The organism is Enterococcus gallinarum (genome assembly GCF_021496385.1).
GTDB classification, from domain to species: domain Bacteria; phylum Bacillota; class Bacilli; order Lactobacillales; family Enterococcaceae; genus Enterococcus_D; species Enterococcus_D gallinarum.
This window is the reverse complement of sequence record NZ_CP050816.1, coordinates 3324771-3382441: the sequence shown is the minus strand read 5'-3', so window position 1 is coordinate 3382441 and position 57671 is coordinate 3324771. Positions and strand designations below refer to the sequence as shown.

At 41.3% G+C, this 57671-nt stretch carries 58 protein-coding genes and 1 tRNA gene (2 of these 59 cut by a window edge); 43 read left to right on the top strand and 16 right to left on the bottom strand.

Features of this window, described 5'->3' with window-relative positions; genetic code table 11:
* The 3 genes from nrdF to nrdH form a co-directional block, all read right to left on the bottom strand.
* On the bottom strand, positions 1-682 hold the 5' portion of the coding sequence (gene nrdF / locus HED61_RS16345) for a class 1b ribonucleoside-diphosphate reductase subunit beta (RefSeq protein WP_003127406.1). The gene continues 287 nt to the left of window position 1, outside the view; 682 of the gene's 969 nt are visible here — the first part of the coding sequence; it begins with the start codon at positions 680-682; its stop codon lies off the left edge, out of view.
* A gap of 190 nt (positions 683-872) precedes the next feature.
* Positions 873-3032 carry a class 1b ribonucleoside-diphosphate reductase subunit alpha gene (gene nrdE, locus HED61_RS16340; protein WP_103300584.1) on the bottom strand — a complete coding sequence of 720 codons (2160 nt, stop codon included), beginning with the start codon at positions 3030-3032 and terminating at the stop codon, positions 873-875.
* A 98-nt stretch (positions 3033-3130) separates the two neighbouring features.
* Positions 3131-3355 (bottom strand): glutaredoxin-like protein NrdH, encoded by a 225-nt coding sequence (gene nrdH, locus HED61_RS16335; protein ID WP_003127409.1) that lies wholly within the window; start codon positions 3353-3355, stop codon positions 3131-3133.
* A gap of 357 nt (positions 3356-3712) precedes the next feature.
* Here nrdH and HED61_RS16330 point away from each other — a divergent pair, with 357 nt between their 5' ends.
* The 16 genes from HED61_RS16330 (at position 3713) to HED61_RS16255 (ending at position 21166) form a co-directional block, all read left to right on the top strand.
* Positions 3713-4180, top strand: coding sequence for a ferrous iron transport protein A (locus HED61_RS16330; RefSeq protein WP_138371580.1), 468 nt, complete (start codon positions 3713-3715; stop codon positions 4178-4180).
* Complete coding sequence (gene feoB / locus HED61_RS16325) at positions 4177-6324, top strand: ferrous iron transport protein B (RefSeq protein ID WP_219645062.1); 2148 nt, start codon at positions 4177-4179, stop codon at positions 6322-6324. Before HED61_RS16330 ends, feoB begins: the two co-directional genes overlap by 4 nt.
* Positions 6321-6452: a FeoB-associated Cys-rich membrane protein gene (locus HED61_RS16320; RefSeq protein WP_071870149.1), complete on the top strand. Its 132-nt coding sequence runs from the start codon at positions 6321-6323 to the stop codon at positions 6450-6452. The genes feoB and HED61_RS16320 overlap by 4 nt, the downstream gene beginning before the upstream one ends.
* A gap of 299 nt (positions 6453-6751) precedes the next feature.
* Positions 6752-8008 carry a CapA family protein gene (locus HED61_RS16315; protein ID WP_219645063.1) on the top strand — a complete coding sequence of 419 codons (1257 nt, stop codon included), beginning with the start codon at positions 6752-6754 and terminating at the stop codon, positions 8006-8008.
* Between the two features lie 367 nt (positions 8009-8375).
* The gene (locus tag HED61_RS16310; protein WP_060815089.1) at positions 8376-8840 is read left to right on the top strand and encodes a PTS sugar transporter subunit IIA; all 465 of its coding nucleotides are present in this window, start codon (positions 8376-8378) and stop codon (positions 8838-8840) included.
* On the top strand, positions 8833-9108 hold the full coding sequence (locus HED61_RS16305) for a PTS sugar transporter subunit IIB (RefSeq protein WP_005471675.1): 276 nt from the start codon (positions 8833-8835) through the stop codon (positions 9106-9108). Before HED61_RS16310 ends, HED61_RS16305 begins: the two co-directional genes overlap by 8 nt.
* Positions 9109-9131: 23 nt before the next feature.
* The gene (locus tag HED61_RS16300) at positions 9132-10394 is read left to right on the top strand and encodes a PTS ascorbate transporter subunit IIC (RefSeq protein ID WP_156248206.1); all 1263 of its coding nucleotides are present in this window, start codon (positions 9132-9134) and stop codon (positions 10392-10394) included.
* A gap of 116 nt (positions 10395-10510) precedes the next feature.
* Positions 10511-11125 (top strand): SIS domain-containing protein, encoded by a 615-nt coding sequence (locus tag HED61_RS16295; RefSeq protein ID WP_003127416.1) that lies wholly within the window; start codon positions 10511-10513, stop codon positions 11123-11125.
* Entirely contained in the window at positions 11122-12015 is an 894-nt protein-coding gene (gene dapA, locus HED61_RS16290; protein ID WP_176333216.1) for a 4-hydroxy-tetrahydrodipicolinate synthase, read from the top strand. The genes HED61_RS16295 and dapA overlap by 4 nt, the downstream gene beginning before the upstream one ends.
* Positions 12008-12640: a beta/alpha barrel domain-containing protein gene (locus tag HED61_RS16285; protein ID WP_103300590.1), complete on the top strand. Its 633-nt coding sequence runs from the start codon at positions 12008-12010 to the stop codon at positions 12638-12640. Before dapA ends, HED61_RS16285 begins: the two co-directional genes overlap by 8 nt.
* Before the next feature lie 20 nt (positions 12641-12660).
* Positions 12661-14757, top strand: a complete 2097-nt coding sequence (locus HED61_RS16280; RefSeq protein ID WP_219645064.1) for a BglG family transcription antiterminator — start codon at positions 12661-12663, stop codon at positions 14755-14757.
* A gap of 517 nt (positions 14758-15274) precedes the next feature.
* Entirely contained in the window at positions 15275-16318 is a 1044-nt protein-coding gene (locus HED61_RS16275; protein WP_234981403.1) for a DUF916 and DUF3324 domain-containing protein, read from the top strand.
* A gap of 142 nt (positions 16319-16460) precedes the next feature.
* Positions 16461-17201: a WxL domain-containing protein gene (locus HED61_RS16270; protein ID WP_156248204.1), complete on the top strand. Its 741-nt coding sequence runs from the start codon at positions 16461-16463 to the stop codon at positions 17199-17201.
* A 48-nt stretch (positions 17202-17249) separates the two neighbouring features.
* A complete protein-coding gene (locus HED61_RS16265) occupies positions 17250-19007 on the top strand; it encodes a WxL domain-containing protein (RefSeq protein WP_195957475.1) in 1758 nt (585 codons plus the stop codon).
* Positions 19004-19279, top strand: coding sequence for an LPXTG cell wall anchor domain-containing protein (locus HED61_RS16260; protein WP_060815096.1), 276 nt, complete (start codon positions 19004-19006; stop codon positions 19277-19279). Before HED61_RS16265 ends, HED61_RS16260 begins: the two co-directional genes overlap by 4 nt.
* Before the next feature lie 771 nt (positions 19280-20050).
* Positions 20051-21166 carry an AI-2E family transporter gene (locus HED61_RS16255; RefSeq protein WP_258015157.1) on the top strand — a complete coding sequence of 372 codons (1116 nt, stop codon included), beginning with the start codon at positions 20051-20053 and terminating at the stop codon, positions 21164-21166.
* Positions 21167-21761: 595 nt separating this feature from the next.
* On the opposite strand, the gene HED61_RS16250 is transcribed toward HED61_RS16255, so the two are convergent.
* A tRNA-Lys gene (locus tag HED61_RS16250) sits at positions 21762-21834 on the bottom strand.
* Positions 21835-22116: 282 nt separating this feature from the next.
* Here HED61_RS16250 and HED61_RS16245 point away from each other — a divergent pair.
* From HED61_RS16245 to HED61_RS16210, 8 genes are all read left to right on the top strand, one after another.
* Positions 22117-22683, top strand: a complete 567-nt coding sequence (locus tag HED61_RS16245) for a DUF1836 domain-containing protein (RefSeq protein ID WP_005471696.1) — start codon at positions 22117-22119, stop codon at positions 22681-22683.
* On the top strand, positions 22676-23545 hold the full coding sequence (locus HED61_RS16240; RefSeq protein ID WP_060813633.1) for a DegV family protein: 870 nt from the start codon (positions 22676-22678) through the stop codon (positions 23543-23545). The genes HED61_RS16245 and HED61_RS16240 overlap by 8 nt, the downstream gene beginning before the upstream one ends.
* A 379-nt stretch (positions 23546-23924) precedes the next feature.
* Entirely contained in the window at positions 23925-24212 is a 288-nt protein-coding gene (locus HED61_RS16235; RefSeq protein WP_003127432.1) for a DUF1905 domain-containing protein, read from the top strand.
* Between the two features lie 156 nt (positions 24213-24368).
* A complete protein-coding gene (gene yycF / locus HED61_RS16230; protein ID WP_005471699.1) occupies positions 24369-25073 on the top strand; it encodes a response regulator YycF in 705 nt (234 codons plus the stop codon).
* A gap of 3 nt (positions 25074-25076) precedes the next feature.
* Positions 25077-26918, top strand: coding sequence for a cell wall metabolism sensor histidine kinase WalK (walK, locus tag HED61_RS16225; RefSeq protein WP_219645065.1), 1842 nt, complete (start codon positions 25077-25079; stop codon positions 26916-26918).
* The gene (locus tag HED61_RS16220) at positions 26915-28219 is read left to right on the top strand and encodes a YycH family regulatory protein (protein WP_103300599.1); all 1305 of its coding nucleotides are present in this window, start codon (positions 26915-26917) and stop codon (positions 28217-28219) included. Before walK ends, HED61_RS16220 begins: the two co-directional genes overlap by 4 nt.
* Entirely contained in the window at positions 28220-29074 is an 855-nt protein-coding gene (locus HED61_RS16215) for a two-component system regulatory protein YycI (RefSeq protein ID WP_060813631.1), read from the top strand.
* Positions 29075-29127: 53 nt separating this feature from the next.
* Positions 29128-29934 carry an MBL fold metallo-hydrolase gene (locus HED61_RS16210; protein ID WP_003127437.1) on the top strand — a complete coding sequence of 269 codons (807 nt, stop codon included), beginning with the start codon at positions 29128-29130 and terminating at the stop codon, positions 29932-29934.
* A gap of 132 nt (positions 29935-30066) precedes the next feature.
* Here the strand turns inward: HED61_RS16210 and HED61_RS16205 are convergent, their stop codons facing one another.
* Complete coding sequence (locus HED61_RS16205; protein WP_103300600.1) at positions 30067-30711, bottom strand: CPBP family intramembrane glutamic endopeptidase; 645 nt, start codon at positions 30709-30711, stop codon at positions 30067-30069.
* Between the two features lie 232 nt (positions 30712-30943).
* Between HED61_RS16205 and groES the strand changes: the two genes are divergently transcribed.
* Together groES and groL are read left to right on the top strand one after the other, a co-directional pair.
* Positions 30944-31228: a co-chaperone GroES gene (gene groES, locus HED61_RS16200; RefSeq protein ID WP_003127440.1), complete on the top strand. Its 285-nt coding sequence runs from the start codon at positions 30944-30946 to the stop codon at positions 31226-31228.
* A 28-nt stretch (positions 31229-31256) separates the two neighbouring features.
* Positions 31257-32885, top strand: coding sequence for a chaperonin GroEL (gene groL, locus HED61_RS16195; RefSeq protein WP_060813629.1), 1629 nt, complete (start codon positions 31257-31259; stop codon positions 32883-32885).
* Positions 32886-33280: 395 nt separating this feature from the next.
* On the opposite strand, the gene HED61_RS16190 is transcribed toward groL, so the two are convergent.
* Positions 33281-33532: a helix-turn-helix domain-containing protein gene (locus HED61_RS16190; RefSeq protein WP_060813628.1), complete on the bottom strand. Its 252-nt coding sequence runs from the start codon at positions 33530-33532 to the stop codon at positions 33281-33283.
* A gap of 187 nt (positions 33533-33719) precedes the next feature.
* Between HED61_RS16190 and HED61_RS16185 the strand changes: the two genes are divergently transcribed.
* Entirely contained in the window at positions 33720-33992 is a 273-nt protein-coding gene (locus tag HED61_RS16185) for a hypothetical protein (protein WP_003127443.1), read from the top strand.
* Positions 33993-34002: 10 nt separating this feature from the next.
* Positions 34003-34938: a LacI family DNA-binding transcriptional regulator gene (locus HED61_RS16180; protein ID WP_005471706.1), complete on the top strand. Its 936-nt coding sequence runs from the start codon at positions 34003-34005 to the stop codon at positions 34936-34938.
* Between the two features lie 27 nt (positions 34939-34965).
* On the opposite strand, the gene HED61_RS16175 is transcribed toward HED61_RS16180, so the two are convergent.
* Positions 34966-35727 carry a MerR family transcriptional regulator gene (locus HED61_RS16175; protein WP_003127445.1) on the bottom strand — a complete coding sequence of 254 codons (762 nt, stop codon included), beginning with the start codon at positions 35725-35727 and terminating at the stop codon, positions 34966-34968.
* A gap of 112 nt (positions 35728-35839) precedes the next feature.
* On the opposite strand from HED61_RS16175, the gene HED61_RS16170 reads away from it, so the two are divergent.
* From HED61_RS16170 to HED61_RS16150, 5 genes are all read left to right on the top strand, one after another.
* On the top strand, positions 35840-36718 hold the full coding sequence (locus tag HED61_RS16170; RefSeq protein ID WP_219645066.1) for an HAD-IIB family hydrolase: 879 nt from the start codon (positions 35840-35842) through the stop codon (positions 36716-36718).
* Positions 36705-37055 (top strand): DUF1827 family protein, encoded by a 351-nt coding sequence (locus HED61_RS16165; RefSeq protein WP_005471710.1) that lies wholly within the window; start codon positions 36705-36707, stop codon positions 37053-37055. The genes HED61_RS16170 and HED61_RS16165 overlap by 14 nt, the downstream gene beginning before the upstream one ends.
* Positions 37056-37255: 200 nt before the next feature.
* Positions 37256-38722: a nicotinate phosphoribosyltransferase gene (locus HED61_RS16160; RefSeq protein ID WP_003127448.1), complete on the top strand. Its 1467-nt coding sequence runs from the start codon at positions 37256-37258 to the stop codon at positions 38720-38722.
* Between the two features lie 51 nt (positions 38723-38773).
* A complete protein-coding gene (gene nadE / locus HED61_RS16155; protein WP_060813626.1) occupies positions 38774-39598 on the top strand; it encodes an ammonia-dependent NAD(+) synthetase in 825 nt (274 codons plus the stop codon).
* A gap of 268 nt (positions 39599-39866) precedes the next feature.
* Complete coding sequence (locus HED61_RS16150; protein ID WP_167757150.1) at positions 39867-41696, top strand: LTA synthase family protein; 1830 nt, start codon at positions 39867-39869, stop codon at positions 41694-41696.
* A 192-nt stretch (positions 41697-41888) separates the two neighbouring features.
* Here HED61_RS16150 and HED61_RS16145 read toward each other — a convergent pair whose 3' ends face one another.
* Together HED61_RS16145 and nrdI are read right to left on the bottom strand one after the other, a co-directional pair.
* Entirely contained in the window at positions 41889-43535 is a 1647-nt protein-coding gene (locus HED61_RS16145; protein ID WP_081131199.1) for a MutS-related protein, read from the bottom strand.
* 54 nt (positions 43536-43589) lie between these two features.
* A complete protein-coding gene (nrdI, locus tag HED61_RS16140; protein WP_103300604.1) occupies positions 43590-44027 on the bottom strand; it encodes a class Ib ribonucleoside-diphosphate reductase assembly flavoprotein NrdI in 438 nt (145 codons plus the stop codon).
* A 112-nt stretch (positions 44028-44139) separates the two neighbouring features.
* Between nrdI and gloA2 the strand changes: the two genes are divergently transcribed.
* Together gloA2 and HED61_RS16130 are read left to right on the top strand one after the other, a co-directional pair.
* Positions 44140-44517: an SMU1112c/YaeR family gloxylase I-like metalloprotein gene (gene gloA2 / locus HED61_RS16135; RefSeq protein WP_060813623.1), complete on the top strand. Its 378-nt coding sequence runs from the start codon at positions 44140-44142 to the stop codon at positions 44515-44517.
* Positions 44518-44609: 92 nt separating this feature from the next.
* Positions 44610-45176, top strand: a complete 567-nt coding sequence (locus HED61_RS16130; RefSeq protein WP_005471718.1) for a GNAT family N-acetyltransferase — start codon at positions 44610-44612, stop codon at positions 45174-45176.
* A 5-nt stretch (positions 45177-45181) separates the two neighbouring features.
* Here the strand turns inward: HED61_RS16130 and HED61_RS16125 are convergent, their stop codons facing one another.
* Entirely contained in the window at positions 45182-45703 is a 522-nt protein-coding gene (locus HED61_RS16125; RefSeq protein ID WP_003127456.1) for an LURP-one-related/scramblase family protein, read from the bottom strand.
* 38 nt (positions 45704-45741) lie between these two features.
* Positions 45742-46611: a Cof-type HAD-IIB family hydrolase gene (locus HED61_RS16120; RefSeq protein WP_005471720.1), complete on the bottom strand. Its 870-nt coding sequence runs from the start codon at positions 46609-46611 to the stop codon at positions 45742-45744.
* 128 nt (positions 46612-46739) lie between these two features.
* Here HED61_RS16120 and HED61_RS16115 point away from each other — a divergent pair, with 128 nt between their 5' ends.
* From HED61_RS16115 to HED61_RS16095, 5 genes are all read left to right on the top strand, one after another.
* Positions 46740-47429: a uracil-DNA glycosylase gene (locus tag HED61_RS16115; RefSeq protein WP_103300606.1), complete on the top strand. Its 690-nt coding sequence runs from the start codon at positions 46740-46742 to the stop codon at positions 47427-47429.
* A 141-nt stretch (positions 47430-47570) separates the two neighbouring features.
* Positions 47571-48554 (top strand): phosphate acetyltransferase, encoded by a 984-nt coding sequence (gene pta / locus HED61_RS16110; protein WP_003127459.1) that lies wholly within the window; start codon positions 47571-47573, stop codon positions 48552-48554.
* An 876-nt stretch (positions 48555-49430) separates the two neighbouring features.
* Positions 49431-49904, top strand: a complete 474-nt coding sequence (gene tsaE, locus HED61_RS16105; RefSeq protein ID WP_003127460.1) for a tRNA (adenosine(37)-N6)-threonylcarbamoyltransferase complex ATPase subunit type 1 TsaE — start codon at positions 49431-49433, stop codon at positions 49902-49904.
* Positions 49897-50424 (top strand): GNAT family N-acetyltransferase, encoded by a 528-nt coding sequence (locus HED61_RS16100; RefSeq protein WP_003127461.1) that lies wholly within the window; start codon positions 49897-49899, stop codon positions 50422-50424. Before tsaE ends, HED61_RS16100 begins: the two co-directional genes overlap by 8 nt.
* A 5-nt stretch (positions 50425-50429) precedes the next feature.
* Positions 50430-50951 (top strand): GNAT family N-acetyltransferase, encoded by a 522-nt coding sequence (locus HED61_RS16095; protein ID WP_103300608.1) that lies wholly within the window; start codon positions 50430-50432, stop codon positions 50949-50951.
* A 46-nt stretch (positions 50952-50997) separates the two neighbouring features.
* Here HED61_RS16095 and HED61_RS16090 read toward each other — a convergent pair whose 3' ends face one another.
* A complete protein-coding gene (locus HED61_RS16090) occupies positions 50998-51531 on the bottom strand; it encodes a 3'-5' exonuclease (RefSeq protein WP_005471732.1) in 534 nt (177 codons plus the stop codon).
* A 106-nt stretch (positions 51532-51637) separates the two neighbouring features.
* On the bottom strand, positions 51638-52390 hold the full coding sequence (locus tag HED61_RS16085) for an exodeoxyribonuclease III (protein ID WP_103300609.1): 753 nt from the start codon (positions 52388-52390) through the stop codon (positions 51638-51640).
* A gap of 90 nt (positions 52391-52480) precedes the next feature.
* Here HED61_RS16085 and HED61_RS16080 point away from each other — a divergent pair, with 90 nt between their 5' ends.
* The 3 genes from HED61_RS16080 (at position 52481) to HED61_RS16070 (ending at position 55773) form a co-directional block, all read left to right on the top strand.
* Positions 52481-53410 carry a Gfo/Idh/MocA family protein gene (locus HED61_RS16080; protein WP_103300610.1) on the top strand — a complete coding sequence of 310 codons (930 nt, stop codon included), beginning with the start codon at positions 52481-52483 and terminating at the stop codon, positions 53408-53410.
* A 75-nt stretch (positions 53411-53485) separates the two neighbouring features.
* Positions 53486-54376 carry a UDP-N-acetylmuramate dehydrogenase gene (gene murB / locus HED61_RS16075; protein ID WP_369914735.1) on the top strand — a complete coding sequence of 297 codons (891 nt, stop codon included), beginning with the start codon at positions 53486-53488 and terminating at the stop codon, positions 54374-54376.
* A gap of 251 nt (positions 54377-54627) precedes the next feature.
* Positions 54628-55773, top strand: a complete 1146-nt coding sequence (locus tag HED61_RS16070) for a hypothetical protein (protein ID WP_234981402.1) — start codon at positions 54628-54630, stop codon at positions 55771-55773.
* Between the two features lie 92 nt (positions 55774-55865).
* Here the strand turns inward: HED61_RS16070 and HED61_RS16065 are convergent, their stop codons facing one another.
* The 3 genes in view from HED61_RS16065 to HED61_RS16055 are tightly spaced (at most 12 nt apart) and all read right to left on the bottom strand, a layout consistent with a single transcriptional unit that may run on beyond the window.
* On the bottom strand, positions 55866-56501 hold the full coding sequence (locus HED61_RS16065) for an ECF transporter S component (protein WP_103300611.1): 636 nt from the start codon (positions 56499-56501) through the stop codon (positions 55866-55868).
* A gap of 1 nt (position 56502) precedes the next feature.
* Entirely contained in the window at positions 56503-57060 is a 558-nt protein-coding gene (gene coaC / locus HED61_RS16060) for a phosphopantothenoylcysteine decarboxylase (RefSeq protein ID WP_003127471.1), read from the bottom strand.
* 12 nt (positions 57061-57072) lie between these two features.
* Positions 57073-57671, bottom strand: the 3' portion of a protein-coding gene (locus tag HED61_RS16055) for a phosphopantothenate--cysteine ligase (RefSeq protein WP_219645068.1). The gene runs 154 nt beyond the window's last position; the window shows 599 of its 753 coding nt (coding positions 155-753); the start codon falls outside the window, past its right edge; its stop codon occupies positions 57073-57075.

Sequence of the window (57671 nt, the reverse complement as noted above, 5' to 3'; positions counted from 1 at the left end):
CATACAACAAATCGTACATCCAGTCCTTCAAACGCTGTTGTTCTTCTTCAGGAAGCTCATTGAAACCTAATTGGAATTTGTAGCCGATATACGTTCCATGTACCGATTCATCACGGATAATCAGTTTAATGATCTCTGCAACGTTAGCCAATTTATTATTGCCTAAATAATAGAGCGGTGTATAAAAACCGGAATAAAAAAGAAACGTTTCTAGAAAAACACTCGCAATTTTCTTTTCAAGGGGAGTCCCGTTCTTATAGATCTCATTGATACGTTCTGCTTTTTTTTGCAGATAGGGATTCGTATTGGTCCATTCAAAGATTTCATCGATCTCGGCTTTTGTATTCAATGTGCTAAAGATAGAAGAATAACTTTTGGCATGGACAGATTCCATGAATTGAATATTGTTCAAAACAGCTTCTTCATGGGGCGTGCGTACGTCTTTACGCAGCTGATCCATTCCGCTTTCTGATTGAACCGTATCGAGCAGTGTTAGCCCGCCAAATACATAACCAACCGTTGTTTTTTCTAGATCTGAAAGTGTCCGCCAATCATCTAAATCATTGGATAATGGAATACGCGTATCTAGCCAGAATTGTTCTGTCAGCTTTTCCCAAGTTGATTTATCGATGATGTCTTCAATCGCATTCCAGTTGATTGCTTCGTAATAAGTTTTGCCCATCTTAGGTTCCTCCAATAGTAGTCTTGATACCAGAGACAAGAACAAAAGGAGCCTACCTGATTGTCAGTCGCAAATGCCTTCAACCTTTCGGGAGGATCTCTAATCCATCTCGATCATGCTTTGGTGAAGACATTTGATTCAATCAGGTAGTTTTTTTGTTCTTAGTCAGTGCTTAGCTTAGCGTGCGTGATTAAATCACACAGCTTTCGCATTGATTGCTGCCGATTTCTTCTGCGTCATCCGTAAAGGTCCGTACATAATAAATCGATTTGATCCCTTTATGGAACGCATAATGACGCAGAATGTTCAAGTCACGGGTTGTCTGTTTACTGGTTTCTTTCCATTCATAGAGCCCTTCTGGAATATCTGAGCGCATGAAGAGGGTCATACTCATTCCTTGATCCACGTGTTTTTGTGCAGTTGCATAAACATCGATAACTTTACGCATATCCATATCATAGGCTGAGCGATAGTAACCAATCGTATCATTGCTCAAGTAAGGTGCAGGATAGTAAATCTTCCCAATTTTCTTTTCTTGCCGTTCTTCGATCATTCGTGTGATTGGATGGATACTCGCACTTGTATCATTGATATAAGAGATAGAACCATTTGGCGCAACGGCTAAACGGTTTTGGTGGTACAAGCCGTCTTTTTTGACTGCTTCTGCCAATGCGGCCCAATCTTCTCCAGAAGGAATAAAGACACCGTCGAATAACGCTTTGATTTTGTCTGATTTTGGTTGGTAATCCCCTGTGATATAGTCTGTGAAATAGCTGCCATCCGCATAAGCTGATTTCTCAAAGTTATGGAACACTTCGCCCCGTTCTTTGGCGATGTTATTGCTTTCTACAAGTGTCCAGTAGTTGAGCAACATAAAGTATAAGTCTGTGAATTCTAATGATTCAGGAGAACCATATTCCATTTGATTCTTCGCAAAATAGGTATGCAAGCCCATTGCACCTAAACCAATCGTATGGTTCAACGCATTTCCATTTTGAATAGAAGGAACAACGTCGATGTCAGAAGCATCTGTAACAAAAGTCAACGCGCGAGTCATGGCACGGACGGATTTTCCAAAATCAGGACTGTCCATCAAATTGACGATGTTTGTTGAACCAAGATTACAACTAATGTCGGTACCAAGTACTTCATATTCTTGCTTGCCGTTGATCACAGAAGGTTCTTGCACTTGGAGGATCTCGGAACAAAGGTTACTCATAATGATCTTGCCGTCGATTGGGTTGGAACGATTGGCCGTATCAATATTGATGATATAAGGATAGCCGGATTCTTGTTGCAATTTCGAAATTTCGTTTTCAAGATCCCGGGCTTTGATTTTGGTTTTACGAATTTTAGGATTCATGACTAAATTGTCGTATTCTTTGGTGATGTCGATATAAGAGAACGGGATACCGTATTCTTTTTCGACACTATATGGGCTGAATAAATACATATCTTCATTTTTACGGGTCAATTCATAGAATTTATCAGGAACGATCACACCAAGAGAAAGAGTCTTGACCCGGATTTTTTCATCCGCATTTTCTTTTTTGGCAGATAAGAAACTGATGATATCTGGATGGAACACGTTGAGATAGACGACACCAGCACCTTGACGCTGTCCTAGTTGATTGGAGTAGCTAAAGCTATCTTCGAACAATTTCATGACTGGCATCACACCGCTAGCAGCTCCTTCGTAACCTTTGATAGGCGCGCCAGCTTCCCGCAAGTTAGACAACGTGATCCCTACGCCGCCGCCGATCCGAGAAAGTTGCAATGCGGAATTGATCCCCCGACCGATTGCGTTCATATCGTCGGTCAACTGGATCAAGAAACAAGAGACCAATTCACCTCGGCGTTTGCGGCCAGCATTCAAGAAAGAAGGCGTTGCCGGTTGATAACGCTGATAGATCATTTCATCAGCCAAAGCCAAAGCTAATTCTTCATCGCCATCTGCAAAATAGAGAGCATTGAATGCCACACGGTCTTCATAACTTTCCAAATAGGCTGTTCCGTCATTGGTTTTCAATGCATATTGAGAATAAAATTTGTACGCTGCCATGAAGGACTTGAAGGTAAAATGCTGTTCAGATAGAAACTGATAAAGTTCTTCGATAAACGCAGGACGATACTTACGAATGAAAGCTTCTTCTAAGTAGTCATGTTCAATCAAGTAATTGATTTTGTCAGTAACTGTATCGAAAGTCATCGTATTTGGCTCAACATTTTCTTTGAAAAAAGCCGCTAGTGCTTCTTTATCTTTGTGTAGAGGGATCTGTCCATCAACGGGGCGGTTGATTTCATTATTCAATTTAAAATAGCTTACATCCTTGATTTCTTTTAAGCTCATAAAAGGCAACCTCTTTCCTTGTTTTGATCGTATAAAAAAGGATCTGCAGGTCTTGACGACTGACAAATCCTCCAAAAACACATTGGTTAAGTTACTGCTTAGCTGGCCAATTGACGTAATTGATCCGGACGGAAGCCAATGATTGTTTGTGCATCAGAAGTGATGATCGGAACGCTTTGGAATCCTTGTTCTTTCAAAAACTCAATTGCTTCAGGCTGGTTGTCAATATTGATTTCTTCAAAAGAAATATGATTATCGCTTAAAAAGCGTTTTGCCATTTTACATTGCATACAGTTGTTTTTTGAAAATAGTTTAATATTCATAATGATTTCCTCCGAGTCAGTAGTAGTTATAAATCTAGTATAAATAAGTCTAGGAGAAAGTCAACGAAAAAACACTATATCTAGTGCTTGTGAAAATTACATACACTATTTATAGTGTTTGTCTGGTTTTTATACAACCGAAAAAAGCCGATTTTTCCTAGGAAATCGCGATTTTTAGCCAAAAAGATCCGAGAATATGCAATGGATGTGAGTAAAAAAAATTTGAATTGTGAACGAACTTTCAAGTTCATCTGTGAAACAGATTGACTTTAGTCCTAAATCGCTCTATTATAATGATAATCATTCTCAATTGAACGGATAAATAATAGGAATCTTTCACAAGAGGAGGAAGAAATCATGAAAATGGCGCAAACAGAGGCTTCCAAAATATACCAAATCGAAGCGATCGCGACACCAAAGAACGTCACGGCGCATTTAAATGATTTGGGTCTTCGGGTAGGCGTTGACATTCTCATGGTTCAAAAAAACCGCAAAAGCGGCATCATCTTGCATCGGGACAACCGGATCGCATTGGATGCCAGCGTCATGGAGCAGATTGACGTGTCCGAAAGACAACAGCAGACGGTTTTGACTTCTCTAGATCAATTACATGTAGGAGAGCAGGGCAAGGTGGTAAAAATTGCAACGACTGGTGCTTTGCGGCGGCGATTGATGGATATGGGGATCACCAAGAATGTGCCGATTCATATCGTGAAACTAGCGCCACTAGGTGATCCGATCGAGATTCGCTTAAGAGGGTATGAATTGTCGCTGAGAAAACAAGAAGCAGCTTTCGTCTTTGTTGAAAAAGGAGTAGAGGAATGACCTATCAATTCGCATTAGTCGGCAATCCCAATAGCGGCAAAACTAGCACCTTCAACCAACTGACGGGGGCCAAGCAAACCGTTGGGAACTGGCCGGGAGTGACAGTCGAACGAAAATCAGGAAAGCTCCGTAAAGCCAAAGAAATCACGATCCAGGATTTGCCGGGTATCTATTCATTGTCTCCTTATACTCCTGAAGAAGTGATCTCGAGAAATTATTTGGCAGAAGCCCCCATCGATGCTGTCTTAGATATCGTTGATGGAACGAACTTGGAGCGGAATCTCTACCTCACTTTACAATTGTTGGAAATGGGTCTGCCTACAATAGTGGGAATCAATATGATCGATCTTTTAAAGCGCAAAGGGATCCAGATCAACTTTGAGAAGCTGTCCTATGGTCTAGGCGTACCTGTTGTTGGCTTCAGTGCTTTAAAACAACATGGATTGAATAAGCTGATTGATGCCGCAAAGAAAAAAGCTGGGAATGGCGACTCAGTGGTTGTCTATGATTCCCGTTTGGAGGCTGCCTTAGCAGAGATCAAGGCCCTTTTGCCCGAAGAGATTTCTGAAAGCAAACGACGTTGGATTGCCATCAAACTGTTTGAAGGCGATGAATTGATTCGTCAACAAGTCACTTTGACGCCGAGCAATGAAAAAGAATTAGCGGAAATTATCAAAATCACGGAAATGATTTTTGACGAGCGCAGTGATGCGATTATAGTAAACGAACGGTATGAATTCATTCAGCAGTTGTTGGCTTTAGCAACGATCAAGGAAGAGGAATACCGCTTGTCCTTAAGTGATAAAATCGACCGTGTGTTGACCCACCGCCTACTGGCACTACCGATTTTTGCCTTTTTCATGTGGGGAATCTACTTCTTATCCATCCAAACGATTGGCACGATGGGCACAGACTGGGTCAATGATGTGTTATTTGGCAGTTGGGTTCCGGATATTCTACAGCAGTTGATGAACCAATGGCAGGTGGCACAATGGCTGCAAGAATTGATCCAAGATGGGATCGTGGCAGGTGTCGGGGCTGTCCTTGGATTTGTCCCTCAAATTTTTGTGCTCTTTTTTTGTTTGGCTTTATTAGAAGATTGTGGCTACATGGCACGAATCGCTTTTGTGATGGATCGTTTGTTCCGGAAGTTTGGCTTATCTGGGAAATCCTTCATTCCGATGCTGATCGCTACTGGCTGTGGGGTTCCAGGAGTCATGGCGAGCCGAACCATCGAAAATGAAAAAGATCGTCGTTTGACCGTTATGGTTACGACTTTTATGCCTTGTTCTGCCAAACTGCCAATCATTGCACTGATTTCCGGGGCGTTCTTTCCCGAAAGCTCATGGGTCGCACCATCGGCTTACTTCATTGGGATGGGAGCCATTGTTTTATCAGGCATTGCATTGAAAAAGACCGCTCTCTTTGCCGGCCATCCAGCGCCTTTTATCATGGAATTGCCTGCCTATCATTTGCCGCAACTAGGAACCGTGTTGAAAAGTGCGATTGATCGGGCCGTAGCTTTCATCAAAAAAGCCGGAACGATCATCTTCGTTGCATGTATCTTTATCTGGTTTACTTCTAGCTACAACTTTACCTTTGATCGAGTGGGGGAAGAAGAAAGCATCTTAGCCTTTTTCGGCCGTTTGTTAGCACCGATTTTTGCGCCACTAGGCTGGGGCACTTGGCGAGGTGCCGTGGCGACCATTACAGGATTGGTGGCAAAAGAAAATGTCATCGGGACTTTTGGGATTTTGTACGGCCAAAGTGGGGTTTCTGAAACCGGTACAGAGATCTGGCAAGTGCTGCGAGGCGATTACACCCCAGTAGCCGCCTACTCCTTTTTGATTTTTAACTTATTGTGTGCCCCTTGTTTTGCGGCCATCGGCGCGATCCATCGTGAAATGGGGGATAGCAAGTGGACTTGGTTGGCTATTAGTTATCAGTGTGGACTGGCTTATTGTGCAAGTCTGATTGTTTACCAATTCGGGCATATCTTCTTTGAAGGAGGGCAACTGACAGTAGGAACCTTGGCAGCGTTGATTGTTCTTGGTTTGTTGCTGTTTGCTCTGATAAAGAGACCCCAACAAAAAAATTCACCACTATTACAAGTAGTCGGAGAAGTAGTAGGAGGCGAAAAATGATTGCAACGATTCTTTTAAGTCTAGTGATCTTTGGCTATGCAGGAAAAGTGCTTTATCGAATGGTCAAAAAAGGCAGTTGTTCTGATTGCCACCAAAGCTGTCCGGTAAAGCATGAAGAGAAAATCTAAAATCATCCATGAATCTAACGCCAGTTTTATTAGGTAACTAGCGAGTATGAGTAAAGCAGTTAGGCAGAAATGCCTAGCTGCTCTTTTTATGAGAAAGGGCTATCAAAAGAACTGTTTCTTTAGTATGATTAATTATATATATAATATTTATTTGCTATATATAGTTCTTTTATTGAAAGGAAATTAGCGATTTTAGCTCATTCAAAGCAGAAAAGCAAGAAACCGTGCAATGCATAACGTGATAGGTAATGAGAAAATGTTGACAAAGAAGGCTAATATTGGGAAGGCGGAGAGCAGCAATGAGGCAACAACGAAGGATTGAACAACGGAAAAGACAGCTTCTATGGGCATTGGGCATAAGTTTACTGCTTGTTACGATTGCCGTTAGTTATTGGCTGATTCACACCATGCGTACTGGGACTGATTCGTCAACAAGCTCCCCAGATAACCAAGTGGCACTGTCTACTTCCAGCCAAGAAACAACAACGGTCTCTCAATCGTCGAAAATCACTCTGACAGCAAGTGGCGATATGCTCTATCACAGACCAGTTTATATGAGTGCATTTGATGGGAAACGCTATGATTTTGACAATGACTTTGAGCAGGTGCAACCGTTGATCGCTTCTGCCGATATTGCTTTTGGTGACTTTGAAGGCACCATCAATCCCAACAAAGAACTAGGCGGTTATCCTACCTTTAATGCGCCTCCGAATGTAGTAGAAAGTATCAAAACAGCTGGTTTTGATGTGATTGATCTAGCCCATAATCATATTTTGGATACTGGAATCGAAGGGCTTAAAACGACTGCTAATGCTTTTCAAGAGATTGGATTGGAGCCGATTGGTGTCAATGTAAATGATCAAGGGATATTCGTCAAAGAAGCCAATGGCATCAAAGTAGCGATGCTGGCTTATGCTTACGGATTCAATGGCAATGAAGCTAGCTTGGCACCGGAAGAATATACGACCTATTTAAAAGATTTATCCATGGAAAAAGTAGCAGCTGAAATCAAAGAGGCAGAGAAAGTAGCCGACATCACCGTTGTTATGCCGCAGCTCGGTGTAGAATATTCCTTAGAACCTACAGAAGAACAGCAGAAGATTTATCGACAAATGATCGACCTCGGAGCGGACATCATTTTTGGCGGTCATCCACATGTCGCTGAACCAACAGAAATCATCGAAAAAGACGGCGAGAAAAAATTTATTCTCTATTCAATGGGAAATTTGCTATCCAATCAACGCTACGAAACAGTCAACAACTATTGGACCGAGCGAGGGGTCATTCCAGAAGTCGAGCTCACAAAAGAAGGTGATCGTACATTTTTGAGTGATATCAAGCTGCATCCAACATGGGTCTCTAAAGAGCCGATCCCTGATCGTAGATATGACGATCCAGAGTTTGGCACTACCGAAGCCTATGATTTTCAAGTTGTACTGGCAGAAGAATATCTTCCTGGGGGGAAGTATGCGGATAAAGTACCCGAAGACAAACGCCAGCGAATCGAAACCGCGTATCATGAAATGATGGAGCTGCTAAATTTAAAATGGAAATAAGCAGCTGAATCTGTCTCACTAACCTATGACATGTATTAAGCAGACATCTTTTGAATCAAGATGTCTGCTTTTTTCTGTTTTATTCAGTGTTTAGATCAATGTGCAGCAGATCTTAAGAAGCATTTAGTCCAATTTTTCTAGTAATGGCACCTATAAGTTGAACAGAATGACAAAAACTGAGAGAGGGATAGCTGTTGTAAGTTGGTAAAACAGCAAAATTCAGCAAATTTCATTGGCTACAGTTCAGTTTTTCAAGCTTTTTTCTAGAAGAGATGAACGCAATCACTATTGCCGGTACCAGTGATATTGCTTATAGTAAACGCATACAAGAAGACTCGAGAATTCTTTGTACGAGAGGTGGTTAACTTTGTTAAGCGAATTATTAAAAGAAGACTATATCCAATTGGATATCTCAGTAGAAAATTTTGACGAAGCAATCAAAGCATCCGCACAGCCGCTATTGACTGCCGATGTCATCGAGAATGAATACATTTCATCCATCCTTTCCATTTATCATGAGATTGGGCCTTACATTGTTATTACGAAACAAATTGCGCTGCCTCATGCACCCATAGAGAAGGGTGCAAAGAAATTAGCATTAGGATTCACTCGATTAGAACGACCCGTCATTTCTGGTCATGAATCAAATGACCCCGTCAAGTTTTTGTTTCCTCTTAGCGCACCAGACAATGAATCCCATATTTCATTGTTATCCGAACTGGCTGAGTTGCTGGGCAACAAAGACTTTCTGGAATTATTAGGAAGGATGACCGAAAAAAAAGAGCTAATCGCATTTCTAAAAAAATTTGAAGGAGAGAATAACTATGCATAAAGCATTGATTGCCTGTCGAGCAGGCGTAGGCTCAAGTCTGATGTTAAAAATCAAAGTGAATGAAGTCATCCGGGAAAACGACTTTCCAATCGAGGTGGAACATGCGTCTTTAGATGCTGTCTCCGGCTTTACGGGAGATTTGATCATTACTTTGACAGATGTTGCCAATGAATTAAGAGAAAAAAATTTACAGCAAACCATTATTGGGATCAACAACATCGTTGATAAGAAAGAAATCAAAGAAAAAATCGCAGCCGCATTAGTCTAAAAATCAATGAAGGAGAAACGCTCATGGATTTAATTATCAGTTTTCTTAGTACGCCAGCCGTACTTTTAGGTTTAGTTGCAATGATTGGGTTATTGGCCCAAAAAAAATCAATGACCGAAGTGTTGACTGGAACCTTTAAAACCATCATCGGTTTCTTAGTATTCAGTTCCGGCGGTTCGATCATGACTGGCGCACTACAGAATTTCAATACCCTATTCCAAAAAGGGTTCAACATCGTAGGGGTCGTTGCATCGCCAGAGGCCGCCACTGCACTAGCCCAAACAGAATTTGCATTTGTGACCAGTTGTACATTGATTCTCGGCTTTTTGATGAACTTAGTCATTGCTCGAATCACGCCATTTAAAAATATTTTCTTTACCACAGGCCATAGTTTGTTTTTCGCTTGTGTGTTGTCATTGATTCTAAAGGCTCATCAGTTTGCTGATATTCCAGCGATATTAATTGGCGGAACATTACTCGGCTTTTTCTCTGCTGCGTTACCTCAGCTGTGCCAACCATTTATGCGGCGCATTACTGGCAGTGATGAGACCGCCATTGGACACTTTAACATGGTGGGGTATGCATTGTCTGGTTACATTGGGATGCTATTTGGTAAACACAAAGATAAAACAACGGAACACATCAATTTTCCGAAATGGTTATCCTTTTTTAGAGACTTCTTGATGGGCGTTGCGGCAGTTATGCTAGTGCTATTCTATATCTCCGCATTAAAAGCGGGACGAGATGTCACTCAAGAATTAGCAGGAACGACTCATTGGCTGGTCTTTCCTTTCGTGCAGGCATTTACCTTTACTGCGGGGATGTCGATCTTGATGACTGGTGTTCGCATGTTCTTGTCCGAAATTACGGCGGCATTTGTTTCGATCTCGGAAAAATTCATTCCAAATTCTCGTCCGGCATTGGATGTACCGACTGTTTTCCCGTTTGCACCAACAGCTGTCATTGTAGGGTTCTTATCCTCTTATGTCGCTGGCTTATTGGGGGTGCTGATTATGGTAGTCTTCAAGTTTCCAGTCGTGATCATTCCAGCAGCCCATATTTGTTTTTTCTCCGGAGGAACAGCCGGCGTTTTTGGAAACTCTACTGGCGGTTGGCGGGGAGCGATTGCAGGGTCCTTTGTCATCGGGCTGTTACTCGCCTTTTTACCAACAGTTCTTTACCCGGTGTATGGTAGCTTAGGCATCGAGGGATCGACATTCCCAAATATCGACTACAACGTCATGGGAATCTTATTAGATAAACTATTAAGTTTGTTTGGTCAGTAATCGATCGCTAAGACATTTGTCATCAGCTGAACTTCTGAATCTTTGCACACAAAAAGAACTATCTCAAAGTGTGCAAAGATTCAGTGAAAACGAATCAGTGACAGAAAGGATTTTCTATGGAAACAACGAATTTAGCTTATTTTTTGCAAACAACCAAAGATGAGCTTACAGCTTATTTGAATGAGATCAATCAACAACAGTTGATCGATGCAGCTGAACTGATCGTTGCTGCGAAAAAAAAGAAGGGGCGTGTGCATGTGACTGGCATCGGTAAGCCAAGTCATGTTGCGGAATATATAGCAGCTTTGCTTTCTTCCACAGGCACTCCTACCTATTTTTTAGATGGAACTGAAACGATCCACGGCTCTGCCGGACAAGCCGAAAAAGGGGATGTCGTGATTGCTATTTCCAATAGCGGCGAAACAGAAGAATTGAAAAAATCGCTTCTTACTCTGAAAGCTTTAGGAATAAAAGTCATCGGAGTGAGTGGAGGTATCGACTCATGGCTGCAAAAACATTCCGATGCCTTCTTGTTTGCTGGCATCACGAATGAAGGAGATCCGTTGAACAAGCCCCCACGAATCTCGATATTGGCAGAAATCATCGTTTTACAAAGCTTGTCGATTTTACTGCAGCAAGAAGCTGCCATTGATATTGATGATTATTATGCCTGGCATCCTGGAGGAAGCTTAGGGAGTGCTATCATGCAAGAAAGAAGTGTCGAAGAATGAAGATCGAAGGAATCATTACAGCCATGGTCACTCCTTTAGACGAGCAGGGAATCGATCGAGCAGCCACTAGAAGGCTAGTCAATCAATTGATTGCGAAAGGGATCCATGGGTTATTTATTTTAGGGACCAATGGGGAGTTTTATGCATTGTCTCATGCTGAAAAGCTCGAATTGGCAACGATCGTTGTGGAAGAGACTGCAGGTCGGGTACCAGTATTTGCAGGAGCAGGCGGGATTTCGACAGAAGCTGTCATTGATTTAGTGAATGAATTTCAAACCATTGGAGTCACAGCGGCTTCCATTATCACTCCTTATTTGATCAAGCTCACGGATCAAGAAGTGATCCAACATTACAAAATGATTGCTGCAAAGACAAAGCTCCCATTGATTCTCTACAACATTCCTAAAAATACTGGCATTTCGATCAATGAAACCATTTTTAAAGCATTGCTGAAAATACCCACTATTATTGGTATCAAAGATAGCAGCGGGGATATAGAAAACCTCAAAAGCTATCTCAACTTGAATGGGCGAGATGATTTTTCTATTTTAGTAGGTTCTGACTCTTTGATCTTGCAAGCATTGGAATGTGGAGCTGATGGGGCAGTCGCAGCGACTTCAAATGTCTTAACGACAACTGACTTAGCTATTTATCACGCATTTAAAATGGGAGAGATCCAGCAGGCAAGAAACTATCAATTAAGTATTGAAGACTTTCGCCGTATCTTAAAGTTCGGTACAGTACCCAGTGTCCTCAAATACAGCGTAGGTTGGATGGGGATTCCTGTTGGTGATCCTAAGCTGCCGGTGCTGCCAGTAGGTGAACAGGACTATCCAGAGATTCATCAAGTTTTAGCGGAATATCGAAAAGTGGAGGGATTCAATGAATAAGAAGCTCGCGATCCTCAACCGGATCCATAAAGAAAAAATCATGGCCATCGTACGGGTCGAAACAGTGGAACGAGCCGTTGAAATTGTTGAAGGCTGTAAAGCCGGTGGTATAACTTGCTTGGAAATCAGTTATACGAATAACAATGCCGGAGAAATCATCAAGCAGTTAAAGGAAATCTATCAAGATGAAATCGTTGTCGGTGCTGGAACCGTATTGGATAGCGAAACCGCCCGGGATGCGATTATACATGATGCTGAATTCATTATCTCACCAGCTTTTTCCAAGGAAGTCGCACAGATAAGCAATCGCTATCAGATCAGCTATATGCCAGGCTGTACCTCGATTTCTGAGGTTTTAGAAGCTCTTGAAGCAGGGGCGGATATGATCAAAGCATTTCCAACGTCTTCTTTACATGGGCCCGGGATCGTCTCAACGATCAAAACACCATTGCCATTTGTCCCGATCTTATCTTCAGGTGGCGTTTCTTTGACAAATGTTACAGAGTGGTTGAATGCTGGTGTAGAATGTATGGGAGTTGGAACATTATTGACAAAAGGCTCGCAAGCAGAAATCGCGAAGAATGCGACACGTTTGCGCAAGGAAATTGACACATTTATGGATTAACAAAGAGAGGAGTGAGGATCATGATCGATCAACGCACATTACAGCTGATACAGAAAATGATTCAAAAACCATTGATGGAGCAAGAGGAGATGATGCGCTTCTTTTCTCTGTCAAAAAATCAACTGGATTATGCAATTAGAAAAATCAATGAACTATTAAAAGCCAACAAACAGCCGTTGATTCGATCAGATCCTTATTTTATTCAATTAGCACCAAAAGCAAAAGCTTTTTTTCTGAATGATTTCCTAAACAGTACTGTTTATACCCAGTATGAGATGAATAGTGAAGAACGGAAAAAATATATTTTTCTGATGTTGTTTTATTATGAATCAGACTATCTCTCTGTGAATCATTTCTTATCTGCGTTGCGTGTCGGCAAGACCACCTTTATGGCAGATATAAAAAAATTAGAAAAAGAACTGGCTCTGTCAATGATCACCATTGGTTATACGCGAAAAAACGGCTATGGGTTGATGGGGAATGAAGAAAATCTGCGCAATTTTTTTATGAAGATGATGTTTCATGATTTTGGGGATAATCAGGAGGAGTTTGTCTATCACTATTTCTTGGTCAATGAAAAAATTGATGGCTTCTCGCAGATTGAAGCTGCTGCAAGGGAAAAACTAAAAACTTTTTCGTTAGAGTTAGTAGAAAATCGCTTGAATGAGTTTTCTTATTTATTTACGATGATGCTTCCTCGCTTAAACAAGCAGTGGTTAGTTTTTTATGAAACCTATAATTACCAAACATTTTTTCAGATGAAAGAATATTTGTTTGCAAAAGAATTATTAGCAGAATTTTCCATCACAAATAAATCAGCCCAATTGTATGTCTGTGGGTGGCTGCTGGGGATGGCGCTAGGGGATACTACCTACCCATCAGCGGATTTTTCGATTATTCATGAATTGGTCGAGCGCATCATCAAACGCTTTGAACTGTTGTCTGGTATCCGCTTTAAAGACCAGCAAAAGGTCATCAATCAATTGTATAGTCACTTTCGACCAGCCTATTATCGCTTGTTTTTTCAATTGCCGATCATCAATCCCTTACATAAAAAGATTATTAAAGAATATGAAGATTTGTATCAGATTGTTCAAGAAACATTACGTCCCATCGGAAATCTTTTTGAACGCGGAATCCCAGAAGATGAAATCTCTTTTTTAACCATTCACTTTGCTTCTTTGATTAATGACTTTGATGAATATCAAGTCAATCAAAAAATTGGTGTGATTGTTTGTCCGAATGGAATCGGCAGCTCTGCCATGATCTATAATGAATTAAAAATGATCTTTCCGGACATTATTTTTATTGGACCCATTGAGACCAAAGAACTATTGCTTGAGCGCCCTGAATGTGACCTGATCTTTACTACGGTACCCAATGTCAGTCTTTATACACTGAAAAAGCCAGTTTATGTGGTAAATCCAATAATGACCAATGAAGAAAGAAACCAATTGATTCAAGAAGTTTACCATCAGCCCAGCGAAGCTATTTCTCTGATTGGGGTGGAAGAACTTATGGCTGTTATCAAAAAGCATGCGACAATCGAAGACGATAAAAGTTTGAAGAAAGAATTGCAATTGCTCCTTACCAGAAGAGAAGTCAATCCAGCTTATTCAGCAACCCTAGGCGAGGAGAGAAAGCCCGTTGCGTTGATTGATATGCTTAACCCACAGTACATTTTGACTAATATAAAAGTACGCTCTTGGGAAGAGGCATTCTATTTGGCAGCAACGCCACTGATCAAGGATCAAGTGATCTCACGTGGTTATATTGATACGATCGTCCAAAACGTTCGCAAAGAAGGACCTTTTTTCATTATCATGGATCAAGTAGCATTGCCTCACGCACGGCCAGAAGAAGGCGCGTTAAAGCTAGGCCTAGGCATCACAGTCTTACAAGAACCAGTGATAATCAACAAAAAAGCGTCGATTAAATACATCTTCACCCTCTCAGCAATTGATCACAGCAAACATCTATCTGCCATTGCCGAGCTCGTCGCTTTGTTGGAACAAGAAAGTTTTTTCAACTTACTCGAACAAGAAGCCGATCCTCAACAAATCTTTGACTGGATCGCATCTTTTCTCTTGAAAAATAAGCATATGGTTCCGATGTAATTGGACTGAATAACTACACCAGAGTGATCAACCCCCCAAAATCTAACTTATTGGGTTGCTTCAATAATCAGTGTTATTTGTGACTCTTTCCACTACAACTGACACACGAAGATGTAGATAAGATAATACCACTGAACAGTCAAAGAGCATTTAGGTTACTTGATGAGAGATCATGCAATAAATCGATCGTGCTTTTAATCAGACGTATACGCTTGAGGTAGGTTATTTACATCTAATAAGGACATGGGAATCCTATCCTTATTGAATGAGGCACTATTTAAGTTATTCCGCTGAATCATGCAGTAAACCCGCTTATAACATCCAGAAGGATCATTTTTAATAATTAAATTAACATTTTTCATATAAAAAGAGCGAGAGCAATCATTGCGTATTACTGATTGCACTTGCTTTTTTTAGATTCAATCCTTTTTTTAGTCAAAATGAAGGTAGAGATGAATTTGGGACAGCCTTTACCGTCAAGTTATACTATCAAAAGATTAGACTGAGGAGGGGTGTGGTGGAAAACAACAATTTAAGAAAAAAGATTAGACGATTTGTCATGATAGCAGTTTTGGCGCTATTGACTATTGGTCTCTTCCAAAAAGAAGTTTTTGCAGAAAACGTCAATACGTTCTCAATCCAACCACTAGATGAGAATGGAAATGTGAATGAGAATGGCTATTACCATATCATTGACGAGCCAGGAAAGCAACGCACTGTTTCAATTCGAGTGTATAACCTTTCTGAAGAAGAAATCAGCGTGAATGTGACCGTAAATCCAGCTTCTACGAATCAAAATGGAATCCCCAGTTATTTAGGGGAAGAATCGTATGATGCTTCTCTCATTCATCGAATGGATCAACTGGTCGCAATTGAAGAGAGTGAACTCCTGATTCCTGCAGGTTCTTCGGTACTCACAACACTGATTATCTCCTTACCACAAGAAGAATGGGAAGGGGATATCCTTGGAGGCATTCGTTTTACTGAAAAAAAGAATCAGCAGAGTGAACAAACTGTGACTCATGAAGTCGCCTATACGGTAGGCATTCTTTTAAATCGAGTAGGCGGGTCAGCAGTTGAAAATGAATTGTCTTTAAATGAGGTGACCGCGAGTCAGCGTAATTATCGGAATCACATTGAAGCAAATCTACAAAATAGAGCTGCTGTGATTGTTCGCAACATGTCTATTCAGTCAAGCATTTATAGAGAAGGAAGTGGAACCCCTATCTATACATATGACGCATACGAGTTGCGAATGGCACCAAATTCTAATTTCAACTTTGGCATCCCTGCTGGAAATCAGCCAATTGAAGCAGGGAATTATGTTCTAAAGATGCAAGTAACAGCTGATGAAAAAGAGTATCGCTTTGAACAATCTTTTTCCATTACGAATGCAGATGCCCGGCAATTAAATCAAAGTGCGGTCAATCTAGAGCGGACGACATCCTACATGTCATATGGGATATTTGTCGGAATTGGCGTGATCCTCGTTCTTTTGGTGATGTGGTGGACTCGAAGACGGACTCGGAGAAAAAAGAGAAGAAAACGACCCATGATATAAAAAGGACTGGCTTATCGGAGTCATCCAGCAAATTAAAGAGCATAAAATGCTTAATCGTAATGAAATGAATGAGCAGGATCTTGTGAAACTATGAAGGAACACCCCGTAAAATGAACTTCAAAAGGATAACGGAGGAAAGAAAATGAAAAAAACGACACGAACATTATCAATTGTACTTTTAGCAGCTAGTCTTGGATTGGGTAGCAAAATGGGGGATGCGGCAACTTATGATGACGCAGCGAATATTACGACTGAAGGAAAAGTGAATATCTTGGAAAATGACTCTTCAAACCCAGTCGTTCCTGACCCGGAGAATCCAGGAAATGAGGTTACTCCCGAAGAACCAACCAATCCTTATCCGGGACTTTTACGGATCAACTATGTATCAAACTTTGATTTTGGTCAGATTCAAAATGTCTCGCGTGCGATTGAACAAAAAGCGCGGCTCGATCATGTGTGGGTAAACGGTGAAGAAGTCTCGCGTGTGCCTTTTGTCGCGACAGAAGATCGCCGAGGAAGTGAACGGCTAGGATGGGAATTACAAGTATCACAGCCGAATCAATTGGCAGATGCGAGTGGTCATGAATTGATTGGGGCAACGATTACTTTATCCGGGCTGCGTTATGTGAATGCAACGGCTGCTACACCAATAGTCAATCAAAATGAGATCGTCCTCGGAGCAGCGGCACAAACGCTAGCCACAGCAGATGCCGCGCAAGGGTCAGGTGCTTGGGCATTAGCATTAGGACAATCAAATGGAGAAGGGCATACTGACGGTGTTGTATTGCGTATACCAGCCAATACCACAGCAAACAATACTGAATATTCTACTGCGATTGTTTGGGAGCTGGTTGCGGATCCGACTACAGGAATAGGTGGATAAATCACCCTAAATTCTTCTGGATTAATTTGAAGGGAAAGGCGCGATCAAATGAAAAGAAATGTCCTTATCACCATAGCAAGTTTACTCGTTACAGGGCACTTGCTTCCCTCGACAATCCTATTTGCGGAAACCGTTGATGCGTCAGAGAGGCAAAGGGCAGAAGACCAAAGTTCCACTCTTGATTCAGATGAACATCAATTTTTTGAACCCGTAGATGCAGAAGATCATGCGGCTGATGAATCAGAGGGAAACTTAGATTTGCTTGATTCAGGGTTGGATGAAGAGAACATTGATCCTGAATTAAGCACGATTTCAGACAGAACGGAAGAGTCTAAAACGATTCAACCAAGTGAACATAGCGGTTATTCTGACGAAACTGTGCTCACAGCCGAAGCAGTCCCTCAAAAGATAGGACTAGGTGGGAAATTTGTCGAGGAACGACTGAATGAGTTAGTGACAAACGTCAGGCTGAATGGAGATGAAGTCGCAGGTGAGGACTTTAAAGTCACTCTTTTGAATCAACCGAACACCACTTTCCTGGGAAATCTGCAAGTCCCAATCACCGTCGTACATGTAGAAACACAAGCAGCGACTCAGATAAATGTACCGGTGGAAGTGATATGGGGCCACTCGATATTTTCACGAGAAGCAGCAATCAGTGCTAGCACTGGAGTAATCAGTCTTCATATCAATGATAACGGACCATCTCTTGTTGCATCAGAAGGATTTGGCAATTCTTGGCCGAATCAAGTTACATCAAGACCACGTTATACGATTTATCGCAACGATTACACCAACCAAACGCTGCTTCCTTTTTTTACAGTAAACCAATCAAGAAGCAGTGTCGTACAAGCTTGGAACAATGTGTTAAACAATAGTCCGATTGACTTTGGTGATGTGATCGGATTAAGCGTAAATAGGTTCGCAGTAGCCAATCAGAATTACAATGGAGCCAATACATGGGTCACGAGAAATGAAGAACCTGTTCGAGAGGCGATTGGCTGGCCAGAGGCTCTGTATATGATGACACCAAGCGGCTTCCAATTGTTGCGAGTGAATCAATTAACGACGAATAAATTAACTTTTGCAGCTAGTGGTTCAACAGAAGAAATCCTTCAGAGAATGACAGAATTTTTCAATTTCCATGAAGAATTTACGGAACAGGAAAAAGAAGAGCTTTCGTTTGATTTGATCCGTTCTGATGCACTATTACCAGGCAAAGAAGGCAAAGCAGTTGTACAAGTGACACAAACAAAAGAAAATGGGTACCGTTTTTCAATGACGTACGAGGTATCCTTTACAGTTGGACTTGGACGACTGGAGTTGGCGGGAATTGCTCATGGCAATTTTGATTTTGGCGACGTCCTAAAAACGAGCCGTAGACAAAATATTCCAGCGCAAGGAGAGTCTGCTCCAACGATTATGGTCAGTGATTACAGTGATACTGCCCAGTGGAGCCTTTATGCGTCGATGAGCCCTTTTATAAATGAAAGAAATCAGGAGTTAAGAGAAGCAGCCATCGCTTTGAAGGAGTTGAAAGTGATCGAATCTGTTCATACAGGTATTTCCATTCCCAAAAATGATATCCTGTTGGGAACCACCCCTCAAATGATTGCGGCAAGAGATGGATCAGAAACAAGAGATGAATACGGAAGAACAATCATTCAAATTGGAGAAGTAAAAGACCAGACATTAACCGGTGTTTCACTTCATTTGCCTGCCAATACACCTGTGGACAAGGGAGAGTATCAAGCAACAATTACTTGGGAACTAGTCGGGGATCCGACGATAGGAGGCATTCGATGAGAAAGAGAGTGGTCGTGTTTTTGGTCGGTCTATGCTTTTTTATCCCCGTCTTTTCAAGGAGCACAGTGATTGGACATGCGACAACAAATGAGAATCGTGCGGTTGTGAGCTTTTACCAAGAGGAAGAACCCACCCAACCAGACCTGAATGATCCAAGAACACTCCCACAAACTGGAAGCACCTTTTCTTATATAGGAATGCTAGGCGTAGTCATTGTCTTTGTGATGTGGTACTTAAAAAACAGAGAAAAAAAGGGTAGAAGGACAAATTGAAGATTTCACAGCGTGTTTGTAAAAGAGGGACATCTTTCGAGGCAAAGAACAGCAAAAAAAATTGGTTATACCATCGGCAGGCCCTTCATCAATAAGGAATGACGTGTCGTTTTGCAAAAAATCTGGGACTGTGACATAAGTCATCATCCAACAAGTTAAACCGAATAATATACGATTGCTAGGATGGACTCTTCGGACTTTTGCGACGAGGAGCCACTGCACCGCAGGAGCAATACTATATACTGTTCGGATATTGTTACTTGTAGGAGACTTATGGCACAGCCCCAGATTTTTTATTATGAGAAAGGGCTATTTAAAGAACTGATTCTTTAGTATGATTAATTGCAGATAGAAATAATCACATAAATATTAACTATCTATAAATGAATGCGCAAAAGCGGACATCTGAGCTGGATGAATATCGTCAAACAGATAAACGGAACAAATACTAGGGCTGATATCACTGCAGCCGTTTTTATATCTATACCTTATGACAAATTCCCCCTAAAAGATTGGTAAGATGGCAAACGATAGGAAGCAGAAGAATATCTCTCCCAGATTCGATCAAAAGAACAAGCATTTAGCTAAAAGATAGAAGGAGTGGCAGATGAAGCTTATTAAGAAGAGCCGATTAGTTGAATTTGATTTAACTACCTAATATGTAGTTGTTTTTAGGATTAACTTTCATCCTATCATTGTTTAAGTTGGAACTCTTGAAAAAATCTCATAAGAAGATAAGACAATAGAAGAACAGAAATTTGAGGTGACTTGATGAAAAAGTTAAATGTCAATTGGAATCAGTGGGGAAGTAGATTCATTTTTTGGATGAGTATTATCATTGCAACATTAATCATTCTAAACTATCAAATAGTGCTCAATCACTTAGGAAGATTTTTGCATATTTTGGCTCCGTTTGTTATAGGATTTATTTTTGCTTACTTGCTGAGTGGATTACAAAATCGTTTTAAAATGTTATTGGAAAAAATTCCGCTTCCAGCTATTCAATCAGCTAGCCATCCCTTGAGTATTGTTGTGTTGTATCTATCGATTCTTTTTCTTTTATTTATCATGTTAAGTTACTTGATTCCATTAATCATTAAAAATATCAACGATTTGATCGCTGCCATGCCGCAAATTCAAGAATCAGTGATTAGGTATGTACAAGAACTTGAGGAAAGGGGAATACTAAGACAAATTCCGTTTGAGCGTTTTTTATCAGAGCTCACGAAGAAGTTTTCCACAGAGAATCTTTCTGCAAACTGGCTACAAGTTGTTTCGTCATTAGGCGGACTTACAATAAATTTGTCAAGCTTCGTCTTGAATAGTTTTTTATCGATTGTGGTTTCTATCTATGTTTTAATTTACAAAGATTCGATAGTGAACTTTGTTTCTTTGGTATCTCAGAAATTAATGTCAAAAAAAGTATTTGAAAATTCGAAAAGATGGATCCATACGACACATGTGGTTTTTTATAAATTTATCAGCTCGCAATTTTTAGATGCATGTGTCATTTGGATTTTATCCACCATCATCCTGTCTCTTTTTCAAGTAAAGTATGCCATCACGTTAGGGCTGCTTTTAGGCATTTGTAACATGATTCCATATTTTGGTGCGATTTTTGCATCGTTGGTCACTGGGGTAGTTACATTATTTACAGGAGGACTCAGTAAAGCAATCACAATTCTACTGGCTCTATTGATTTTACAGCAAATTGATGGAAATGTGATTGGTCCAAGGATCATGGGGGGCGCATTAAATATCAATCCGATCATCATTATCGTTTCCATAACGATTGGTGGAGCTTATTTTGGTATTGTTGGAATGTTTTTAGCAGTACCTATTGCTGCCATCATTAAAATCATGGTATCTGAGTGGTTAGCTGCTTGAGAAAAGAATAGCTACTAACGCAATTTCTTAGAAATTGACTTCTAACAATGAATTGTCTTAATTCACTGAGAGAGATAGCATTTTTTGCGTATTTTTTTAAGTTTGCTAGTATCAGTGTATGATTCAAAAACAATGGGTAGATGGAAGTGAAGAACGAGAAGAATTGTTCGTGATAATAAAGAATAGAAGTGCGTTTTCTTATTTTGAGAACGTACTTTTTTTGTGGATGAATTTAAAACAGCGATTCATTGTTGAGATAATGAAAAAAGAATTGACTTAGAGAACTAGATTTAGGGAAATTGACTTCATTTTCTAGTTCTAAATGACAAGAAAATAAACAACTTGAGGAAGATAAAGGGATGTATTTTGAAGAAAGAGTCACTCAGAATATGACGCAAGTATCCAATTTTTAGCAAAACCACGACTACTGTAAGGATACCGATGTAATCATTCTGCTAGTAATAAAGAAAGGACAAACATTCAATGCCTTTTTACGCGAGCATAAAAAAGAAACAAAAAAATGAGACTACGCACATTCTTTTCTAAACGCTCGAAAGCGCCAAGAATGTACTAGTCTCGTGGGTTTGGCACCCAATGGGCCGTGAGGGGCTCGAACCCGCGACCCGCTGATTAAGAGTCAGCTGCTCTACCAACTGAGCTAACGGCCCGTATCAAAATTACTTTATTATCTTAGCACTCCGACTTTTAAAAATCAATCGTTCTGTTAAAAAAAATCCGTTTTTTTATCTTTCGTTTCAAAAGAAGACTACCCATAGAGTACATACTCCGTAATACTTATCCCCTTCAAAAATCAAATTCTTTTGTTTTCCTAAATTTTGAGCAGAGGACTACAATCCAATACCAGTATATGGTAAAATTTATCTAGTTATCAAAACCAGATAAAAAGTTTTTGATAAACCAATATTCTGCTATTTAAGATGGAGAAGATTATGGAAAAATTACGTTCAGATTTGTTTGATTGGAGCGAGTCGCTGAATTCCTTTCATTTACCGCGGTGGGAAGAGCTGCCAACTTTGGAACTGTATATGGATCAAGTCATTACGTTGATCGATCAGTACTTGTCGCCGGTAATCCAGTCGGAAAAACATTCACTGCTGACATCATCAATGGTCAATAATTACGTCAAAAAAGGGATGATCCCACCCCCAGAGAAAAAACGGTATAACCAAAAACATTTGGCATTTTTGATTGCCATTACGATGTTGAAGCAAGTGTTGACAATCCCAGAAATCAAGACGGGAATATTGTTTCAAGGAAAAGTAGTCGGGATACGAAATGCGTACAATTTATTTTGTGAAGAACAGGAAAAAGCCATTTGGACAGTCTGCCAAGAGGCAGCAGGGTCAAAAGAAGCGGTGTCTACCGATCCGATTCCAGTAGAACTGATCGCGATCAAAGGGGCGACCCGTTCGTTTGCAAATAAATTATTGGCAGAAAAAACGATTGAACTAGAAGTAAATTACTTGGAAACGCACAAAGGAGAATCCCATGAATAAAGAGAAAATTGCCCTGCTTGTCGACTCGGGAACCGATGTCCCGGCAGAAATCATGTCACAATATGGTATGTATATGTTGCCATTGCAGATCATATACAAGGATCGGACGTATACGGATAAAGTGGATATTACAGCTGAAGAGATCTATCAACGATTGCCGCAAGAAATTCCTAGTACGTCATTGCCCGATGGCGAAACCATCAACAAGATATTTGATCGGATCAAAGCCGATGGCTATGAACAAGTTCTGGCAGTCACCATCTCTAGTGGGTTGAGCGGTACTTATAATGTTGTTCGCTTGATGGGAGAACAACGGAATGACTTGGATATTTTTGTTTTAGATACGAAAAATATCGGGATTGGTGCTGGATTACAAGCGATTAGAGCCGCTGAGTTGCTGAATGAGGGAATCACATGGCAAGAGCTCAAAGAACAGCTGCTACAAGAAGTTGTCCGAAATAAGGTCTTTTTCAATGTAGCGACATTGGAGTACTTGCAAAAAGGCGGCCGAATTGGTTTGGTTGCTTCAATTCTCGGAAATGCCTTGAAATTGAATCCAATCATTTCTTGTAATGACGAAGGGATTTATTACACAGTAGCGAAATCACGAGGACGTAAAAAGAGTTTGGACAAGACCGTTGAACTGGTGAAACAGTACATTGGAAATCACAAACAATTTCGCCTAGCCGTGGCCCAGGGGGATGCGTTGGCAGAAGCTAAAGAAATGAAAACTCGTCTTGAACAAGAATTTCCTCAAGTGAAAGAAATTTTCTTTGGACAGATTTCACCGGCACTGGTTGTGCATACAGGACCTGGATTATTAGGCGTCGGAGTGCAGCTGTTAGACGAAACGGGGATTTGATCGAGTGACTGTGATCGTTTTCTAAGAGCCGCTCACAATCATTCATTAATGAATGTTAAAAGGTATGAAAGTTGTCTTTTCAACTTTCATACCTTTTTTTGTGCCGATGAGTGAAAAGAAGCCTGTTTCTCTAGAGATGCCGCAATGGTCAGTGACCTGAAGGGTTTGGCTCTCTTTTGCTCTTCGATGCTCTCCTTTGCGCCTACTTACTCCTATTTACACCTAAGTTATTTTCGTTGAACAAAACAAGCAGTATAATGATTTCATAGAACAAAGCAACAGTTCTCCAAGGAGACGGATGCTTACAGATGGAGTTTTATGCTATCCGGATTACTTAAGGCAGTATCTTGAGTTGTTTATGAAAAAGGAGTGAGTGACAATGAAAGAATATGTTTTTGAATCAACAATTTATTCTTCTGAGATTGGTAAAGGTGGAGCATACGTGATTTTTCCTTACGATTTGCGGGCTGAATGGAATAAAGGGCGGCTGAAAGTTCAGGCAACATTTGATGGCGTTGACTATCAAGGAAGTATCGTCAATATGGGGTTGAAAAATCAAGACGGAAGTATTTGTTATATTTTAGGAATCAAGAAAGAGATTCGCAAACAGATCAAAAAAGACATTGGCGATACTGTAAAAGTTGTTGTGAAACCTATTACGGAATGAATAAGTTAGCAATCATGAGTGTGAAAAAGAAAGAACATCGATACAAAATTTTCTTAAGAATAAGCATAGATCAAGGCTAAGATTTGAGGAAAGATGAAAACACATCCTAAATCATGTATAATAAGTAGGAAAGAATAAAAAATGAGGTGACATTTTTTGAAAAAGATCCTAGTCGTGGACGATGAAAAACCGATCTCGGACATCGTCAAATTCAATTTGACAAAAGAAGGCTACGAAGTATATACAGCTTATGATGGTGAAGAAGCATTAGAAAAAGTGGCAGAAGTTGAACCGGATCTGATTTTATTAGATTTGATGCTGCCGAAAATGGATGGATTAGAAGTGGCACGTGAAGTTCGAAAAAATCACGATATGCCGATCATTATGGTTACCGCCAAAGATTCTGAGATCGACAAAGTGTTAGGACTGGAATTGGGTGCCGATGATTACGTGACTAAGCCCTTCTCCAACCGTGAATTAGTAGCTCGTGTCAAAGCTAATTTACGTCGCGGTTCTGCTTCGGCGAAAGAAGCAGAAGAAGCACCGAATGCAGAATTGACGATCGGTGATTTGACGATCCATCCAGATGCGTACATGGTAACTAAAAATGGCGAAGCAATCGAATTGACCCATCGTGAATTTGAACTAATGCACTATCTAGCGAAACACTTAGGTCAAGTCATGACACGGGAACATTTGCTGCAAACCGTCTGGGGATATGATTACTTTGGTGATGTGCGGACTGTCGACGTTACCGTTCGCCGTTTACGGGAAAAAATCGAAGATAGCCCAAGTCATCCGAATTATTTGGTCACTCGTCGCGGAGTCGGCTATTACTTGCGGAACCCTGAACAGGAATAAGCTATGAAAAATAAGATTCGCTTTTTTCGATCAGTGAACTTCAAAATCGCCCTGACTTTTATCTTGATCTTATTGATTTCGATCCAGATTATCGGGGCGTATTTTATTCGCGAATTAGAGAAAACAACGATCGATGCCTTTAAGCGCGACATGGAGGCAAGAGCTAGCACGTTGGTCGTTACTCTAGGTTCAGAACTTAGTCGAATGGACGCCGAAGACAGCCTCGATTGGGATGCAATGAATTCTTCTTTGAACCGGATCCTTTCCAGTACCAACTCTTCTGAGATTTTAGAGATGCGGGTCGTAGATGAACAAGGAATCATTCGGGCAACCACCAATATCAATGATCGAGGTTCAGTGGGTGAAAAAAACGATTACCGAGATTATGATACGAACCGTAGTGAAGTGTTGTATGACGAATCGACAGGACAGCGGGTCTACAACATTGTCCAATCGATCCAGTCGCCTACAGGGGATACGGTTTTAGGTACATTGTACCTGCGAAGCAATCTGGAACAGAAATACAGTGAAGTCAGTGATACTGCCGTGATTTTTGTGACGGCTTCTTTAATTGCTGCAGCGATCTCGATTGTTGTTGCCCTACTTGTTTCCCGATCCATCACTCAGCCGATTGGGGAAATGCGGGAACAAGCCATTCGGATTGCCAAAGGGGATTATAGCCGCAAAGTAGCAGTTCATGGCCAAGACGAACTGGGACAGCTGGCTGAAACATTCAATCAGCTAGGAGAACGTATCGAAGAAACACAAGAAGCAATGGAGTCGGAACGAAATCGACTAGATAGTGTCCTCTCCCACATGACCGATGGCGTCGTAGCGACTGACCGCCGTGGGAAAGTCATTACGATCAATGAGATGGCGATGTCGTTATTGAATGTTACTTCTGAAGAAGCAGTCGGTCAATCGATTCTGACTCTGCTCCAAATCGATGAAGAATACACCTTACGTAAACTGCTAGAAAGTCCTGATGAAATGCTGATCGAACGGCCGAACAATGACATCGTTGGAACGAATTTGATTTTACGAATCGACTTTTCAATGATTCGCCGTGAGTCTGGATTTATTTCTGGTTTAGTAGCGGTGATGCATGATGTTACAGAACAAGAGAAAAATGAACAAGAGCGGCGAGAGTTTGTATCCAATGTGTCTCACGAATTGCGAACACCTTTGACCAGTATGCGCAGCTATATTGAAGCGTTGAGCGAAGGGGCTTGGCAAGATCCAGAAATCGCACCGAACTTCTTGAAAGTGACATTAGATGAAACGGATCGGATGATTCGAATGATCAATGACCTACTGAGTCTTTCACGAATGGACAGTGGCAATGCGCAACTGCAATTGGAATACATCAATTTCAATGAGTTGGTCAGCTTTGTATTGGATCGATTTGATATGATGGTGACGAATGAGAACAAAAAATATGTGATTCGTCGTGAATTCACCAAACGTGAACTTTGGGTCGAAGTCGATACGGATAAGATGATTCAAGTGATCGACAATATTATGAACAATGCTATCAAATATTCACCTGATGGCGGTGTGATCACAGTCAAATTGATGGAAACCCATAACAATATCGTTTTGAGTATCAATGATCAAGGCCTAGGCATCCCTAAAAAGGATCTTACCAAAATCTTTGACCGCTTTTACCGTGTTGACAAAGCCCGCGCCCGGCAACAAGGTGGTACTGGTTTAGGATTAGCCATTTCCCGCGAAGTGATCAAATCTCATGGAGGAGCCATTTGGGCAGAAAGCCGAGAAAACCGCGGTTCAACATTTTATATCATGTTGCCATATGAACCGTATGAGGAGGATTGGTGGGAATGAAAGTCTCAGAAAAAATGATTCGTTTAGGTCTGATCGTTATGGTTGCCCTAAGCTTTTACTTTTCCTACATGATTTGGCTGAATCCCACCGGTTACGATCGTTCAGTCGAACAAGCTACAGATACAGTCAATACGAGTATTCAGACCTACAAACAAAAAAGTGACTTATTTTTGCCATTGTATTTAACCTGGATCCACCAAGATGAAGTCAAGGAAACCAATTCTGAAACGTTGATTCGTGATGTTCAGGGACTGCTCTCGGATGCTCAAGTCAATGATCTGACGGTACAAAATTATGATTCCAAGTCTTTTTCAGAGGCAGCAACATTGGATGAGGGAGTGACGTTGGCGTATTACACGCCGTTCTTACTAAATGATTACGCGGAGACCTTTGATGTTGAATTGGCATTAGGTGACAACGAAGCCAACAAAATGGCTTTCTCCCGTATTCAAATCGATTTGAAAGAGAATAAAATCCAGTTTGTGAATTTGGAAGAATCACGGATCATTGAAGGCAAGATTGACTGGGACAAAAATGATGTGAATCGCATTTTGAAAGATAATCCAAGAGAATGGACAGCGATGCGCCAGGAAGAATCAGGAAAAAGCAATCAGTTCTATACACAGGACACGATCAAGCTGAAAAAATACAGCTATGTTTCCTCTTTGCAATCGGCGAATCTCTTTCGAGAAGCATTTTTTACTTCGCCAAAAGATGTCAAAGTCAATGATGATAGTGTGGATACTTATTATTATGAAGGTGGACAGAATATGGCGGTTTTGCATGATGATCAAGTAGTCAAATTTGAAACCACTGTTTCAGAAAGTGATGAAACGGATCTGTTTATGCAAAGTGCGGACTATATTCGTCGTTTGGGCAACAATTTCGGAACGATACGCTTTTTTGATCGGTTGAGCAATCAACTAGATTATCGTATTTTTGTAGAAGGGTATCCAGTCTTCAGCAGTGGTGCTCAGGGATTGATGAAAGTAACTTTTTCTAACAGTGGGCAATTAGGGAATCGAGAGATGGCAATCGAATCTAGTTTAAATGCGATCCAAGTGCCGATTCCTTCTGAGACCGAGGTGGAGCTGCCTTCAAGCTTAACCGTTCGCAGTGACTTGCTTTCTGCAGGGGCAGAGACGGATCAGCTGCAGCAGATTATTGTTGGCTATCAATGGGGCGACATCAAAGGGGCTTCTGTCGTCGATTTGACACCAACTTGGTATGTAAAGTATAAGAATAACTGGTTCAATTATCAGGAATTAATGGCTAAATTGACAGAAACGGGGGGAGTTTGATTGGATTTCAAGCGAATCGAATGGATTTTTTTCCTAGCGTTTTTGGGGTTGAATGTCTTTTTGTTCAACATTTACAGTGAAGCCCGCAGTGAACAGCAGAACGTTTTGCAGTCAAATCAGACGATCCCGATTGAACAGCGACTAGCCTCAGAAGACATCAAATATTCAGGAGAACTTTCTGACGAGTATTTGAGCGGGTACTATTTAAGTGGTGAACAAACCGATTTGGCTGCTGCTTTGAAAGAAGCGCAAGGGGACAAGCGGTTAGTCGAGGCGACTACTGTCAAAGGGCAGCAGTTGACCCATATTTCTTCCGGAGGATTCTACATTAGTGATGACACACAGGCGGAAAAGACGGTCAATGAATACCTTCAGCGAAAAGATCAAGTTCTCTATGGAGAGGAATATCACTATATGAAGAACTTGTCGCTATTAGATCAAGAATACCCAACCATTGTTGCCAGTCAGTCCTATGAAAATATCCCGTTCAATGACAGCTCAAGCCGAATCGATATGACTTTAGAATCGTCAGATAAACTGTTGCAGATCGCTAAGTATACTCAGACCCACATTTCCAATATCACCCCGTTGCGGGAGAAAATGACTCTCTATTCAGAGAAAGAAGCCGTCAACACGCTTTATTTGAATAATAAGTTGCCTAGTCATTCTAAGATATTATGGACAGAGCTGGCTTACACAAGGATTTTGATTGTTGGTGATCGGAATGTGTACATTCCGGCTTGGTTCGTTGCTGTCAAAGCAGATGCGGATGAAAATATTCAGATCGAAACTGTCAATGCCTTTAGTAATCGAATCATTACAAACAATGCAGTACAAAAAGTAGAAAATCCATAGAAAAATAGGTATAATGGAACTCGTTGAAAGTAAGAGAGAGGAAGACAGAAACAATGATGAAGGAAAGTGCCTTTCAAGTAAGCATTTTAGCTAGCGGAAGTTCAGGAAATTCGTTATATATCGAGAGCAATAAAAAACGAATCCTGGTGGACGCAGGACTGAGCGGCAAAAAGATCACTTCATTATTGGATGAAGTTGGACGCAAGCCAGAGGATCTGGATGCTATTTTAGTCACGCATGAGCATCGTGACCATATCCACGGCGTAGGGGTCTTGGCTCGCAAATACAAGTTGGATGTCTACGCCAACACGAAAACATGGCAGGCGATGGACAATATGGTAGGCAATATTGCGGTTGAACAAAAACATGTTTTTGAGATGGGAAAAGTTTTGACGATGGGAGATATGGACATCGAAAGTTTTGGCGTTTCCCATGATGCGGCAGCACCGCAGTTCTATCGGTTCCATAAAGATGGCAAATCTTTTGTGATGTTGACTGATACTGGTTACTGCAGTGATCATGTCCGGGGGATTATCAAAGGAGCCGATGCGTATCTGGTCGAAAGCAACCATGATTTAGAAATGTTGCGGATGGGTCCATATCCATGGAGCCTCAAGCAGCGTATTCTCGGGGATCGTGGGCACCTCTCCAATGAAGATGGGGCATTAGTCATGGCAGACATATTGACGGATAATACGAAGCGCGTCTATTTAGGGCATTTGAGCAAAGAAAACAATCTAAAAGAATTGGCCCATCTAACCATGGTCAATACGATGAAAGAACACGACTTAGGTGTCGGTGAAGCCTTTGAGGTTTATGACACTGATCCAGATAAAGCGACCGAATTATTCAGTATTTGAGGATGATTGGCTAGCAAGTTTTTGTAGAAAAGCAATAGCGATTGAATGCAGACAGTTTTTACAAAGCTAGAAATTTATCTTATAAAAAAACGATGTTGAAATTTTTCAACATCGTTTTTTTGTTTTTAGTGCTTAGGGCACATTGATATAGCCGGCATGAACCAATAGTTGAATGATAATAACTAGTGTATTCATTCCCACGTGGGTAATCATGGATGTCCAGATACGCCCTGTCAACGCATAGAGTCCAGAGAAAAAGAGACCCAATAGAATATACACCAATAGATGATTGTCGCTGTGGGCAAAGGCAAAGGCAACAGCGCTGACAATGACACCAACCCAGATATTTGAATATTTCGCAATGATTCCCACAAGGGCACGGCGAAATACAAATTCTTCCATGATAGGCCCGCCGACCATAGCGGCAAGGGCAAAAATCGGATTTTGCAGAATGATAGAGATAATATTTTCTGTATTTTCCGATGCCGCTACTTCGCCAAATAGCGACTCGATAAAGACAGCGAAGTTTTGCAAAAGAATGGCAGCAATGATTCCTGTTAGACCATAAATAATAATAGCCGATACTTTTGGCTCCTTACGTTCAAACGATAAGGGTTCATTTTGTTTGAAATAAAGAAAAATCATCAAGATTGCGCCGACGATATACGAAACAGTCGTTGCAGGGATCGTGGCACCACTAGATATAAAAGCGACAGGAATAAAAAATGCGACCCCATAAATCAAAATCGTCGATAGTGCGTATTTTTTTAGAGACATAAGTGAAATCATCACACTCCTTTTTTTCTATTATAGACTACTGACTCATTAGAAACAAAATTTTTCCCTAGGTTTTTGCAGTATGGATCGATAAAAAGAAAAAGCCAAAATAAATTTAATCAAAAGGCTTGCAAAAAAAACAGAAAATGAGTAATATTAATTTTGTGAGTTAGCACTCTATGTGTGAGAGTGCTAATAGAAAATCTATCAAATACAATTGGAGGGATTTATCGTGTTAAGACCATTAGGTGATCGCGTGATTATCGAAGTCGCAAAAGAAGAAGAAAAAACTGTGGGAGGGATCGTGCTTGCTTCAGCAGCCAAAGAAAAACCTCAAACAGGAACCGTCATTGCAGTCGGTGAAGGACGCACGCTAGAAAACGGTGAAAAAGCTCCTGTTGCTGTCAACGTGGGCGAACAAGTTATGTTCGAAAAATACGCTGGCACAGAAGTGAAATTTGAAGGTAACGAATATTTGATCGTTGCTGCAAAAGACATTATTGCAGTAGTTGAATAAAAAATAATTTAGTTGAGGTGAATGAATCATGGCAAAAGAAATCAAATTTGCAGAAGATGCACGTGCAGCAATGTTGCGCGGGGTAGATAAATTAGCAGATACAGTAAAAGTAACCTTAGGCCCTAAAGGTCGTAACGTCGTTTTAGAAAAATCTTATGGTTCACCATTGATCACAAATGATGGCGTAACGATCGCAAAAGAAATCGAATTAGAAGATCATTTTGAAAATATGGGTGCAAAACTTGTTTCTGAAGTTGCATCTAAAACAAATGACATCGCTGGTGACGGAACGACGACAGCGACATTGCTAACACAAGCGATCGTTCGTGAAGGACTAAAAAACGTGACAGCTGGTGCGAATCCATTAGGCATTCGCCGTGGAATCGAAATGGCAACTAAAGTTGCGGTTGAAGAATTACACAACATTTCTTCCATCGTTGACTCAAAAGAAGCTATTGCACAAGTTGGTGCTGTGTCTTCTGGTAGCGAACAAGTCGGAAAATACATTGCAGACGCGATGGAAAAAGTCGGCAATGACGGTGTGATCACCATTGAAGAATCAAAAGGGATCGAAACAGAATTAGATGTAGTTGAAGGAATGCAGTTCGATCGCGGCTACCTTTCACAATACATGGTCACTGACAATGATAAAATGGAAGCTGCTTTGGAAAATCCATACATCTTGATCACAGACAAAAAAATCTCTAACATTCAAGATATCTTGCCATTGTTAGAACAAATCTTACAACAATCAAAACCATTGTTGATCATCGCTGACGATGTAGACGGCGAAGCATTACCAACATTGGTCTTGAACAAAATCCGCGGAACATTCAATGTCGTAGCAGTTAAAGCTCCAGGCTTTGGTGACCGTCGTAAAGCAATGCTAGAAGACATTGCGATCTTGACTGGCGGTACAGTCATTACTGAAGACTTAGGGTTAGAATTGAAAGATGCGACGATCGACAACTTAGGACAAGCAAGTAAAGTTGTTGTGGACAAAGATAATACAACTATTGTTGAAGGTGCTGGCGACAAATCAGCGATCGATGCTCGTGTGCAATTGATCAAAAATCAAATTGCTGACACAACGTCTGATTTTGACCGCGAAAAATTACAAGAACGCCTAGCGAAATTAGCAGGCGGTGTTGCAGTCATCAAAGTGGGTGCACCAACTGAAACAGAATTAAAAGAATTGAAATTACGTATCGAAGACGCATTGAACGCTACGCGTGCAGCGGTTGAAGAAGGTATGGTGTCTGGTGGGGGAACTGCTCTTGTCAATGTCATCAACAAAGTAGCAGCCATCGAAGCAGACGGCGATGCAGCAACCGGTGTGAAAATCGTCTTGCGTGCGTTAGAAGAACCAGTACGTCAAATCGCTGAAAATGCTGGATATGAAGGATCAGTGATCATCGATAAATTGAAACACGCAGATCTTGGCGTTGGTTTCAATGCCGCAACTGGCGAATGGGTAAACATGCTTGAAGCAGGAATCGTTGACCCAACAAAAGTAACACGTTCTGCGTTACAAAATGCCGCTTCTGTAGCCGCATTACTGTTAACAACTGAAGCAGTCGTTGCTGACAAACCAGAACCTGCTGCACCAGCAGCTCCAGCAATGGATCCATCCATGGGCATGGGCGGCATGATGTAATTATACTAAAAGAACCCCTTAGCGAAGGGGTTCTTTTCTTTATGCTTCTATTTCTATGATAGAAAGGAGCAAATACCAATGATCCATTGCTCGTTCATTGGTATTTTGAAATTCCTTATTATTTTGGCATTCACCGCTAACATAGCTCAAAAGAGATACTCCATATTTTTACACCAAATAGGAATTAACTTCATGTTGAATGATTCAGTGAAGAAGTTTATGATCAATCTATCAAATCTATTTCATTTTCATTCTCTTTTTGAGGCACCCACTCTTCCTAGAAGAGTGGGTATTTTTGCTTAAAAAGTAGTCCTTTTACTCAAAATGAACGTGCGCCTTACTAGCTTGATTTTTATTCTAACTAGCAAGGAGCAGTTTCATGTAGCACTTTTTTATCAAGACAGCGGATAGCGCTGCATAATTTCTGTTTGGCCTAAAATGTAATCTACTGACACATCATAAAAGGCAGCAAGATGCAAAATCGTCATAACGTCTGGTAGACGATCACCAGCTTCGTAATCCAAATAGTCTTCCAATGATACATCGATTTGCTGCGATACCTCTTTTTGCGTCAATGCTTGCCCTTCTCGCAAAAATTTGAATCGGCAACGCAATGTATCCAATAAAAAAGCTTCTTCTAATGTCAATTTGCGTTCCTCCTCGAATGGAAAAATGATTGATGACTTCTTTCTCCATTTCTATTGTAACAACATTCTAGAAATAAGCGAAATGATTCACAACCTCAGAAATAAACAAGGAGAAAAAAAGAAAACAAAGTGCTTGCTCTGGTACGCGTTTCATAGATTATTCTATTCATGAAAGGGGCGTATGAAGATGCACACTTATATGGAAGTAAAGGGAAACAATGGAATACAACGCTGCTATGTTGCACTTGAATTTGATGGGATGAACTTGATTCTCACAAAGCCCAAGGGATTTTTTAGAGAAAAGGTCGCACAAATACCGCTTGCAGAAATTGGACACCTGGTACAGGATGAATATTTTGGTGCGCAACGAATCAGTTTCATTCATCAGAATGATTATTACCAATTTTATGAATGTGGGGCAAGTGTGATAGACTATATGAAAGAACAATTATTTGTCTAAGGAGAAGCGCATGGCGAACATTCGGGATATTGCTAAGTTGACCGGTTATTCGGTCTCAACGATTTCACGAGTCATCAATAATAATCCTTATGTGGATGAGCAGAAGCGTCAGGAGATTTTGCGGGTAATGGAACAAGTCAACTATATCCCGAATCATACTGCACGTGTGCTAAGCTCGGGAAAAACGAAGAACATCGGAGTGATTCTCCCATTTGTCAATCATCCGTATTTTGATATCCTTCTAAGCGGGATTACTGCAAGTGCTTTTTCCCGTGGGTATAAGGTGACTTTGTTGCCTACCCGCTATGAACCAGAAATGGAAGAAAAGTACCTGCAGGAATTTGCGGCAAAAGGGTTTGATGCTCTGATTATCACATCGAGAGCAAATCCGCTCGAAAAACTATTGCCCTATCGTGCTTATGGCCGCATCGTTTTTTGTGAAAAGATCGACTCTGTCCAAGATGGATGCACCTATATCGATCGTGAGCAATCCATTCGGGAAGTGTTTGCTTATTTGAAAGAAAATGGTATCGAGCGTATTGGAATTACACTTGGAAGAAGTCGTAAGCTGAGCAGCAATTCGAAGATCACAGTTCGTTTGTGTCAGGAATATTTCCCAGCTTTTACCGAAGAATTGATTTTTTGGGATTGTTTGACGGAAGAAGATGGGCGAGAGGCAGCCGCTTTCTTTGCTGATAAAAATGTCCAAGCGATTTTTACCAATGGGGATCAGGTAGCTGCTGGTATCAAATTGGCTTCTTCCTCCGAACGACTACTTATTGGCAGAGACAATTTATTTATTAGTGAAGTTCTTCAATTGTCAACCATCGACTATCATTTGCATGAATGTGGAGAAATGGCGTTGAAGTTAGCAATCCAGGAAGAACAAGGGTCCATCCGGATTCCTTATACGTTTATCAAACGAAGAGGACTTGAGCACACATAATGCGGCTCAAGTCCTTTTTATTGGTCATTAATCTGCGTAATGAGCGATGACTGCCTGTAAACAGCTGGCTGCGCCTTGGCCTGCTTTTTGATCGTAATAGTCAGTAAAACGTGCATCATGAATGTACATTTCACCTAAACTGCGATGATAATCGGCAGAATAAAATGGCGCTGCAAGCTGCAGCCATTTTTTGTGCAACTGGAAGGCTGTTTTTGCCAAAGAAGAAGTCACGTCAAATGGCTCTTGTACCACTTGTTTCAATGTTTGAATTAGTTCGTTTTCGGTTTGTTCCAATTCTTGGTAGGTTTCAAATGACATGTTCTGCCATTTTTGATTGCTTTGTTCAACGACTTCTTCCCCATAAGCGGCACGGATCTCTTCGCCATAGGTTTCTTCATTGGCTGCGAGTTTTTGTTGTTTAAAATAAGTGAATTTTTCTTTATCTGACATAGTCTGTTCTCCTTCATAATAATTGATTGTTTGGGCTAATGTTGTCAATAAGCGATCAAGCGCTGCTCGTTCCTGAGACAATCGGTTGTAATGAGCAACCAACAGTGTTTGAACATCTTGTTCAGGATCATCTAGCAAATGACGGATTTCTTCTAGTGGGAGGCCAAAGGATTTAAAGTACAAAATCTGTTGCAGACGATCCACTTGCTGTCCCCCATAAATACGATAGCCGGCTGAATTGATCCTTTGTGGTTTTAATAATCCGATTTGATCATAGTAGCGCAATGTACGGCTGCTGACGCCAGAAATTTTAGCCAGTGCTGTTATACTATATTCCAAATTTCTCCCTCCTTATGCTCTCATCATAAAGGTTTACGTAACGTCAATGTCAACAAAAAATTTTTTGCTTCGTCAAATTATGTTATAATTATAGCAAAGAAAGGAAGATTCGATGCAAATAGTTTTTTCCGATATAGACGGGACATTTCAGGAAATGGGTCAGCCTGTCCCTGAAATCAATAAAACAGCGATCAACTATCTGAAAGCACAAGGCGATCATTTTGTTTTTGTGACTGGTCGAGGGTATGATCTGGTAGAAGCACTGATGATAGAAGAAGGAATCTCCTGTGATGTCATCTTTGGCAATGGCGCCGGCTTGAAGTTGGAAGGTCAGGCGCCTGTTTTAGCCAATTGTTTGCCGCTAGCTACCTTAGAAGCGGTGACAGCTATTTTAGAGAAAGAAAATGTTTTTTATTTTCTGCACACCGACCAAGGAGTGATCTGCAAAGATCCTGCGGATTATCAAGAACAATTGACCGCATTGACCAATAAATTAATTACAGATCTCGGTGAGAGAGGGGCGATGATTGCTGAATACAAGCAAGCCTATTTTGTGCATGACTGCATTCATGCACCGGATCTTTTAGCCTACATTCAGGAACGGCCGACGATCAATGTCCTAAAGATCGAACTGATGGAAGCATCGGATGAAAAGATCGAACAGTTGCGTCTATTGCTGCAGACTAAACCAGTCAGTGCGTTTCAGTCGTTTGTTCAGACATTGGAAGTCGTTGATCCCTTAGCAACAAAAGGAGCCGCGATCACGAATTTTATGCAGGCTTTCCCTCATGCAAAGAGTTTTGGGATCGGGGATGGTGAGAATGACTTAGCCATGTTTGAAGTGGTAGATGTCTCTGTTGCAGTAGCCAATGCGAGTGAATCGATCCGTAACGTTTGCGATCGTATGATTCCTAGTGCAGCTGACGGCGGAGTCGGCCAATTTATCATGGATGAACTAATACGAGAGGATGTTGTATATGAAATTGATTGAAACACCAGTCAACCAAAATTTGAATTTGGAGACATTTTATCCGGTCATCTCAAAATTTATTTTTGATAAAGTCGCGATTAAATACTACAAACTTTATTCTCTTGATCGAACCCAGATCATGTATGTGGATACTTTTGACAAGATCACATTGGTTTTGATCAACAATAAAAAGAAGATCAGCCGCGGAGAAGTGGATACAGCGATTCATCGCTTACTAAAAGTTGACCGCAAGGATGTCACTGTAGATGTTAATATCCGTAAAAAGATGGAAGCAGCGGGAGTCAAGTTTGCGAAACCTCGCAAAGATATCATCCTAGTTCAATTAGCAGTTGATTAACCATTAGCAGCCTGTGTTATAAGTTGAAGCAAGACCCAATGATTCGAGTGAAACTGGTGGAATACCCCATCGTATCATGAAGTTTTTCGGTCTTTTTCTAACTTATGGCACAGACTTTTTTTGAGGAAAAAAACAAGAAATACTTTCTTTTTTTATTTTTTTGCTATAATAGGGAGAAGTAAGTATGAGGGAGCAAAACGATGCAAAAATTATTTAAAGATGATAGTTTCACTTTGCATACTGATCTCTATCAGATCAACATGATGCAAACCTATTGGGAATTAGGACGTGCGGATTTGAATGCAGTCTTCGAGTGCTATTTCCGTGACATGCCCTTTGAGAATGGCTATGCTATCTTTGCAGGGTTAGAACGCTTAGTCGATTATTTGAACAATTTGACCTTTTCAGATTCAGATATCGATTATTTAAGAGAAATCGGCGGATATCCGGAGGCTTTCTTGGACTATCTGAAAGAATTCAAATTTGCCTGCACGGTTCGTTCAGCTTTAGAAGGCGATCTCGTCTTCAACAATGAGCCGATCATTCAAGTTGAAGGACCTTTGGCACAAGCTCAATTGATCGAAACAGCCTTATTGAACATGGTTAATTTCCAAACATTGATTGCAACAAAAGCTGCTCGGATCAAGTCTGTGATCGGAGATGATCCCTTATTAGAATTTGGGTCTCGTCGTGCGCAAGAACTGGACGCAGCGATTTGGGGAACTCGTGCGGCTTATATCGGAGGTGCGGGTGCCACAAGTAATGTTCGAGCAGGCAAGATCTTTGGCATCCCTGCAAGCGGGACGCATGCTCATTCTCTTGTGCAATCCTATGGCAATGATTATGATGCCTTTATGGCGTATGCTAAGACGCACAAAGACTGTGTCTTTTTAGTCGATACGTATGATACATTGCGCTTAGGTGTACCAAATGCGATTCGTGTCGCAAAAGAACTAGGGGACCAAATCAACTTTTTAGGAGTACGGATCGATAGTGGAGACATGGCTTATATCTCCAAAAAAGTCCGAGAACAACTAGATGAAGCTGGCTTTACAGAAGCTAAGATCTACGCATCAAATGATTTGGATGAAAGCACGATTCTAAGTCTAAAAATGCAAAAAGCCAAAATCGATGTTTGGGGTGTCGGTACAAAGTTGATCACCGCCTATGATCAACCGGCATTGGGAGCCGTTTATAAACTGGTTTCGATCGAAAACGAACAAGGCGAAATGATCGATACGATCAAATTATCCGGTAATGCTGAAAAAGTTTCTACACCAGGCAAGAAACAAGTCTGGCGTATCACACGTAAAAAAGACGGCAAGTCTGAAGGGGATTATGTGACTCTTTGGGACGAAAACCCCCAGGAAGAAAAAGAGTTGTTCATGTTCCATCCGGTTCACACCTTTATCAATAAAACAGTGACAGATTTTGATGCTCGGCCTTTGCTGCAAGACATTTTTGTAGAAGGACAGCAAGTCTATCAATTGCCGGATCTTGAACACATCAAAGCCTATGCTACAAATTGTTTGGATTCATTATGGGATGAGTACAAACGAGATTTGAATCCGCAAAAATACCCAGTCGATCTCTCTCAAGAGTGCTGGAATCACAAGATGCGGACCATTGAAAAAGTGCGTACGCAAACCAAAACAGAAATTATTTAATTGGTCCTAGAAAGCTAGGACCAATCTTCAAAAAAATTAGGAGGCGTTTCTATGACATTGCAACAAGAAATCATTCGCGAGTTAGGCGTAGTTCCAACAATTGATGCGAAAGCAGAGATTCGTAATAGCATTGAATTTTTAAAAGCATATCTTCAAAAAAATCCCTTTTTGAAAACTCTTGTTTTAGGGATCAGCGGTGGACAAGATTCAACACTGGCTGGTCGATTGGCTCAGTTGACAATGGAAGAAATGCGCAGTGAGACGAATGATCCCAATTATCAGTTCATTGCGATCCGCTTACCTTATGGAGAACAGGCTGACGAAGAAGATGCCAAAAAAGCCATCGAATTTATCAAACCGGACATTACATTACGAGTGAATATCAAAGCAGCCGTCGATGCGCAAGTGGCAGCCGTCGAAGAAGCTGGCTTACCTGTTTCTGATTTTAATAAAGGCAACATCAAGGCACGTCAGCGGATGATTACTCAATATGCCGTTGCAGGCGAAAAAGCTGGCGCTGTTTTAGGAACAGATCACGCGGCCGAAAACATCACCGGTTTCTTTACAAAATTTGGTGATGGCGGAGCTGACCTCTTGCCGCTATTTCGTTTGAATAAACGTCAAGGACGTCAATTGTTGCAAGAATTAGGAGCGCCGGAAGCACTGTACAAAAAGGTTCCTACTGCTGATTTGGAAGATGGCAAACCAATGATCGCTGACGAAGTAGCACTTGGTGTGACTTATGATGAGATCGATGATTACTTGGAAGGAAAGACCGTTTCACCAAATGCGCAACAAACGATTGAAAATTGGTGGCGCAAAACACAGCATAAACGGCATCTGCCAATATCAATCTTTGACGATTTCTGGAAATAAATCTTTTTTACTCTGTGATAGTTTTTGGTCCATCGCATCTAGGAGAAATTAAATATCCGAACGATTTATGAATGAACCTTCTCTGGAAAGCCTTCGCTGTATCAATCAGCAAGGGCTTCTGGAATTCATAGATTGTTCGGGATTTTTTGTCTTAGTCATAACTCTCGTCAAGGAAGAATGGCAAGAATAAAAAAACAAAACAAGCAAACGGCTCTTTACATTCTAAATCACAAAGCATAAAATACAGGTTATGGTTAGAAAAGGAGGAATGTCCTTCGTGAAAAGAAAGATTCATCCCAATTTGAAGTTGGCAATAAAACTAATCGCTAGTTTTATTCTGATCATCTTTAGTAATCTATACCTACAATGGTGTCAAAACAACCTTTCTGTTGAGCTAGCATTAAAATTTGCTTTTTCTTGGCATACAGAAAAGTTTTTCTTAGCTTGTCTGGTGCTGCTGCTTTTCTACGGATTATTGGCAAGTCTTGCTGGCTCGCTAGGAGTCGGAGCGCTGTTCTATAGTATTGTGATCGGGATCTTGGGTTATGCAAATTACCTCAAGATGGCTTATCGTCAAGAACCAATTTATCCAGATGATTTGAAAATGATTACTCAGTTTGACTTGCTGCATACAATGATCGGAACTGGACCTTTCGTTTTGGCGATGCTTTGTGTGATACTCGCATTGGGAGCAATTATCTGGAGCATTTACCGAAGCCGTAAATTATCAAAAAAGAAACAGATCCTCAGAGGGCTGACAATGCTCGTTTGTACAGTTGGTTTAGTTTATGTTTCGCATTTTAATGACAGCAATAATCTGCTTAGAAAAGCGTATAACCGGACCGCATTATGGATTCCTTATTCACAAAAAATGAATTATTACAATACCGGTTTTATTGGTGGGTTTCTATTCAATCTACGAGTGGAGGCAATGGAGAAACCAGCAGATTATTCTGAAGCTGCGATAAAAGAGATCGCAAAAAAATATACCGCGGAAGCTGCCGAAACAAACAAAACGCGTGACCAAGAAGCGCCAAATATCGTTTATGTCATGAGTGAAAGTTTTTCTGATCCAAGTCATCTAAAAGGACTGACGATCACGGGAGATCCGTTAAAGGATTATTATGCGGTAGCCGATCAAACGATCAGTGGGAAAATGTTGTCGCAAAATTATGGCGGTGGGACTGCAAACATTGAATTTGAAGCATTGACCAGTTTTTCAATGGGGCTGTTGAATCCGCAAATGACCACGCCCTACACGATGTTAGTGCCTAAATTGACACAATTGCCTTCAGTGGTCTCATTCTTGCAAAAACAAGGATATGATGCGACTGCGATCCACCCCTATGATACATCGATGTACAAACGTAAAGATGTCTATGATGTGATGGGTTTCCAAACCTTTTTGGATCAAGACACGATGACTTACACGGACAAGATCGAGAACAATCCTTATATCTCGGATGCTTCTGCTTATAAAGAAGTTCTGTCTCTTTTGTCAGATGAGAAAAAGCCGCAATTCGTTCACTTGGTGACGATGCAGACCCATATGCCTTATGAAGGAAAGTATCAGACATTAAATTATCAAGCCGCAGGCGATGGAAATAGGACTGCTCTTGAAAATTATCTGCAAGATGTTTCTTACAGTAGTACCGCACTAAAAGACTTTATTGAACAATTGAAGCAGCTGAATCGAAGAACAGTAGTCGTTTTCTGGGGGGATCACCTGCCAGGCATCTACTCGGATGCGATTAAAGATCAAAATGATACTGCTGCGCTGCATGAAACGGAATTCTTGATGGTGGATTCTGATGGAACCTTTTCAACTGACACTGTTCCGGTAACGAGTCCCTTTTACTTTGCACCTAACGTGTTGAATGAAAGTCAGCAACCAATCAATGGATTTTATGCGTTGCTGCTAGCACTGCAAGAAAAATTGCCGGCTTTTGAACACGGGCAATATTACCAAGGCGAACAGTGGCGGAGTGAGCTAAGTTTAGATGCAAAATCACGGCAGCTCTATGAAGACTATCAGATGATTCAATATGACATTTTACAAGGAAAACAATATAGTTTACAGACAGATTTATTTGGCTAAGAAAAATTGTCTAACATAAAAAGGCTGTGACAAAAGAAGGATCAAGGAAGAAACACGTTGCTCTTATTCAGAGTAGGCTGGTTTCTTCGCTAAAAGTCTTTCTTTTGTCATAGCCTTTATTTATTGAGCAATCCTAGCGATGTGTTTTAAGCAGCATGTCTTTACTAAGGATCACAGATTTCTTGTAGGTCATTATAGATCTTGCCAAGTCCGTTGCTGATTGAAGTAAGCTGCTTCATTTTCAGCCTGTTCAACGATTGATTTCGGATAACCAAGCACTCGCAGTAGGGCAATCGCATTACGGCTTGTTGAAGGACCTTGTTTGACCTTATAGTCAAAAGAGATACCGTCATCGGCTGTGACTTGTTCAGAAAAATGGATATTGCTGCAGTCATTTTTCAATATTTCAGTCAGTTCAATATCATGAGTCGCAATAAAAGCCAAACTTGGATAACGGCTCAACCAATGAATGATACTAGCAGAAGCAGCGATCCGCTCAATCGTATTGGTTCCCTTCAGTATCTCATCGACAAAGCAATAGCAGCGTTCTTTTTGCTGAACTTGTTCCAACAATCGTTTGATCGACTTGATTTCTGCAACAAAATAGCTATCGCCCTCAAACAAATCGTCTTCGACCGCCATTGAGGTCAACACATGACCAGGTTCCATCGTAAATGATTCAGCAACAGCTGTTTGGATAGTTTGCGCCAATAGACAATTGATAGCGATGCTTTTGACATAGGTCGATTTGCCAGAAGCGTTTGACCCGGTTACCAGTGTATTGGTTTGCCAGTCGACATCATTCATGACAGCTTCAGTCAGAAGGGGATGATAGGTCCCTTTTGCGCTGACCGTTCCTTTTTTGAATTCAGGGATACAAGTGATCGGCATATAGGTACGGAAATTAAGGATCGCGCAAGCAATTTCCAACTTGCCTAACAATTCCCATAATGCGATTGCTTGTTGATTGTATCGAGCCAATAAGGTAACAACGTAATGGTACGAGATAAAAGGCAGCATAAAGATGATATTGATGTATTCAAAAAGCATATCGCCTTCACTGCCATTTTTTGAACGAAAAGAAACGCCGAATCGGGGGATTTTTTTCAGAGGCAGCAGTTCTTTTTTGATTTGCTCTTGTAATGGTGTGGCAAGTTTGGCAATCTTGTTGCCGCAGGCCACTGTCTGAACTAGATAGCGCATACTGTTGAGTTCTGTTTCTAGTGTGGCTTTTTTGATCGAATAGTAAACCGTATTAAAGAGGACGCTTATCAAAATCACTGCAATTCCTGGCAAAAAGCCAAAAGCTATCAAAATCAGCCCAACAATCGGCAAACAGCCCAATAAAATAAAGACAGGCAAGTTGCCAATACTTTCTTTCTTCCCTGATGCCAGATAGTTTTTGGAAAAGTTATTATCCAGTTTCCCAAGTTGGGCAAAGGTATATTGGGTATCTTCGCGAATTTTTGGATTGGCTGCGAAAAAATCAATTAACGCGGTCAGCTGTCGATCCGGCTTAAATTGAAAGTTGCGCAACTGCTGATAGAGAGCTTCAGAACCTACACTGGAGTAAGTACTGTTGATCATTTCAAAAACCTCGAATAAGTCTAAGTCATACCAAGTAATGTCATCGATCTCACTATCATGGGGATAAAAATCTTTCTCTACCATCCAGGCCTTTTTGAGGCTTTCTTCTTTGTCAAAGCGAGGCTGACGGGGGAATTTTCCCCATTCTTGTTTGACGCGACGTCTTAATTTTATTCGGTTCCAAGTATCTAAGCCAATAATAAGTGCACTAACGAACAAGATAATCAAGATAACCATATATTTTGCGTCCATGTTTTTCTCCGTTTCTAGGAGCAAAAGCAGGATCTAGCTCCTGCTCCTTCCAAGTTAATTGATTTTACGCAAGACATCATAAATGCGTGCGATGTCCTGCGTTGTTCCTCGCAGTTCAAAATCAGCTAGAAATGGAATCTGGAACTGTTCAGCATATTGTTTGGCAGTCAGGCAGTATTGATAATTGAAATTTTTGTTGCCGCTGCCGATCACACCGCGACAATAGCGGGCATTATTCGCATAATCAATATACTCCCGCATGGTTTCTGTCAAAATTTCCTGATCCCCATTATCTACGCCGTTGCCGCCTTCAAGATAGGTCGGCACAAACACGACAAAAGGTTCGCTTTCTTCTTCGAAAATGGAATTGTCATCAATTTCTTTGACGGACCATTCTAGAGGATGCGCTGTTGGCTGCTGGGCGGCATAGTCCATTAGTCGTTTGACAAATGCCCGGGTATTTCCTGAGATTGAAATATAAAGTAGTTTCATGTCATCACCTTCCGTATCCAGTATAACAGAATCAAAATAAAATAGAGCAGGTCTTTTGTAGCCAAAGGAAGGAAAAATAGGTAAACTAAGTAGATAGAAAAGGAGTGAGCATATGTTTTCTGAGATGCATCATGTGGCCATTATTGCCAGTGATTACCAACGAGCAAAATCATTTTATGTCGACAAATTAGGATTTAAGGTGATCCGTGAGCACCATCGTCCCGAAAAAAACGATACCAAAATCGATTTGGCTTTTGGCTCATCTGAGATTGAGTTGTTTATCGTGGATCAACCACCTAAACGAGCAAGTTATCCGGAAGCAACCGGCTTACGACACTTGGCTTTTCGAGTAACAAACATTGAGAAAGTGGTAGCAGAACTTGAAACAAAAGGAATTACGTGTGAGCCGATTCGCTTTGACAGCTTTACGAATAAAAAAATGACATTCTTCCAAGACCCAGATGGGTTGCCACTGGAACTACACGAATAGTATCGAGGATTCATTCGAAGCGCAACGACACTTTTTACTTGGGATGACAAGAAAATGCTGTTATTCTGAAGAAAACACAAGGAGGAGAAATCGTGATTCGATTTGCACAAAAAGAAGATCGTTTTGCTATGGCGAAACTTGTTTTAGTCATTTTAAAAGATATGGAATTACCGTTTGTGGCAGAAATAGGAGAAGAAAAAACGCTCGAGATCTTGGCTGAAGCGATGTTAGAGCCTGATTATCGTTATGGTTATACCAGAGGATTGGTCAATGAAATCGATGGACAAGTGGCTGGGGTTGCTTTTGGTTACCCAGATAAAGATGAACCTACCATTGATGAACCGTTAACGAAGATTCTGGAGTCCTACGGTTTGGATAAAGAAATGAAACTGTTCGTTGATCAAGAAACGTTGCAGAACGAATGGTACTTAGATACCATTTGTGTCGATGAAAAATTCCGCGGAAAAGGGGTTGGCTCAGCTTTATTGGCTGCACTGCCAAAAATTGCCCAACGAGATGGCTATACCACAATTGGTTTAAGTGTCGATAAAGCCAATCCACACGCCAAACGACTCTATGAACGTCACGGTTTTCAAGTGGTTGCTGAACGAAAGATCAGTGGTCATCTATATGATCATATGCAAAAAGAAACCAGTTGAGTATCTCAGCTGGTTTCGTTCGTTAATCGTAACTCCAAATGTTGCTGGGTCTTGCGTTTGCGATTATAGAGCCAATAATCCATAATCGCAGCAATACAAATGCAAACTGGCGCATCCTCATCGTTGACCACATCGATCACATAATAATCGCCAGTCAATAGCGTTGCTTTATCCATTTCCATGATCTTCTTGTTGAAATGATGGATCGCATACCGATGATTGTAGATATCCCCATGGACAGCCCAATGGAGCTGTTGGATATAATAAAAATCCCCAGGCCAGTTGAAAATTTTTTGTAACGTACCTACTTTCTCAAAGTCCTTGTAGATCTCAAATCGTGTGCCAAAGGTAAAACTGATTTGCTTAATACTGGCGACCAGTGTGCCGTCCAAACGATAGAGGGAAAGTGCATCGCCTTTAGTTCCCCAGCGCCCGACCATCAAGAATAACGATTTGCCCTTTTCGTCTTTAACGATCGTTCGCGTGATACTGCTGAGTTGTCTGTCTTGAATAAAAAATTCCGACATATCTACGCCTCCTCTTGTATCCCGAAAAGCTGCGTCAATTATAAATTCTCATCGATTGCCCGAATAATTGCTTTGCCGACTCCTGATTCAATGTTAGTATCCGTCAGATACTTCGCATATTCTTTGACTTCGATTTCCCCGTTACCCATAGCAAAGCTGACACCAGCAAGCTGTATCATGCTGACATCATTCAAGTTGTCACCAATCGTCATGACATCCGACAGTTGAATCGCTCGCTCTTTAGCAACGTGTGCCACCGCGATCCCTTTTTGGGCATTGCGATGATTGATTTCAATATTGTTTTGTCCGGAAGAAGTAACCACTAAGTCGCCATAACCATCGATTTCTTGTGTGATCGGTCCTAAAACACGCGCGCCATCTTGATGGAAGCAAATGATTTTTAAGATTTCCAGATCTTCAATCGCAAACAGTTCATTGAAGTCTTTGACATAATTGATGGGAAGAAAAGCTAGTCGTGCAGCAGTCATGGCAATGGCCATTTTGTGGGTCAGATGGGGCATTGCTTCTGCTGTATGGATCGCAAAATTCTCGATTCGGCGCGTCTGGCTTTCTGAATAAATGCCATTGCTCGTGGAAATCTCAAAATAAATGTCTTTTTCTCTTAATAAGTCCATCAATGAACGGGTTTTTTCTTTAGAAATAGGAACGGTGAATAAAGAAGTTCCTGATTTGTCAAACACTTGTGCACCATTAAGTGTGATCATAGCACAATCAATACCGGCTTCTTGCAAAGGCGGCAGAGCTTCTTTCCGGTTGCGCCCAGTGGCCACCATGAATTCGACTCCTTGGGATTGGGCATATTTGATCGCTTGGATATTTTCTTCTGAAATCTGCATGTTGGCGTTTAGTAAAGTACCATCCATATCAGAAGCGATTAATTTTATCATTGTCAGCGTCCTTTCTTATGGTTTCTATAGAATAGTGTACCACAAATCAGCAATTATTTTTGAGAATGTCTTCTTGTTTCTTAGGCAGATCTTTTGTTATCCTTAACTAAAAGCAAAGGAGCGAGACGATGAGAAAGATTTTAGAAAATGATTGGCAAGAAGTTTTGCAAGCTTCATTCGATCAAACCTATTACCAACAGTTACGGGAATTTTTGAAAGTAGAATATGCAACACAGAAGATCCACCCGGCAATGGACCATATTTATGAAGCACTGAAGCTGACTCCGTATCATGAAGTGAAAGTAGTGATCTTAGGACAAGATCCATATCATGGTCCGCATCAAGCCCATGGGTTATCTTTTTCAGTCCAACCCGGAGTACGGATTCCGCCTTCTTTACGCAATATCTATAAGGAATTGCAAAGTGATCTAGGCATCGCGCCAGTCTCTCACGGTTATTTGATTCCTTGGGCGCAACAAGGAATTTTACTACTAAATACGGTGTTGACAGTTCGTGAAGGACAGGCTTATTCGCATCGAGGCAAAGGATGGGAACGATTGACAGATACTATCATCGAAAAACTGAATCAACGGGATAAACCAGTGATCTTTGTATTATGGGGAAAACCAGCCCAGCAAAAGAAAGCGTTGATCGATACGAAAAAGCATATCATCATAGAATCTCCCCATCCAAGTCCGTTATCTGCCAGTCGTGGTTTCTTTGGATCAAAACCATTTTCAAAAATCAATCAAGCATTGATTGCGTTAGGTGAAACACCCATCAACTGGCAATTACCAGAAAAAATAGTACAGGTGTGAAACTGTAGTAGTGCAGAAGAAACAGACTGTGAATTGTGTAACAAAATTTATCTTTTTCGATTAGTACAGCATTTTTATCTGTTCTTTTTTTTGCAACTATTGTACAATGTAAGGGTATAAAAAAACTGGAGGTCTTTACCCGTGGAACTATTCGAAAGTTTAAAATTTAAAATCGTGCGTCGTCATATCAAAATCGTTTTCCCAGAAGCAACGGATCCTCGTATCCTTGGTGCAGCAAGCCGTCTACGTTCAGAAGAATTGGTAGAACCAGTTTTGATCGGTAACCCTGCTGAGATTGAAAAAGCAGCGGAAGCTCGAGGAATCAACATCGCTAATTTTGAGATCCTAGATCCTGAAAACTATGACCGGTGGGATGAAATGGTCGAAGCATTTGTTGAGCGCCGAAACGGCAAAGCAACAAAAGAGCAAGCCGAAGAAATCTTAAAAGATGTTAATTATTTTGGTACGATGTTAACTTACATGGGGATCACTGAAGGAATGGTTTCAGGTGCGATCCATTCAACGGGCGATACGGTTAGACCTGCATTGCAGATCATTAAAACAAAACCAGGCGTGAGCCGCACAAGTGGTGCCTTTTTGATGGTTCGTGGTCGTGATCAAGAAAAATACCTATTTTCTGACTGTGCCATCAATGTGAACCCTTCTGCACAAGAATTAGCAGAGATCGCTGTTGATTCAGCAAAAACAGCGGAATTATTTGATATCGATCCAAAAGTTGCTATGCTTAGCTTCTCGACAAAAGGTTCAGCTAAAGCACCAGAAGTCGATAAAGTGGTTGAAGCAACAAAAATTGCCCAAGAATTGGCGCCTGAGTACGAAATCGATGGTGAATTGCAATTCGATGCTGCTTACATTTCAGCTGTCGCTCAATTAAAAGCACCAGAATCAGAAGTAGCTGGTAAAGCAACAGTCTTTGTCTTCCCAGATTTACAATCTGGAAACATTGGCTACAAAATCGCACAACGCTTCGGTAACTTCGAAGCAATTGGACCAATCCTGCAAGGATTGAACAAACCAATCTCAGACCTTTCTCGCGGATCAAACGAAGAAGACGTCTACAAACTATCCATCATCACAGCAGCACAAACATTGATGGATAAATAAGATAACTAATCAAACAACCAAGCCGTTCCTTTTGTCAAGGAACGGCTTTTTGCTGCGAATCACTGCGATTGGCTTGCATAGCAAGACAGAGCAGATGATGAGCAGTACTAGGCGACCAAAGGGAGCGTAGTAACCTTCAGCCTGAATCACTGCGATTGGCTTGCATAGCAAGACAGAGTTGATGATGAGCAGTACTAGGCGACCAAAGGGAGCGTAGTAACCTTCAGCCTGAATCACTGCGATTGGCTTGCATAGCAAGACAGAGTTGATGATGAGCAGTACTAGGCGACCAAAGGGAGCGTAGTAACCTTCAGCCTGAATCACAACGATTGGCTTGCGAAGCAGAGAGCAGATGATGAGCAGCGAGGATCAAAGAAAGCGTGATAACCTTCAGCCTGAATCACAACGATTGGCTTGCATAGCAAGACAGAGTTGATGATGAGCAGTACTAGGCGACCAAAGAAAGCGTAGTAACCTTCAGCCTGAATCACTGCGATTGGCATGCGAAGCAGAGAGCAGATGATGAGCAGCGGGGATCAAAGAAAGCGTGATAACCTTCAGCCTGAATCACTGCGATTGGCATGCGAAGCAGAGAGCAGATGATGAGCAGCGGGGACCAAAGGGAGCGTAGTAACCTCAGTATGAATCACAACGATTGCCCTTAGAGTGGCATGGAAGTCTACTTAGCGCAACAAGCTTAGAAACAATTGCAGGCAAAGCAAGATGAGGGGCGTCGCTTCCAAAAATACTGCCCACAGCAGGATAAAAATGGCTTTTCTTTCAAACTCCTTGCGACGGTACGCTCTTTACTTTTGTTTCTAAAACAAGCTATACTAACTACTAACAGCAAGTGAAAAGATAAAGGACGGATCAAACATGATAACGATCGCTGATTTAGATGCAACAGAAAAATTTGCCGAAGTGATTGGCAGAGTGGCTTTGCCTGGAGACAATTTGGTGTTAACTGGGGAACTGGGAGCCGGTAAAACGACGTTGACCAAAGGGATCGCTCGAGGTCTGGGGATCAGTCAACTGATCAAAAGCCCAACCTATACGATTATTCGTGAATATACTGAAGGTCGGTTGCCACTCTATCATATGGATATTTACCGGGTAGAATTTGGCGCATCAGACTTGGGATTAGATGATTATTTTGAAGGTGATGGTCTTTCTGTGATCGAGTGGGGAAATCTTCTGGAAGAGTCTTTACCGGAAGATTATTTGGAACTGATTTTGGAAAAAGATAATACAGAAGAGCAAAAACGCTTTGTGAAATTGCTTACATTTGGTCCGAAAGCTGAGGCTTTCCAACAGCGTATTTTGGCGCAATGGGAGGCAGATAATGAGTGACATTCACTTGACGTTGCGTGAGGCTCGGGGCGAAGATGCGGCAGAACTCTTGGCAGTCAGTCAAAAGATTGGTCAAGAAACTGACTTTTTGGTCATGGATGAAACAGGCCTCGCCCTGCCTGAAGCAATGTTGGCACAGCAACTAGAAAGCTTGTATGAACAAGACAATCACCTCCTATTGTTAGCTCTTGATGGAGAACGAATTATTGGTATGGCTTCTATCAAAGGTTATTCGGAATGGCGCATGGCCCATGTAGGAGAAATAGGTCTATCGATTTTAAAAGACTATTGGGGAATGGGACTAGGGTCACTTCTTTTAGAAGAATTGCTTGAATGGGTCAGTGAAGTAGGGTTGTTGACACGCTTGGAGTTGACGGTCCAAGCGCGCAATGAACGAGCTATCCATTTATATCAGAAGTACGGATTTGAAATTGAAGGTTGTATGAAACAAGCCGCCCAAACAAAAGATGGGCAACGAATTGATGTTCTAATGATGGCAAAATTAGTTGATGAGGAGTGAGAAGGATGATCCTGCTTGTTGAACCGGCCCTAGCAGACAAAGAACAGTTAACAGCTTATCGCGCATCATTTTTAGAAGACAATGAAACTATCCACGGAGGTTCTGGGCTAGAAACAGCGGAGACAATCGAAAAATGGCTTGAACTGCAAGAAGCCTACAAATCACCGGCAACTGTTCCTGCTGGTCATGTCATTAGTCGGGTTTATCTTGCAAAACAAGCAGATACAGTCATCGGAATCTTGAATCTGCGGCTAGAGCTCAACGACTATTTGCTGCAGCAAGGCGGTCATATCGGTTATTCTGTGAAAAAAACGTATCGCCAAAAAGGATATGGGACAGCAATGCTTGCTCAATCCTTGTCGATTGCCAAAAGCTTCGGAATAGAAAAAGTACTGGTGACATGCGATGCTCACAATCAAGCATCTGCTAAGGTCATTGAAAAAAATGGTGGTCAATTAGAAGATATATGGATCGATCCGGTAAACGGGAATAGTACTCGTCGTTATTGGCTTTCAACAAATAACTGAAAGACAAAAGAGTAAGAAAGTAAGAAGAAAAGTAAAAAACTGATACTCATTTTACGAGTACCAGTTTTTTTAATGGGTCGATCCCGAAATCGTTTTCTTGACGTAATAAGATCTGAGCACAGGCACGACTATCTTCAAGGGCATCGTGGTGATTCAGCAAAGGAATCTGCAGCTGTTGGCAGACAGTATTCAGCTTGTGATTCTCGAATTCAGGATAGAGTTTGCGGCTTGTACGTACTGTACAGAGTGAAAGATAATTTGGCTGTTCTATCCCATAGTAATCAAGACATCCAGCTAAAACGCCAGTATCGAAACCAGCATTGTGGGCAACGATCAGACTGTTGAGATTATAATATTGCTGGATTTGTTTCCAAATGTCAGGAAATTTAGGAGCATTGACGACGTCTTCCGGATGAATGCCATGGATTTGGATATTTTTCCAAAAGAAATCTGTCTCCGGCTGGATCAACGTGTAGTATTCTCCAACAATTTTACTGTCCCGAACCATGACTAATGCCAATGAACAAGCACTGTGCTTTTGATAATTGGCTGTTTCAAAGTCCATTGCGATAAAATTCATTGCCTTCACCTCAAAGCTATTCTAGCACAAATCTTTGAAATGAAAAGATACAAGATTTTTTTGGCAGGATGGCCGACAGGACACAGCGAAAGAATAAGGTAAGCAATTAGTTTAACTGCAATTCGACGGGGCAATGATCACTGCCTAAGATTTCTGTATGGATTTTTGCATCAATCAGGCGGTCATTTAAATCGTCTGAAACAACGAAGTAATCGATGCGCCATCCAGCATTATTTTTGCGCGCATTAAACCGGTAACTCCACCAAGAATAAATCCCTTCAGCATCGGGATAAAAGTAGCGGAAAGTATCCGTAAAGCCTGCTGAAAGTAAGGTTGAAAATTTTTCTCGTTCTTCAGGAGTGAAGCCGGCGTTTTTTTGGTTGGTTTTCCAGTTTTTAAGATCAATGTTTTGATGAGCGACGTTCAAGTCACCGCATAGGATAACTGGCTTTTGCTGTTTCAGATCGGTCAGATAGGCACGAAAAGCATCTTCCCATGTCATGCGATAATCGAGACGACGCAATTCATTTTGGGCGTTTGGTGTATAGCAAGTGACTAAAAAGAATTCGGGGTATTCCAGTGTGATCACCCGGCCTTCGGCATCATGTTCCTCGATGCCAATCCCATAATGGGCAGCAAGTGCCGGTTCCTTAGCAAAGATCGCTGTACCAGAGTATCCTTTCTTTTCTGCATAATTCCAGTATTGCGTGTATCCTGGCAGATCCAACTCGATCTGCCCTGCTTGCAGCTTCGTTTCTTGCAAACAAAAGAAGTCTGCATCGAAGGTCTCAAAGGCTTCTAAAAAGTTCTTTTTGACGATTGCTCGTAAGCCATTCACGTTCCAAGAAATAAATTTCATATTTGTCCTCCTCGGTTCAACTATATTTTCCATTCTACCGAAAAAAAGTGTAAGATTAAAGCAAGACGTAACGTTTAGGAGGAATCAGTCATGAAGATCGGTGTTATCGGGTTAGGAAATATTGCACAAAAAGCATACTTGCCAAGTTATATTGCATTGCAGGATCAAGCGGATTTTTATTTTGCCACCCGGCGTGAATCCGTTCAGAAAGAATTGCAGCAACGCTATCGGTTGGCGCATATGTACACTAATTTAGACGAGCTGATCGATCAGGGAATCGAGGCTTGTTTCATTCATACAGCTACTGGCAGCCACTATGAGTTGATCAAAAAATGTCTGACAGAAGGAATCCATGTCTTTGTCGATAAACCGGTCAGCGAGAATTTTGCTGAAGTAGAAGAATTGTTTGCTCTAGCTAAAGCAAAACAAAAGTTGTTGATGGTCGGCTTCAATCGCCGCTTTGCCCCGATGGTCGATCAATTAAAACAAATTCCGGATAAGCGGATGATTTATCTGTCAAAACACCGGCAAGCTGCTAGTCATGATACCAAGTATGTGATCTATGATCTCTTCTTACATTTGGTGGATACTGGTGTCTATTTATTGGATGAACCGATCATCGCGCATACTAGTCAGATCAAAGAATCAGCGGATGGATTGGAGACGGCCACACTGATCTTGGAAACAGCACATACAACGGCGATTTTGACGATGGATCTCAAGAGTGGTGCCAATACGGAAGATTACCGGATCACCGCCAAAAGCGGAACCTATGATGTGAGGAATTTGACTGCTCTTACGGAGTATGTGGAGGGGAAAAGGGTGGAACATGAGTTTGGCGATTGGGAAACAACGTTGAACAAACGAGGGTTCTATCCATTAGTTTCGGCATTTATTGCAGCAGTCGCCGATCCAACAGCTATCGATCTGCGACAAGCGCAAGTGATAGAAAGTCACCAGCTTTGCCAAGAAATGATCGCTGCCAATCATCGGGCAAAAAGTGATTCTTTAGAGAAGTAGCAACTTTTCAATGAACATGCTAAAATAAGGAAGATGTTTAATGTGAAAGGACTCTTTCTTGTGAATAAAGAATTAATGATCAAGCAATTTCCAGAAATTGCGTTACTAAAAGATGAAGCTTTATTGAATTATACGTATACGAAAACAGGAGGGCCTGCAGATATCCTGGCTTTTCCCAAATCAGCAAAAGAAGTAGAACAAATTGTCGCCTATTGTCGAGAAACTGATACTCCTTGGTTGGTCTTAGGCAATGCTAGCAACTTGATCGTTCGTGATGGTGGGATTCGCGGTGTTGTGATCATGCTATCAGAAATGAATCAGATAACGGTAGAAGATACCACTTTGATCGTCGAAGCAGGCGCGAAGCTGATCGATACAACGTATGTGGCACTCCATGAATCGTTGACAGGATTTGAGTTTGCTTGCGGGATTCCAGGAAGCGTCGGGGGAGCGGTATTTATGAATGCCGGTGCTTATGATGGTGAGATTCAAGATATTTTTGCGTCCTGTGATGTCTTGCTCGCAGATGGCCGCGTCGTGACTATGATGAAAGAAGAGATGGCGTTTTCTTATCGCCACAGTACGCTTCAAGACCAACATGCAATCATTCTGTCGGCTCGTTTTGATTTGGCGCAAGGGGATCAAGATCAAATCAAGAAACGAATGGATGAGTTGACGGAACTCCGTCAGCTGAAACAACCATTAGAATATCCTTCTTGCGGCAGTGTCTTCAAGCGGCCTGTTGGTCATTTCACTGGCAAGTTGATTCAAGACGCCGGTTTACAAGGATTGAAATGGGGCGGCGCGCAAATTTCTGAAAAGCATGCTGGCTTCATCGTCAATGTCGATCATGCTACAGCGACGGACTATGTGGAACTGATCGCTCATATCCAACAAGTGATCAAGGAGCGATTTGATGTCCAGTTAGAGACAGAAGTGCGTATTATCGGAGAAGAAGCAAAATAATTCAACATGTTCGTAATTGTGACAACGTCTGATGACAAATCGATATCTGAAGAATGAATGTATTGCAAGGCTTCGTAAGGCATCGTTGCGATGTATCGAGAACCTATAGCATTACTTGAATCTTTCAGAACGGTTGTTTATTTGGGCAGTTGTCACATTTTTTATTAAAAAAGGCAATGGGAAGGCTGTACTATTTGTCTACCCATTCCGTCTTGGCTACAATAAAGAAAAGGGGAAAATGGAGGGATAGTATGAAAAAGTGGCTGGGTATTGGCTTGTTGGTTGGGCTATTCTTTTTAACCGGTTGTACGAAATTACCGCAGGATCAGTTTGCTGATGGGTTAACAGTACAAAAAGATATGAATGCTGGTGACTTTAGCGTGACGATCGATACATTTGAATTTGCTGGCGAGGACAGCCAAAATTCACAAGAAAGCATGATCGCAGGGATGATTTTCTCCCAGTTGGCGGGAACCAAGATCACGGGAAATTTTGTTGAAGATCCAAAAAGCAAAAATATTCGTTTGGATGCCTCACTGTCTTCTGGAGAAATCGATGTCCCACTGAATCTTTTGATCGATGGGAAGAGCCATGACACCTACCTTTCTGCAGAAATCGTTGAGGCAATGAGCAATCTGTTTGCATTTGATACATTCGGTACATCGGATACATTTGATAGTAGCGAAACGCCAGATACGACGGGTAAAGATAAATATATTCGTCTGTCACCAGATGAGATGTCAGATCTTGACACGGACCAGCTATTGAACAATAGCTTATTTTCTTCTGAGACATTGGCAGAGTATGTCAAAACGTTGGATCGTGAATCTTTTAAAAGAGATGGTGACACCATCACGCATACATTCACAAAACAAGAGCTGTTGGACTTTGTTGACTATGCCAAAAAACAAAAGGCAGACACTAGTGAGATTACGCAATGGGAAGATCTGCTGAAAGACAGTGAACGTATTGATTTGACTATATCTATCAATGCAAAGAAACAAAACCAAAAAGTTGTGATGAACATGACCCAATCTGGCGAGCTGCCTTTGGCTATTGGGATCACGTTTACTATCAGCGGCAAACAAAGTGATGAAAAAGTCCAGTTACCTGCTTCAGAAAATGTCGTTGATCAGCAAGAGTTTTTTGATTCCTATCAAGAAGACTCTTTTTGGGATGACAGTTATTACGGCGATGATCCCCTCTCTGATGAAGATTGGACAAATTATACGCTAACAGACGAGGAGTTTGACCAATTATTAGAGATGGTTGCCACTGATCTACAGGGCATGACGGATGAAGAAATCGCTGATTTTTTGTTGATTTATGAAGACTTACTGACCGAAGAACAGTACCAGCGTTTGGCTGAGGCATTGCAAGTAAGCCAAAATTTATGAGCAGCATAAAGGAACACTAAAAAAAGAGCCATTGAAGCAAGCTTATCAAGCTGCTTCAATGGCTCTTTTTGTTTGAAGTTCTTTCAAATGAATCAAAAACGTGGCTTTTTCGTCAATCTCAGTAACACAGAAGCAACAGCCATGGTCGCAATTCCTGCAACGGTCGCCTCTGGGATACCTTGTGTCAAAATAACGCCAAGGATGGCGGTATAGACGGCAGTTCCGGCATTACCGATCGCAGCGGCATATTCTTGTTGGAATAAAAAGTAGATGAGGTTCATCACGAGAATCGTATTCGTCAATCCTCCAGCGATTCCAGCAATCAGCAACGAAGTGCTTTGCCGCTTGTTTTGCCACATTTTCTGGCAGGCTTTAAAGACAAAATAAGGGACGATTCCGATCAGAATGCGAGGAATCAGAGCAACCAAGATCGCTTTCCAACTTCCATGATCCATGCCATAGACTGGGACAAATGGCGAGAACACAAAAGAAAGCGGCGAGATGATCCACGTTGAACGGACCATACTAATGATGCCAAAAGCCCCTCCCAGAAAGCCGCCGATCCGTGGTCCTAAAATGATGGAAGCAATGATCACGGGAATGTGCATCGTAGTAGCATTGATCGGACCTAAAGGAATGAACCCTAGAAAAGGAACGGATGCTAAAAGAATCAAGATCCCCAGGAAAAATGCAGTTAAAACTAAATCAAAAGTGGCTATTTTTTTCATGTTAGACTCCTCGTACTTCCAATGCTGCAACAGCTTGTTCAACGATCGCTTCCACGGTCGCCAGCGCGCCGCGGCCGAAATCCCCGCAAGCCAACAAGGCTTCGCGAGGAGCGATCTCTTGATAACCGACCTCTTTCAAAATGGCTAGATTTCGTTGCACGATTGGATTTTGATACATATTGGTATTCATCGCTGGTGCAATCAGTTTTGGTACCTCCGCAGTCAATGCCAAAGCGACCGTTGAGATCAGATCATCTGCTAAACCATGAGCCAATTTACCAATCAAGTTGGCACTGGCTGGCGCGATCAAGAAAAGGTCCGCTTGCTTCGCTAATTCGATATGGTTGATCCGGTCAGGTTGGCGTTCTTGCATCACATCCACATGGATTGGTCGCTTAGATAATGACTGGAGAGTCAATGGTGTGATGAATTGCGTACTATTAGCAGTCATCATCACGTCGACTGCATACCCTCGTTTTGTCAACTCATTCGCGATATCCGCTGCTTTATAAGCGGAGATACTTCCGCTAATACCTAATAATACATGTTTTTGTTTCATTTTAATTCCTCCTTATCCAAGGGGCTCTTCATTTTTCAATAATGTATCTACGATCAATGCGGCAATTTCTAGCTTAGTATGGCCGGTACCGATTTTTTTATCGGCAGTTAGTAAGTGACCAATATGCTGATCTTCTTTGATCGTAGTCAAGTCATTGGCCAAGACATAATCTGCTTGATTTTTAGCTAGACTATCACGGGCTACTTGAAAAAGTGTTTCTTCCGAAACATCGACTAATAATTTGAAACCCACCAACTTTGTCTGAGGTTGTTTTGCTTTGATTCGCTGGATCACTTTAGGTGTTTTCTTTAAGACCATCACTAGATGATCAGTATTCGAAGAGAGTTTGCCTGACAGTTCCATTGATTGTGCTACTAATGTCTCTAACAACTCAGGAGATACTTGGTTGTCAAATTGTGGAAGCAGCTGATTGATCGCTGTCAAGAATGCTTCTTGTGACCAACTGTTAGCAGGTGTGAAATCACTGACCGCCATGCTGTGGATCACTGCAAAGTAAGTATGTGCCGATAATAAGGACTCAAGACAATTCAGTAATCCAAGAGTGCCTTCGATATAGTGGACCGTCAATCGTGAATCGTTAGCTGGCTGTT

Coding starts and splice junctions, on each gene's coding strand:
- HED61_RS16170 (WP_219645066.1), top strand. CDS start 35,840: ATGCAAATAGTTTTTTCCGATATAGACGGGACATTTCAGGAAATGGGT.
- HED61_RS16120 (WP_005471720.1), bottom strand. CDS start 46,611: ATGATAAAATTAATCGCTTCTGATATGGATGGTACTTTACTAAACGCC.
- walK (WP_219645065.1), top strand. CDS start 25,077: ATGAAAAATAAGATTCGCTTTTTTCGATCAGTGAACTTCAAAATCGCC.
- dapA (WP_176333216.1), top strand. CDS start 11,122: ATGAAGATCGAAGGAATCATTACAGCCATGGTCACTCCTTTAGACGAG.
- HED61_RS16260 (WP_060815096.1), top strand. CDS start 19,004: ATGAGAAAGAGAGTGGTCGTGTTTTTGGTCGGTCTATGCTTTTTTATC.
- HED61_RS16315 (WP_219645063.1), top strand. CDS start 6,752: ATGAGGCAACAACGAAGGATTGAACAACGGAAAAGACAGCTTCTATGG.
- HED61_RS16090 (WP_005471732.1), bottom strand. CDS start 51,531: ATGAATTTTATCGCAATGGACTTTGAAACAGCCAATTATCAAAAGCAC.
- nadE (WP_060813626.1), top strand. CDS start 38,774: ATGACATTGCAACAAGAAATCATTCGCGAGTTAGGCGTAGTTCCAACA.
- HED61_RS16160 (WP_003127448.1), top strand. CDS start 37,256: ATGCAAAAATTATTTAAAGATGATAGTTTCACTTTGCATACTGATCTC.
- HED61_RS16245 (WP_005471696.1), top strand. CDS start 22,117: ATGGAAAAATTACGTTCAGATTTGTTTGATTGGAGCGAGTCGCTGAAT.
- HED61_RS16205 (WP_103300600.1), bottom strand. CDS start 30,711: ATGTCTCTAAAAAAATACGCACTATCGACGATTTTGATTTATGGGGTC.
- HED61_RS16070 (WP_234981402.1), top strand. CDS start 54,628: ATGAAAAAGTGGCTGGGTATTGGCTTGTTGGTTGGGCTATTCTTTTTA.
- HED61_RS16235 (WP_003127432.1), top strand. CDS start 23,925: ATGAAAGAATATGTTTTTGAATCAACAATTTATTCTTCTGAGATTGGT.
- murB (WP_369914735.1), top strand. CDS start 53,486: ATGATCAAGCAATTTCCAGAAATTGCGTTACTAAAAGATGAAGCTTTA.
- tsaE (WP_003127460.1), top strand. CDS start 49,431: ATGATAACGATCGCTGATTTAGATGCAACAGAAAAATTTGCCGAAGTG.
- HED61_RS16320 (WP_071870149.1), top strand. CDS start 6,321: ATGATTGCAACGATTCTTTTAAGTCTAGTGATCTTTGGCTATGCAGGA.
- nrdE (WP_103300584.1), bottom strand. CDS start 3,032: ATGAGCTTAAAAGAAATCAAGGATGTAAGCTATTTTAAATTGAATAAT.
- HED61_RS16065 (WP_103300611.1), bottom strand. CDS start 56,501: ATGAAAAAAATAGCCACTTTTGATTTAGTTTTAACTGCATTTTTCCTG.
- HED61_RS16270 (WP_156248204.1), top strand. CDS start 16,461: ATGAAAAAAACGACACGAACATTATCAATTGTACTTTTAGCAGCTAGT.
- HED61_RS16220 (WP_103300599.1), top strand. CDS start 26,915: ATGAAAGTCTCAGAAAAAATGATTCGTTTAGGTCTGATCGTTATGGTT.
- feoB (WP_219645062.1), top strand. CDS start 4,177: ATGACCTATCAATTCGCATTAGTCGGCAATCCCAATAGCGGCAAAACT.
- HED61_RS16265 (WP_195957475.1), top strand. CDS start 17,250: ATGAAAAGAAATGTCCTTATCACCATAGCAAGTTTACTCGTTACAGGG.
- HED61_RS16280 (WP_219645064.1), top strand. CDS start 12,661: ATGATCGATCAACGCACATTACAGCTGATACAGAAAATGATTCAAAAA.
- HED61_RS16300 (WP_156248206.1), top strand. CDS start 9,132: ATGGATTTAATTATCAGTTTTCTTAGTACGCCAGCCGTACTTTTAGGT.
- HED61_RS16210 (WP_003127437.1), top strand. CDS start 29,128: ATGATGAAGGAAAGTGCCTTTCAAGTAAGCATTTTAGCTAGCGGAAGT.
- HED61_RS16095 (WP_103300608.1), top strand. CDS start 50,430: ATGATCCTGCTTGTTGAACCGGCCCTAGCAGACAAAGAACAGTTAACA.
- nrdI (WP_103300604.1), bottom strand. CDS start 44,027: ATGAAACTACTTTATATTTCAATCTCAGGAAATACCCGGGCATTTGTC.
- HED61_RS16295 (WP_003127416.1), top strand. CDS start 10,511: ATGGAAACAACGAATTTAGCTTATTTTTTGCAAACAACCAAAGATGAG.
- HED61_RS16085 (WP_103300609.1), bottom strand. CDS start 52,390: ATGAAATTTATTTCTTGGAACGTGAATGGCTTACGAGCAATCGTCAAA.
- HED61_RS16285 (WP_103300590.1), top strand. CDS start 12,008: ATGAATAAGAAGCTCGCGATCCTCAACCGGATCCATAAAGAAAAAATC.
- HED61_RS16125 (WP_003127456.1), bottom strand. CDS start 45,703: ATGTCGGAATTTTTTATTCAAGACAGACAACTCAGCAGTATCACGCGA.
- HED61_RS16255 (WP_258015157.1), top strand. CDS start 20,051: ATGAAAAAGTTAAATGTCAATTGGAATCAGTGGGGAAGTAGATTCATT.
- gloA2 (WP_060813623.1), top strand. CDS start 44,140: ATGTTTTCTGAGATGCATCATGTGGCCATTATTGCCAGTGATTACCAA.
- HED61_RS16165 (WP_005471710.1), top strand. CDS start 36,705: ATGAAATTGATTGAAACACCAGTCAACCAAAATTTGAATTTGGAGACA.
- HED61_RS16305 (WP_005471675.1), top strand. CDS start 8,833: ATGCATAAAGCATTGATTGCCTGTCGAGCAGGCGTAGGCTCAAGTCTG.
- HED61_RS16145 (WP_081131199.1), bottom strand. CDS start 43,535: ATGGACGCAAAATATATGGTTATCTTGATTATCTTGTTCGTTAGTGCA.
- HED61_RS16080 (WP_103300610.1), top strand. CDS start 52,481: ATGAAGATCGGTGTTATCGGGTTAGGAAATATTGCACAAAAAGCATAC.
- HED61_RS16100 (WP_003127461.1), top strand. CDS start 49,897: ATGAGTGACATTCACTTGACGTTGCGTGAGGCTCGGGGCGAAGATGCG.
- HED61_RS16180 (WP_005471706.1), top strand. CDS start 34,003: ATGGCGAACATTCGGGATATTGCTAAGTTGACCGGTTATTCGGTCTCA.
- coaC (WP_003127471.1), bottom strand. CDS start 57,060: ATGAAACAAAAACATGTATTATTAGGTATTAGCGGAAGTATCTCCGCT.
- HED61_RS16115 (WP_103300606.1), top strand. CDS start 46,740: ATGAGAAAGATTTTAGAAAATGATTGGCAAGAAGTTTTGCAAGCTTCA.
- groL (WP_060813629.1), top strand. CDS start 31,257: ATGGCAAAAGAAATCAAATTTGCAGAAGATGCACGTGCAGCAATGTTG.
- HED61_RS16240 (WP_060813633.1), top strand. CDS start 22,676: ATGAATAAAGAGAAAATTGCCCTGCTTGTCGACTCGGGAACCGATGTC.
- nrdH (WP_003127409.1), bottom strand. CDS start 3,355: ATGAATATTAAACTATTTTCAAAAAACAACTGTATGCAATGTAAAATG.
- HED61_RS16185 (WP_003127443.1), top strand. CDS start 33,720: ATGCACACTTATATGGAAGTAAAGGGAAACAATGGAATACAACGCTGC.
- HED61_RS16150 (WP_167757150.1), top strand. CDS start 39,867: ATGTCCTTCGTGAAAAGAAAGATTCATCCCAATTTGAAGTTGGCAATA.
- HED61_RS16330 (WP_138371580.1), top strand. CDS start 3,713: ATGAAAATGGCGCAAACAGAGGCTTCCAAAATATACCAAATCGAAGCG.